At 60.4% G+C, this 55,309-nt stretch carries 57 protein-coding genes (2 of these 57 running past the window's edge); 35 read left to right on the forward strand and 22 right to left on the reverse strand.

What is annotated here, in order from left to right; all coding sequences use genetic code 11:
• The 10 genes in view from HEP89_RS10545 to HEP89_RS10590 are tightly spaced (at most 27 nt apart) and all read left to right on the forward strand, a layout consistent with a single transcriptional unit that may run on beyond the window.
• Positions 1 to 112: the 3' portion of a carbohydrate ABC transporter permease gene (locus HEP89_RS10545; RefSeq protein WP_023002938.1), read on the forward strand. The gene continues 761 nt to the left of window position 1, outside the view; the window shows 112 of its 873 coding nt (coding positions 762–873); its start codon lies beyond the left edge, outside the window; the stop codon is at positions 110 to 112.
• Positions 113 to 116: 4 nt separating this feature from the next.
• Positions 117 to 1,226, forward strand: a complete 1,110-nt coding sequence (ugpC, locus tag HEP89_RS10550; RefSeq protein WP_055659653.1) for a sn-glycerol-3-phosphate ABC transporter ATP-binding protein UgpC — start codon at positions 117 to 119, stop codon at positions 1,224 to 1,226.
• 3 nt (positions 1,227 to 1,229) lie between these two features.
• Positions 1,230 to 2,714: a GMC family oxidoreductase gene (locus HEP89_RS10555; RefSeq protein ID WP_168691991.1), complete on the forward strand. Its 1,485-nt coding sequence runs from the start codon at positions 1,230 to 1,232 to the stop codon at positions 2,712 to 2,714.
• Positions 2,711 to 3,469, forward strand: coding sequence for a 3-ketoacyl-ACP reductase (locus HEP89_RS10560; RefSeq protein WP_168691992.1), 759 nt, complete (start codon positions 2,711 to 2,713; stop codon positions 3,467 to 3,469). Before HEP89_RS10555 ends, HEP89_RS10560 begins: the two co-directional genes overlap by 4 nt.
• A 25-nt stretch (positions 3,470 to 3,494) precedes the next feature.
• Positions 3,495 to 5,087 (forward strand): GMC family oxidoreductase N-terminal domain-containing protein, encoded by a 1,593-nt coding sequence (locus tag HEP89_RS10565; RefSeq protein WP_168691993.1) that lies wholly within the window; start codon positions 3,495 to 3,497, stop codon positions 5,085 to 5,087.
• Positions 5,084 to 5,398, forward strand: coding sequence for a Dabb family protein (locus tag HEP89_RS10570; RefSeq protein WP_023002943.1), 315 nt, complete (start codon positions 5,084 to 5,086; stop codon positions 5,396 to 5,398). The genes HEP89_RS10565 and HEP89_RS10570 overlap by 4 nt, the downstream gene beginning before the upstream one ends.
• Before the next feature lie 27 nt (positions 5,399 to 5,425).
• Positions 5,426 to 6,589, forward strand: a complete 1,164-nt coding sequence (locus HEP89_RS10575) for a dihydrodipicolinate synthase family protein (RefSeq protein WP_168691994.1) — start codon at positions 5,426 to 5,428, stop codon at positions 6,587 to 6,589.
• 7 nt (positions 6,590 to 6,596) lie between these two features.
• Positions 6,597 to 7,610 (forward strand): LacI family DNA-binding transcriptional regulator, encoded by a 1,014-nt coding sequence (locus HEP89_RS10580; RefSeq protein WP_023002945.1) that lies wholly within the window; start codon positions 6,597 to 6,599, stop codon positions 7,608 to 7,610.
• The gene (locus HEP89_RS10585; protein WP_168691995.1) at positions 7,607 to 8,878 is read left to right on the forward strand and encodes a glycerate kinase; all 1,272 of its coding nucleotides are present in this window, start codon (positions 7,607 to 7,609) and stop codon (positions 8,876 to 8,878) included. Before HEP89_RS10580 ends, HEP89_RS10585 begins: the two co-directional genes overlap by 4 nt.
• Positions 8,875 to 9,465 (forward strand): HAD family phosphatase, encoded by a 591-nt coding sequence (locus tag HEP89_RS10590; protein WP_168691996.1) that lies wholly within the window; start codon positions 8,875 to 8,877, stop codon positions 9,463 to 9,465. Before HEP89_RS10585 ends, HEP89_RS10590 begins: the two co-directional genes overlap by 4 nt.
• A gap of 30 nt (positions 9,466 to 9,495) precedes the next feature.
• Here HEP89_RS10590 and HEP89_RS10595 read toward each other — a convergent pair whose 3' ends face one another.
• The 3 genes from HEP89_RS10595 to infC form a co-directional block, all read right to left on the reverse strand.
• Positions 9,496 to 10,395 carry a sigma-70 family RNA polymerase sigma factor gene (locus HEP89_RS10595; protein ID WP_168691997.1) on the reverse strand — a complete coding sequence of 300 codons (900 nt, stop codon included), beginning with the start codon at positions 10,393 to 10,395 and terminating at the stop codon, positions 9,496 to 9,498.
• 15 nt (positions 10,396 to 10,410) lie between these two features.
• The gene (locus tag HEP89_RS10600) at positions 10,411 to 11,076 is read right to left on the reverse strand and encodes a flavodoxin family protein (protein ID WP_168692023.1); all 666 of its coding nucleotides are present in this window, start codon (positions 11,074 to 11,076) and stop codon (positions 10,411 to 10,413) included.
• 168 nt (positions 11,077 to 11,244) lie between these two features.
• Positions 11,245 to 11,784, reverse strand: coding sequence for a translation initiation factor IF-3 (infC, locus tag HEP89_RS10605; protein WP_075283347.1), 540 nt, complete (start codon positions 11,782 to 11,784; stop codon positions 11,245 to 11,247).
• 332 nt (positions 11,785 to 12,116) lie between these two features.
• Here infC and HEP89_RS10610 point away from each other — a divergent pair, with 332 nt between their 5' ends.
• Positions 12,117 to 12,584, forward strand: a complete 468-nt coding sequence (locus HEP89_RS10610) for a hypothetical protein (RefSeq protein WP_023002952.1) — start codon at positions 12,117 to 12,119, stop codon at positions 12,582 to 12,584.
• 8 nt (positions 12,585 to 12,592) lie between these two features.
• Here the strand turns inward: HEP89_RS10610 and HEP89_RS10615 are convergent, their stop codons facing one another.
• Together HEP89_RS10615 and HEP89_RS10620 are read right to left on the reverse strand one after the other, a co-directional pair.
• Entirely contained in the window at positions 12,593 to 12,967 is a 375-nt protein-coding gene (locus HEP89_RS10615; protein WP_077291610.1) for a YkvA family protein, read from the reverse strand.
• A 106-nt stretch (positions 12,968 to 13,073) separates the two neighbouring features.
• Positions 13,074 to 13,322 (reverse strand): hypothetical protein, encoded by a 249-nt coding sequence (locus tag HEP89_RS10620; protein ID WP_075283357.1) that lies wholly within the window; start codon positions 13,320 to 13,322, stop codon positions 13,074 to 13,076.
• 200 nt (positions 13,323 to 13,522) lie between these two features.
• Here HEP89_RS10620 and HEP89_RS10625 point away from each other — a divergent pair, with 200 nt between their 5' ends.
• Positions 13,523 to 13,774 (forward strand): YMGG-like glycine zipper-containing protein, encoded by a 252-nt coding sequence (locus tag HEP89_RS10625; RefSeq protein ID WP_023002955.1) that lies wholly within the window; start codon positions 13,523 to 13,525, stop codon positions 13,772 to 13,774.
• Positions 13,775 to 13,917: 143 nt separating this feature from the next.
• On the opposite strand, the gene HEP89_RS10630 is transcribed toward HEP89_RS10625, so the two are convergent.
• Positions 13,918 to 14,079, reverse strand: coding sequence for a hypothetical protein (locus HEP89_RS10630; RefSeq protein WP_156912406.1), 162 nt, complete (start codon positions 14,077 to 14,079; stop codon positions 13,918 to 13,920).
• 124 nt (positions 14,080 to 14,203) lie between these two features.
• Entirely contained in the window at positions 14,204 to 14,368 is a 165-nt protein-coding gene (locus HEP89_RS10635; RefSeq protein ID WP_023002957.1) for a hypothetical protein, read from the reverse strand.
• Between the two features lie 195 nt (positions 14,369 to 14,563).
• On the opposite strand from HEP89_RS10635, the gene HEP89_RS10640 reads away from it, so the two are divergent.
• Entirely contained in the window at positions 14,564 to 15,595 is a 1,032-nt protein-coding gene (locus tag HEP89_RS10640; protein WP_077291611.1) for a cation transporter, read from the forward strand.
• Positions 15,596 to 15,623: 28 nt separating this feature from the next.
• Here HEP89_RS10640 and HEP89_RS10645 read toward each other — a convergent pair whose 3' ends face one another.
• Positions 15,624 to 16,211 carry an exopolysaccharide biosynthesis protein gene (locus HEP89_RS10645; RefSeq protein ID WP_077291612.1) on the reverse strand — a complete coding sequence of 196 codons (588 nt, stop codon included), beginning with the start codon at positions 16,209 to 16,211 and terminating at the stop codon, positions 15,624 to 15,626.
• Positions 16,212 to 16,356: 145 nt separating this feature from the next.
• The gene (locus tag HEP89_RS10650; protein ID WP_023002960.1) at positions 16,357 to 16,809 is read right to left on the reverse strand and encodes a host attachment family protein; all 453 of its coding nucleotides are present in this window, start codon (positions 16,807 to 16,809) and stop codon (positions 16,357 to 16,359) included.
• A gap of 208 nt (positions 16,810 to 17,017) precedes the next feature.
• Here HEP89_RS10650 and HEP89_RS10655 point away from each other — a divergent pair, with 208 nt between their 5' ends.
• Together HEP89_RS10655 and HEP89_RS10660 are read left to right on the forward strand one after the other, a co-directional pair.
• Positions 17,018 to 17,446: a DUF4399 domain-containing protein gene (locus tag HEP89_RS10655; protein ID WP_062491303.1), complete on the forward strand. Its 429-nt coding sequence runs from the start codon at positions 17,018 to 17,020 to the stop codon at positions 17,444 to 17,446.
• An 89-nt stretch (positions 17,447 to 17,535) separates the two neighbouring features.
• Positions 17,536 to 18,111 carry an MgtC/SapB family protein gene (locus HEP89_RS10660; RefSeq protein WP_228148016.1) on the forward strand — a complete coding sequence of 192 codons (576 nt, stop codon included), beginning with the start codon at positions 17,536 to 17,538 and terminating at the stop codon, positions 18,109 to 18,111.
• Between the two features lie 6 nt (positions 18,112 to 18,117).
• Here the strand turns inward: HEP89_RS10660 and HEP89_RS10665 are convergent, their stop codons facing one another.
• The gene (locus HEP89_RS10665) at positions 18,118 to 19,806 is read right to left on the reverse strand and encodes an acyl-CoA dehydrogenase family protein (RefSeq protein WP_168691998.1); all 1,689 of its coding nucleotides are present in this window, start codon (positions 19,804 to 19,806) and stop codon (positions 18,118 to 18,120) included.
• A 163-nt stretch (positions 19,807 to 19,969) separates the two neighbouring features.
• Between HEP89_RS10665 and HEP89_RS10670 the strand changes: the two genes are divergently transcribed.
• Positions 19,970 to 20,860 (forward strand): YihY/virulence factor BrkB family protein, encoded by an 891-nt coding sequence (locus HEP89_RS10670; protein WP_023002964.1) that lies wholly within the window; start codon positions 19,970 to 19,972, stop codon positions 20,858 to 20,860.
• A gap of 36 nt (positions 20,861 to 20,896) precedes the next feature.
• Here the strand turns inward: HEP89_RS10670 and HEP89_RS10675 are convergent, their stop codons facing one another.
• On the reverse strand, positions 20,897 to 21,733 hold the full coding sequence (locus HEP89_RS10675) for a DMT family transporter (protein WP_168691999.1): 837 nt from the start codon (positions 21,731 to 21,733) through the stop codon (positions 20,897 to 20,899).
• A 351-nt stretch (positions 21,734 to 22,084) separates the two neighbouring features.
• Between HEP89_RS10675 and HEP89_RS10680 the strand changes: the two genes are divergently transcribed.
• The gene (locus tag HEP89_RS10680) at positions 22,085 to 24,022 is read left to right on the forward strand and encodes a HAMP domain-containing methyl-accepting chemotaxis protein (RefSeq protein ID WP_209010320.1); all 1,938 of its coding nucleotides are present in this window, start codon (positions 22,085 to 22,087) and stop codon (positions 24,020 to 24,022) included.
• A gap of 170 nt (positions 24,023 to 24,192) precedes the next feature.
• Entirely contained in the window at positions 24,193 to 25,377 is a 1,185-nt protein-coding gene (locus HEP89_RS10685) for an FAD-dependent oxidoreductase (RefSeq protein WP_168687518.1), read from the forward strand.
• An 80-nt stretch (positions 25,378 to 25,457) separates the two neighbouring features.
• Here HEP89_RS10685 and HEP89_RS10690 read toward each other — a convergent pair whose 3' ends face one another.
• From HEP89_RS10690 to secA, 7 genes are all read right to left on the reverse strand, one after another.
• Positions 25,458 to 26,420 (reverse strand): hypothetical protein, encoded by a 963-nt coding sequence (locus tag HEP89_RS10690; RefSeq protein ID WP_075284195.1) that lies wholly within the window; start codon positions 26,418 to 26,420, stop codon positions 25,458 to 25,460.
• Positions 26,421 to 26,550: 130 nt separating this feature from the next.
• Positions 26,551 to 27,345: an alpha/beta fold hydrolase gene (locus HEP89_RS10695; protein WP_168692000.1), complete on the reverse strand. Its 795-nt coding sequence runs from the start codon at positions 27,343 to 27,345 to the stop codon at positions 26,551 to 26,553.
• Positions 27,346 to 27,398: 53 nt separating this feature from the next.
• A complete protein-coding gene (locus tag HEP89_RS10700; protein WP_208993446.1) occupies positions 27,399 to 28,589 on the reverse strand; it encodes an adenylate/guanylate cyclase domain-containing protein in 1,191 nt (396 codons plus the stop codon).
• Between the two features lie 68 nt (positions 28,590 to 28,657).
• Positions 28,658 to 30,178, reverse strand: a complete 1,521-nt coding sequence (locus HEP89_RS10705) for a glycosyltransferase family 39 protein (protein ID WP_209014606.1) — start codon at positions 30,176 to 30,178, stop codon at positions 28,658 to 28,660.
• Between the two features lie 3 nt (positions 30,179 to 30,181).
• Positions 30,182 to 30,613, reverse strand: coding sequence for a GtrA family protein (locus HEP89_RS10710; RefSeq protein ID WP_023002972.1), 432 nt, complete (start codon positions 30,611 to 30,613; stop codon positions 30,182 to 30,184).
• A complete protein-coding gene (locus HEP89_RS10715; protein WP_208984602.1) occupies positions 30,603 to 31,640 on the reverse strand; it encodes a glycosyltransferase family 2 protein in 1,038 nt (345 codons plus the stop codon). Before HEP89_RS10715 ends, HEP89_RS10710 begins: the two co-directional genes overlap by 11 nt.
• Before the next feature lie 109 nt (positions 31,641 to 31,749).
• On the reverse strand, positions 31,750 to 34,521 hold the full coding sequence (gene secA / locus HEP89_RS10720; RefSeq protein ID WP_055660436.1) for a preprotein translocase subunit SecA: 2,772 nt from the start codon (positions 34,519 to 34,521) through the stop codon (positions 31,750 to 31,752).
• Positions 34,522 to 34,790: 269 nt separating this feature from the next.
• On the opposite strand from secA, the gene HEP89_RS10725 reads away from it, so the two are divergent.
• From HEP89_RS10725 to HEP89_RS10740, 4 genes are all read left to right on the forward strand, one after another.
• The gene (locus HEP89_RS10725; protein ID WP_051990069.1) at positions 34,791 to 35,675 is read left to right on the forward strand and encodes a peptidylprolyl isomerase; all 885 of its coding nucleotides are present in this window, start codon (positions 34,791 to 34,793) and stop codon (positions 35,673 to 35,675) included.
• A gap of 255 nt (positions 35,676 to 35,930) precedes the next feature.
• Positions 35,931 to 37,172 (forward strand): bifunctional glutamate N-acetyltransferase/amino-acid acetyltransferase ArgJ, encoded by a 1,242-nt coding sequence (gene argJ / locus HEP89_RS10730; protein ID WP_168692001.1) that lies wholly within the window; start codon positions 35,931 to 35,933, stop codon positions 37,170 to 37,172.
• Positions 37,173 to 37,257: 85 nt separating this feature from the next.
• Positions 37,258 to 37,659, forward strand: a complete 402-nt coding sequence (gene mutT, locus HEP89_RS10735; protein WP_055659610.1) for an 8-oxo-dGTP diphosphatase MutT — start codon at positions 37,258 to 37,260, stop codon at positions 37,657 to 37,659.
• 29 nt (positions 37,660 to 37,688) lie between these two features.
• The gene (locus tag HEP89_RS10740; protein WP_306355458.1) at positions 37,689 to 37,916 is read left to right on the forward strand and encodes a Flp family type IVb pilin; all 228 of its coding nucleotides are present in this window, start codon (positions 37,689 to 37,691) and stop codon (positions 37,914 to 37,916) included.
• Positions 37,917 to 37,935: 19 nt separating this feature from the next.
• Here HEP89_RS10740 and HEP89_RS10745 read toward each other — a convergent pair whose 3' ends face one another.
• A complete protein-coding gene (locus tag HEP89_RS10745) occupies positions 37,936 to 38,766 on the reverse strand; it encodes a methyltransferase domain-containing protein (protein WP_209014608.1) in 831 nt (276 codons plus the stop codon).
• Positions 38,767 to 39,061: 295 nt separating this feature from the next.
• Here HEP89_RS10745 and HEP89_RS10750 point away from each other — a divergent pair, with 295 nt between their 5' ends.
• The 5 genes from HEP89_RS10750 to HEP89_RS10770 all read left to right on the forward strand — a co-directional run bounded on the left by HEP89_RS10750 (position 39,062) and on the right by HEP89_RS10770 (position 42,374).
• Complete coding sequence (locus HEP89_RS10750) at positions 39,062 to 39,823, forward strand: ComF family protein (RefSeq protein WP_168692002.1); 762 nt, start codon at positions 39,062 to 39,064, stop codon at positions 39,821 to 39,823.
• A gap of 114 nt (positions 39,824 to 39,937) precedes the next feature.
• The gene (gene grxC / locus HEP89_RS10755) at positions 39,938 to 40,195 is read left to right on the forward strand and encodes a glutaredoxin 3 (protein ID WP_006932400.1); all 258 of its coding nucleotides are present in this window, start codon (positions 39,938 to 39,940) and stop codon (positions 40,193 to 40,195) included.
• Positions 40,196 to 40,242: 47 nt separating this feature from the next.
• Positions 40,243 to 41,097: a carbon-nitrogen hydrolase family protein gene (locus tag HEP89_RS10760; RefSeq protein ID WP_168692003.1), complete on the forward strand. Its 855-nt coding sequence runs from the start codon at positions 40,243 to 40,245 to the stop codon at positions 41,095 to 41,097.
• Positions 41,094 to 41,621 (forward strand): DUF1178 family protein, encoded by a 528-nt coding sequence (locus HEP89_RS10765; protein ID WP_168692004.1) that lies wholly within the window; start codon positions 41,094 to 41,096, stop codon positions 41,619 to 41,621. The genes HEP89_RS10760 and HEP89_RS10765 overlap by 4 nt, the downstream gene beginning before the upstream one ends.
• 381 nt (positions 41,622 to 42,002) lie before the next feature.
• The gene (locus HEP89_RS10770; RefSeq protein WP_168692005.1) at positions 42,003 to 42,374 is read left to right on the forward strand and encodes a response regulator; all 372 of its coding nucleotides are present in this window, start codon (positions 42,003 to 42,005) and stop codon (positions 42,372 to 42,374) included.
• 204 nt (positions 42,375 to 42,578) lie between these two features.
• Here HEP89_RS10770 and HEP89_RS10775 read toward each other — a convergent pair whose 3' ends face one another.
• The 3 genes from HEP89_RS10775 to ubiG form a co-directional block, all read right to left on the reverse strand.
• Complete coding sequence (locus tag HEP89_RS10775; RefSeq protein WP_168692006.1) at positions 42,579 to 43,124, reverse strand: hypothetical protein; 546 nt, start codon at positions 43,122 to 43,124, stop codon at positions 42,579 to 42,581.
• A 230-nt stretch (positions 43,125 to 43,354) separates the two neighbouring features.
• On the reverse strand, positions 43,355 to 44,050 hold the full coding sequence (locus HEP89_RS10780; protein ID WP_023002986.1) for an alpha/beta hydrolase: 696 nt from the start codon (positions 44,048 to 44,050) through the stop codon (positions 43,355 to 43,357).
• Entirely contained in the window at positions 44,050 to 44,811 is a 762-nt protein-coding gene (gene ubiG, locus HEP89_RS10785; protein WP_168692007.1) for a bifunctional 2-polyprenyl-6-hydroxyphenol methylase/3-demethylubiquinol 3-O-methyltransferase UbiG, read from the reverse strand. The genes HEP89_RS10780 and ubiG overlap by 1 nt, the downstream gene beginning before the upstream one ends.
• Positions 44,812 to 45,004: 193 nt before the next feature.
• Here ubiG and HEP89_RS10790 point away from each other — a divergent pair, with 193 nt between their 5' ends.
• The 8 genes from HEP89_RS10790 to HEP89_RS10825 all read left to right on the forward strand — a co-directional run.
• Complete coding sequence (locus tag HEP89_RS10790) at positions 45,005 to 46,255, forward strand: aspartate kinase (RefSeq protein ID WP_055659596.1); 1,251 nt, start codon at positions 45,005 to 45,007, stop codon at positions 46,253 to 46,255.
• A gap of 64 nt (positions 46,256 to 46,319) precedes the next feature.
• Entirely contained in the window at positions 46,320 to 48,587 is a 2,268-nt protein-coding gene (gene ptsP, locus HEP89_RS10795) for a phosphoenolpyruvate--protein phosphotransferase (RefSeq protein WP_023002989.1), read from the forward strand.
• A 54-nt stretch (positions 48,588 to 48,641) separates the two neighbouring features.
• A complete protein-coding gene (gene prfA / locus HEP89_RS10800) occupies positions 48,642 to 49,715 on the forward strand; it encodes a peptide chain release factor 1 (protein ID WP_023002990.1) in 1,074 nt (357 codons plus the stop codon).
• A 1-nt stretch (position 49,716) separates the two neighbouring features.
• On the forward strand, positions 49,717 to 50,565 hold the full coding sequence (gene prmC / locus HEP89_RS10805; RefSeq protein WP_168692008.1) for a peptide chain release factor N(5)-glutamine methyltransferase: 849 nt from the start codon (positions 49,717 to 49,719) through the stop codon (positions 50,563 to 50,565).
• A 391-nt stretch (positions 50,566 to 50,956) separates the two neighbouring features.
• Positions 50,957 to 51,652 (forward strand): DUF4167 domain-containing protein, encoded by a 696-nt coding sequence (locus HEP89_RS10810; protein WP_197923194.1) that lies wholly within the window; start codon positions 50,957 to 50,959, stop codon positions 51,650 to 51,652.
• A 255-nt stretch (positions 51,653 to 51,907) separates the two neighbouring features.
• On the forward strand, positions 51,908 to 54,505 hold the full coding sequence (gene clpB, locus HEP89_RS10815; protein ID WP_023002993.1) for an ATP-dependent chaperone ClpB: 2,598 nt from the start codon (positions 51,908 to 51,910) through the stop codon (positions 54,503 to 54,505).
• A gap of 206 nt (positions 54,506 to 54,711) precedes the next feature.
• A complete protein-coding gene (locus tag HEP89_RS10820) occupies positions 54,712 to 54,915 on the forward strand; it encodes a DUF2892 domain-containing protein (protein WP_152505406.1) in 204 nt (67 codons plus the stop codon).
• A gap of 13 nt (positions 54,916 to 54,928) precedes the next feature.
• Positions 54,929 to 55,309, forward strand: the 5' portion of a protein-coding gene (locus tag HEP89_RS10825; protein ID WP_168692010.1) for an efflux RND transporter periplasmic adaptor subunit. Its footprint extends 648 nt past the window's final position; 381 of the gene's 1,029 nt are visible here — the first part of the coding sequence; it begins with the start codon at positions 54,929 to 54,931; its stop codon lies off the right edge, out of view.

The raw sequence follows: 55,309 nt of genomic DNA on the forward strand, positions 1-55,309 counted from the left end.
CAACGTGCATTTCGCCGGCGCGATCATGGCCGCGCTGCCAACCCTTCTCGTCTACATCGTCGCGGGCCGCTACTTCGTGCGTGGTCTGATGGCAGGCTCAGTAAAAGGATAAGACAATGGGCTTTCTCGACATCAAGCAGGCGACCAAGTCTTATGGATCCTTGCGGGTCCTGCATGAAACCGACATCTCTATCGAAGAGGGCGAGTTCCTCGTTCTCGTCGGCCCGTCCGGCTGCGGCAAGTCCACCCTGCTGAACATGATTGCCGGCCTGGAGGACATCACCTCCGGCGAGATCGCGATCAAGGGCAAGAGCATGAACGGCGTCAAGCCGGCGGACCGCAACATCGCAATGGTGTTCCAGTCCTACGCGCTTTACCCGAACATGACCGTTGCCGGGAACATCTCCTTCGGCATGGAAATGCACGGCATTGCGAAGCCGGAACGCGAAAAGCGGATTGGCCAGGTGGCCGATCTCCTTCAGATCAGCCATCTACTCGACCGCAAGCCGGGCCAGCTTTCCGGTGGTCAGCGCCAGCGTGTCGCCATGGGGCGTGCACTGGTGCGCGAGCCGGACGTGTTCCTGTTCGACGAGCCGCTGTCCAACCTGGATGCAAAGCTGCGCGTCGACATGCGCACGGAAATCAAGAAGCTGCACCAGAAGCTCGGCACGACAATTGTCTATGTGACCCACGACCAGATCGAGGCACTGACGCTGTCGACCCGGATCGCTGTCATGTTCGGTGGCTATGTCCAGCAGCTGGGCACGCCGAAAGAGATCTACGACAATCCGGCCAACATGTTCGTGGCGGGCTTCATGGGATCGCCTTCCATGAACCTGTTCCCGGCCAAGGTGGTCTCGGCGGACGGCAGGCCGGCTGCGGAAGTCTCGCTAGCAGACGGCAAGACGGCGGCCATTCCGTTTGCCTCCGACGCGCTCTCTTCCAGCATCGGCAAGGACATCATCCTCGGCATTCGGCCGGAAGCCATTACCGACAAGGATGGTGCCGACCGCAATTCCAAGGCGGTTCACATCGTCGATGCTCCGGTGGAAGTCACCGAGCCGGCAGGTTCCGACACGTTCGTCGTCAGCCAGATCGGCGGCAAGGACGTGACCGGCCGCTTCCGTGCCGACGTTGCCGTGAAGGCGGGAGAAGTGTTCCCGTTTGCCTTCAACATGGAAAAGGCGGTCGCTTTCGACCCGAAGACCGAAAAGCGGATCGCCTGACCCATGAATACGGCGCCCGACATTGTGATCATCGGCAGCGGCATGGGGGGAGCTTCCCTTGCCGCGGGCCTTGCTCCGACCGGGGCCAAGATCACGATTCTGGAACGGGGTTACCGGATACCGGACGATGCTCCGGCCCGGGACCCCTGGCGCATCTATACCAACAGCGCTTTCCGGGCACCGGAAACCTGGCTCGACGGACAGGGTAATCCGTTCGAGCCAGGCAACTACTACAATGTCGGTGGTAACTCGAAGCTCTACGGTGCGGTGCTGATCCGTTACCGGGAAGAGGACTTCAGCGCGCTGGAGCATTATGACGGTGTTTCACCTGCCTGGCCGATTGCCTATGACGAGCTGTCGCCCTGGTATGACGCCGCCGAACAGCTTTTCCAGGTTCGGGGCGATACCGCCTCCGATCCGACTGAGCCGCCGCATGGCAGGCCTTATCCGTTTCCGCCCATCCCGGACGAGGAAGCCATCCGGATTGCCCGGCGGCGCCTTGAGCAGGCGGGCGTTCGCCCGTTCAGCCTGCCCCTGGGGGTTGATATCGACCGCTGGCTGGATGCCGGGCACACCGGCTGGGACGGTTACCCCGACCTCAGATGCGGCAAGATGGATGCGGAAACCTGTGCGCTGGAAGCCGCAATGGCTCATGACAACGTCACCCTTGTCACCGGTGCCGAAGTCACTGCGCTCCGGACGGGCTACAAGTCCGGCCGAATAGATGAAGTCCACTACAGCAAGGACGGTGAAGAGATCTGCCTGACACCGGGGGTCGTTGCCCTGTGTGCGGGCGCGGTCCAGTCCGCAGCGCTCTTGTTGCGGTCCGGCGTAGCCAACCTCTCGGACTATGTCGGCCGTTGTTTCATGAACCACAATGCGACTGCGATGATCGCCATTGATCCGCGGTTCCGGAATACTTCCGTCTATCAGAAGACCTTCGGCCTGAATGACTGGTATCTCGATGACGGCGAAGACGGCAAGCCATTGGGCAACGTCCAGCTGCTGGGGCGGGTAACGCCGGATATCCTGAAGATCCAGGTGCCGCAGCTGCCGAAATTCGCTGCCAACTGGATTTCCGGGCATGCCCTTGATCTCTATCTGATTTCCGAGGATCTGCCCGATCCTGAAAGCCGGGTTGTCCTGAAGGACGGCAAGATCCAGCTCATCTGGCAGCGGTCCAACATGACGGCGCACAGGAAGCTGGTCGAGAAGACCCGCAAGACCCTGCGCGAGGCCGGTTTCCCGCTGGTTCTGTCGCGCCTGTTCGACGGCAGGGTGCCCTCGCATCAGTGCGGCACGGTGCGCATGGGCGATGATCCGGCTAACTCCGTGCTCAATCCGGACTGCCGGTCCTGGGATCATCCGAACCTGTTTGTGGCCGATGCGGGAGCGCTGCCAACCTCGGCTGCCGTCAATCCCGCCCTCACGGTCGCGGCATTGGCACTGCGCGCCGCCGAAACGATCAAGAAGGACCTGGCGGCATGAACAGGATCGCACTTGTCACCGGCGGCCAGCGCGGCATCGGTCTCGGCATTTCGAGGGCTCTCGCGGAGGCCGGTTACACGGTTGCCATCGCCGCTCAGGAAGAAGCGGACGCACCGGAGGTAGTCGAAGCCTTGAACGCCCTGGGTGGCAAGGGCCGCTATTTCCGGCATGACCTTCTGGACATCGACCATTGCAAGACGCTGCTCGACCGGGTGGAGGCGGATCTCGGGTCGATGACGGCTTTTGTTTCCAACGCGGGCGTTCCGGCCAGGATCCGGGGCGACATGCTGGATCTGGCGCCCGACAGTTTCGACTTCGTCATGGGTGTCAACCTGCGCGGGGCCTTCTTCCTGGCGCAGGAAGTGGCGAGACGCATGCTGAATCAGCCGTCAGACAGCTATCGCTCGATGACTTTCATCACCTCCGTAAGTGCGGAGATGGTGTCGATCGAAAGGGCGGAATACTGCCTGTCGAAAGCAGGCGCCGCCATGATGGCGGAGCTTTTCGCCGTCCGGCTTGCGCCGCATGGCATCGGTGTCTTCGAGCTAAGGCCAGGCATCATCGAAACCGGCATGACCGCCGGAGTGAAAGACAAATACACGGCCCGGATCGAAGGCGGTCTGGTGCCTGCTGCCAGGTGGGGGCAGCCCGCCGATATCGGCTCAATCATCGTGCCGATTGCCGATGGCCAAATGGCCTTTGCAACCGGTTCGACCTTCGCGGTGGACGGCGGACTGTCGATCCCCCGGCTTTAGAGCGAGTTGTTCTGAGAGACTTCAGATGAATACAGGCTACGACTTCATCGTCATCGGTGGTGGCAGCGCCGGCTCGGTTGTAGCCGCGCGTTTAACCGAGAACCCGGACGTTTCCGTGCTGCTGCTGGAAGCAGGCGGACGCGACTGGCATCCGTTCTATCACCTGCCTGCCGGCTTTGCGAAAATGACCAAGGGGATCGGCTCCTGGGGCTGGCACACGGTGCCGCAAAAACACATGCAGAACCGCGTGTTCCGGTATACCCAGGCCAAGGTGATTGGTGGCGGTTCGGCCATAAATGCGCAGATCTATACCCGCGGCAATGCGCTCGATTATGACGAGTGGCGTCAGATGGGCTGCGAGGGCTGGGGCTATGAAGATGTTCTGCCCTATTACCGCAAGGCCGAGGACAACGACACCTACGACAACCGCTACCACGGCAGGGGCGGCCCGCTCGGCGTTTCCAGGCCCTGTGCCCCGCTTCCGATCTGCGAAGCCTATTTCGAAGCCGCTGCTGCGCTCGGCATTCCGAAAAACGAGGATGTGACCGGCGAGAAGCAGGACGGTGTTGCCTACTACCAGCTGACACAGCGCAATGCCCGCCGGTCTTCCTCCGCCATGGCGTATCTGGCGCCCAACAAGGGCAGGCCCAATCTCCACATCAAGACCGGTGCCCAGGTGCGCCGTATCGTGGTGGAAGGCGGCAAGGCGACCGGTGTCGAGCTCATTGACGGCACCCGGCTGACGGCGGGCTCTGAAGTCATTTTGTCGTCCGGCTCCATCGGCTCTCCCCGTCTGCTGCAGCTTTCCGGCATCGGTCCCGCGGACGAGCTCAGAAAGCTCGGTATCGATATCGCCTATGACCAGCCTGAGGTCGGTTCCAACCTGCAGGACCATCTGGACCTCTACTGCATTTGCGAAGTCAGTGGCCCGCATACCTACGACCGCTATGCCAAGCCGCATCTGTCGGTTCTGGCCGGCCTTCAATATCTGCTCACCCGGCGCGGGCCGGTGTCCTCCAGCCTGTTCGAGACGGGCGGGTTCTGGTACGCGAACCCCGATGCGCGTTCGCCGGACCTGCAGTTCCATCTGGGTCTGGGGACGGGGATCGAATCCGGCGTTGCTGCCATGCCGGACGGCGGCGTGACGCTCAACTCCTGTTATCTTCGCCCGCGCTCAAGGGGCAGTGTGCGCCTGAAGAGCTCCAATCCTGCGGATGCGCCGTTGATCGACCCGAATTACTTGCAGGACAGCCAGGACCGGGAAATGTCGATCCGGGGTCTGAAGCTGACGCAGGAAATTCTGGCGCAGGCACCGCTGAAGCCCTTCATCAAGGCCGAGCATTTGCCGGGGCCAGGAGTGAAGACCGACGAAGACTACTTCCGCTTCATCTGCGAACACTCCAAGACCTCTCACCACCCGGCCGGCACCTGCCGCATGGGCTCCGACGACAATGCCGTGGTCGATCCGCGCCTGAGGTTCAACGGTGTGGACGGTCTGCGTGTGGTCGATGCTTCCATCATGCCGACGGTCGTTTCCTCCAACACCAATGCCGCGGCCATCATGATCGGCGAGAAAGCCTCCGACATGATCCGCCAAGATCACGGGGCGCTGTCATGATCCGCCATATCGTTCTCATCAAGTTTCAGCCGGACGTCGCCGAAGAGCTGATCGAAAGCCTGTTTCAGGAACTCAGAAGCATCCGCGATCAGGTGTCCGGCATCGGCGAGATCGTTTCGGGCCGCAGCGAAAGCCCGGAACAGATCGAACGGGGCTACATGCACGGTTTCACCGTCGATTTCGAAAGCTGGGAGGCACTGGAAGCCTACCAGACCCATCCGGACCACAAGGCGCTCGGCGCCAAGCTGGTCGCCAATGCCATCGGCGGGATCGACGGCATTCTCGTCCTCGATATTCCCGTCTCGGCCTGACCGGCCGCCAAGTTTCCGGAGCGTATCATGCTGACCCTGCCCACTTACGAAAACCGTCTGGAACCCTACAGCCTCATCGGAGAAGCCCTGACCCCGCGCGCACCACGGGTACCGCTGACCCGCACCGCTTTTGCGGCAGCGCATGTGGTGTCCGATCCGCTGCGCGAGCGCGATCCATGGGTCGGTTCTCCGGCTGTCGATTGGGAAAATACGCTGAAATTCCGGCACTGGCTGTGGGATCAGGGGCTTGGACTGGCCGAGGCGATGGACACCGCGCAGCGCGGCATGGGCGTTGACTGGGCAACGGCGAAGGAACTGATTGAACGCACCATGAAAGAGGCGAAGACGCATCCGCTGAAGCCGCGTGTTGCCTGCGGGGCAGGCACCGATCAGGTGCCGCTGGAAAATCTCAAGACGAAGGACGACATCGTTGCGGCCTATACGGTCCAGCTGGAGGCCATCGAGGCGGCAGGCGGGCAGGCGATCCTGATGGCATCGCGGGCTCTTCCCGCCATCGGGGCCGGGCCGGACGATTACGCCGATGTCTATGGCCGGCTGATCCGTCAGGCACGGGAGCCGATTATCCTGCACTGGCTGGGCGACATGTTCGATCCGGAACTGACCGGCTATTGGGGGTCTAAGGATGTCGCGGCGGCGTCCGACGCCGTCCTCGCCATCATCGAAAGCCATGCAGCGAAGGTCGACGGCATCAAGATCTCCTTGCTCGACCAGGCACACGAAGAAGCCTTCCGTGCGCGCTTGCCTGAAGGCGTGCGGCTTTATACAGGCGATGACTTCAACTATGCGGATCTGATCGCCGGCGACGGCAAGCACTATTCGCATGCGCTGCTGGGGGCCTTTGCGGCTATTGCCCCCGTGGCGAGCCAGGCGCTTGAGGCATTGGCGGAAGGGGATATGGACACCTATCACCAGCTCTTCGCGCCGACCGTTCCTCTCAGCCGGGAAATCTTCAAGGCGCCGACCCGCTTCTACAAGGCCGGAATCGCGTTTCTTGCCTGGCTGAACGATGCCCAGAGCCACTTCATCATGCCGGCCGGTTTTCAGTCTTCGCGTGAGATTGCCCATTATGCAGAGGTCTTCCGGCTTGCGGATCAGGCGCGTTTGTTGTCAAAGCCGGAGATCGCCGAGGAGCGCATGGGGCTGCTCCTGAAACTGCACGGGATCGGATAGACCTTTCATGAAGAAGCGGCCGACAATTCTGGATGTTGCAAGGCAGGCGGGTGTTTCGAAATCGACCGTCTCGCTGGTGCTCCAGAATTCGTCGCTGGTAAAGCAGTCGACCCGGGAAGAGGTGGCCAGGGCAATTGATGAGCTTGGTTATGTCTACAATCGCTCGGCTGCCGGCTTGCGGGGCGCTGCATCCGGCCTCATCGGCCTGATCATCAACGACCTGCGCAACCCCTTCTTCACCGAATTTGCCGCCAGTGCGCAGATGACCTTTGCCAGCAAAGGATACTCGACCGTCATCGCCAATACCGATGAGGACCCGGAAATCCAGGCCCAGGTGATCGACAGCATGATCGAGCATGGCGTGTCGGCCTTCGTCATCTCGCCGACCTATGGCGGCGACGAAAGCCCCTTCGAACGGATCGAGCGGGCCGGAATTCCCACCATGCAGGTGCTGCGTCAGCTGGACGAGCGCACGGACCTGTTTCCCTTTGCTTCGCATGACTACGCCTTTGGAGGCGAAGCCGCGACACGGCACCTGATCGATACGGGATGTCAGAAGATCGCCTTTGCCGGTGGTCTGGCAGATCGTCCGATTACCTTGGAGCGCATGTCCGGTTATCGAAGCGTGATGCAGGCGAACGGCCTTGCGCCGACCATTTTTCACGGACGGCCATCGAGGCAGTTCGGCCGTGAAATCGCGCTGAAGATCCTGCAAGAACACGAAGGCCTGGAAGCGGCGATCTGTTTCAGCGACCTGGTTGCGCTTGGCATGCTGAGCGGCTTTGCCGAGCTTGGCATCAAGGTTGGTCAGGATTTCAGGATCATCGGCTTCGACGATATCGAGGAATGCTCGCTGGCCTTTCCCAGGCTCAGCTCGGTGCGCTGTGATACCGCGCTGTTCGGCCGCAATGCCGCTGAAGCGATGCTTGCCTGGATTGTCGACGGCGTCAGGCCACCCGACACGAAACATTATCCGGTCGAGCTGATCAAACGGCAATCGACCCTGGGACTCGATGCATGACAGATTGTTCCCGTGAGGCCCTGTTGCGGCGTCTGTTCGAGACGGCCGTTGCAGCGGCCGACCCGATGAAGTGCGTTCCCGCATTCCTGCCGGAACGGATTAATGGCCGGACGGTCGTGATCGGTGCCGGCAAGGCGTCGGCACGCATGGCCGAAGCGGTTGAAGCAGCCTGGGGGGCTTCAGAAGGACTGGTCATCACCCGCGACGGCTACTCCAGGCCTTGCCGGGGGATCGAAATTGTCGAGGCATCACATCCGGTGCCGGACGGGCGCGGGCTTCAGGCAACACAGCGCCTTCTCGGTCTGTTGTCCTCGCTTGAAGAAGCGGATCACGTGATCGCGCTGATTTCAGGCGGGGCGTCGGCGCTGCTGGAGGCACCGGCCGGAGATATTTCGCTGGCTGACCTGCAGGCCTTGAATGAAGCCCTTCTGGCGTCAGGTGCGCCAATCACCGAGATGAACACGGTCCGCAAGCATGTCAGCCTGGTCAAGGGTGGCCAGCTTGCAGCGGCAGCCTATCCTGCCCGGATGACGGCGCTGATCATTTCCGATGTTGCCGGTGATGATCCGGCCTTTATTGCCTCAGGCCCGACGGTTGGCGATCGGACGACGCCAGCGGACGCGCGTGCGGTTATCGAACGCTTTGGCATGTCTGTGCCGGCTTCTGTTCTCGCTGTGCTGGACAGCGCCACCGGAGTGCTGCCGCCGGAAGATCAAAGAGTGTCGAGGGTGGAAAACCGCATCATCGCGGCACCATCGCTATCGCTGGAAGCAGCGGCAAGCCTGGCAGCCGACGAAGGTATGGAAGTCGAAATCCTGGGGGACGCCATTGAAGGCGAGGCGCGCGAAGTGGCTGAACAGCAGGCGAGACTCGCGATCGAACGCCAGCAGGCGATGAAACCGGGTGGGCGGCCTGTCCTGCTTCTGTCCGGCGGTGAATGCACGGTGACGCGGCGCGGCAAGGGCTGTGGTGGTCCGAATGCGGAATTTGCCCTTGCGCTCGCGATCGCACTCAAGGGGGCAAACGGTCTTTACGGGATTGCCTGTGACACAGACGGTGTCGACGGGGCGGCGGATGTTGCAGGGGCGGTTGTTGGCCCAAGCACTCTTGAGCGTGCAGGGGTGCTTGGCCTCGACCCGGTCGCCATGCTCGGCGACAATGACAGCCATAGTTTCTTCGCGGCTCTTGGCGATCAGGTGGTGCCGGGGCCAACCCTTACCAACGTCAACGACTTCCGTGCAATTCTCATCGAAAGCCCAATGACATGAATGAACTGGAGACGCTTCTCCAACGGGCGCAGGCCCTGGTTTTCGATTGTGATGGCACGCTGGTGCAAACACCAACGCTCTATGCCGGTGCCTGGCAGGACGCGTTCAGGGCCGCCGGTCATCATATGGAGCCGGACTGGTACCACGCCCGGGCGGGAATGTCGGAACATGTTCTGCTTGATGACTACGAAGCCGAGCACGGAGTTACGGTGGATCGCCCACTGGCCGTTCGGGAGATGCGCACGGCAGTATTGGCCCGGATCGGTGAAGTCAGCGAGATCGAGGTAATAAGCACCATTGCACGGAGGTTTCACGGCAAGTTGCCGATGGCGGTCGCCTCTGGTGGACCGCAGGAAGTGGTGCTGGCGTCGTTGAAGGAGACGGGACTGCTGCCGTTGTTCGATACGGTTGTCACGATTGATGACGTTGCCCATGCCAAACCGGCGCCGGATCTCTTCCTGGAAGCCGCTTCCCGGCTCGGTGTCGCAGCCGCACAATGCCTCGTGTTCGAGGACAGTCATCAGGGGCTTGAGGCAGCGCACAACGCAGGAATGCCGGTTGTTGATGTGAACCGGCTGATCGGATAACGCGGCGAAGCTGATTTCCACTCGTGCTGATCAGTTCAGGTCAATTGGCGGACGTATCGTGTCCTCCTGATCTGCGCCAAGATGCCTGAGCTTTTCCGGGTTGCGGGTCACATAGACGGCGATGATCCTGCCGTCCCGGATCTGCAATGCGGTTGTCTGGACAATGCCGCCATCTTCCTCGGTTACAAAACCGGGCAGTCCGTCAATGTCGGCAAACCGGATCAGGCGTGACGGAGCCTTTCTGAAATAGCGGGCAAGTGCCGCAAAGAGGCTCATCGACCGTTCGTGCCCGAATGTCGGAGCTGACGTTGCAGGCACCTTGCCGCCGCCGTCGGCGTAGACGACGATGTCTTCGGCCAGCAGGGATTGGAGTTTCTCCAAGTCGCCGCTGCGCGATGCTTCGTAGAAAGCGGTCGCCAGCTTCCTGCCCTGTTCCGGCGTGGCGGAAAAGCGTGGTCTTGCTTCCTGCAGCCTTGCCCTGGCCCGGCTGGCGAGCTTGCGGCAGGCAGCCGGTTCCCGGTTGATGGCGGTCGAAATTTCCTCGAAACCCATGCTGAAAACGTCATGCAGCAGAAAGGCGGCCCTTTCGAGCGGTGACAGCCGCTCCAGAGCCACCATCACGGGCAACGTGATGTCGTCGGCGGCTTCGGCATCTGATGTTGTCAGCAGGGGCTCTGGAAGCCAGGGGCCAACATAAGACATGCGGCGACGGCGTGCGGATTTCAGTTCATTGAGGCAAAGCCGTGTGACGATGGTCTTCAGGAAGGCGGCAGGCTCGCGCACCTTTTCCCTGTCGGTGGCAAGCCAGCGCAGCCAGGCTTCCTGAACCACGTCTTCCGCGTCGGAGACTGATCCCAGCATGCGGTAGGCGATGCGGGTCAGTCGCCTGCGCAAAGCGGTGTCGTCTTCAAGGGTCGGTGTATCCGTCATGATCACGACAGCCTATCACGTCAACGCCGGTTCGGGCCGCGCTTGCGCCCGTCCGGCTGCAAACTGCAAGGCCGTTATCGCCACACGCCTGCCCAGATGGCGGGCGGTTGCCAGATCCGCGGCCGGGGGGGCTGTCTGCGGCCCTTCGTCGGTGTTCGACTGTGCCGCGGCCCCGAGCCAGAAGCCGAGCCGGTTGAGATCGTCTTCCGATCCTTGCGAGGAACAATTGGCTGGCGGCAGGTCCAGGCTGACCCAGTGCATGCCGTGCTGGGCTGCAAACAGGGCCAACTGGATGAGCACCGCCAGCTTGTCGCCGGAACGCGAACCGGAATTGGTGAAGCCGGCCGCAATCTTGTCTCGCCAGAGATAGCCCTTCGACATGATTTCCTGCGAGCTGGCTTCCTGAAAGGTCTTGAAGGCGGCGGAGGCTGCGCCGACGTAGGTTGGCGTGCCGAAGATGATTGCGCTGGCCGCATTGAGTTCGTTCCAGCGCGTGCAGGCTTCATCGGCCGTCAGAAGCAGTGCGCGTGCACCGTCGACATCCTCTATGCCCTGCCCGACAGCTGCTGCCTGACGTTCTGTGTGACCGTACCCGCTGTGAAAAACGACGGCGACGTCAATCAATTGCCGGTCATTCGCAAGCTTGGTCTGAAGCCCTGCCGCTGCATTCCCATTGTCCATCATCATTTTCGTCTCCTGCGCACACGTGGTGTTCGCAGGTAATGACAAGACAGCGGCGCTGGATGTGACATGCCGGACGGGGTTTTTGAGGAAATGAGTTGTTCTGCCGCCCGAAAACGAGAAAACCCCGCCGGAGCGGGGTTTTCGGACATTCAAACGCGATGAAGCTTACTTGATCGGAGCCAGAACCATAACCATCTGGCGGCCTTCAAGCTTCGGCGCGGATTCAACCTTGGCGATTTCGTTGGTTTCCTCACGGACCTTGTTGAGCAAGTTCATGCCCAGGTCCTGGTGGGCCATTTCGCGGCCCCGGAAACGGAGTGTGACCTTCACCTTGTCGCCTTCGCCAAAGAACCGCAACATGCTCTTCATCTTCACCTCGTAGTCGTGGGTGTCGATGTTCGGACGCATCTTGATCTCCTTGATCTCGACGGTCTTTTGTTTCTTGCGGGCTTCTGCTGCTTTCTTCTGAGCCTGGTACTTGTACCGGCCATAGTCCAGGATCTTGCAGACAGGCGGATTTGCGTTCGGCTGGATTTCAACAAGATCCAACCCGGCATCCATGGCGATGCCCATCGCCTCTTCTGTCGGGATGACGCCACGGTTGGCGCCTTCATGATCAATCAACTGGACTTCGCGAACGCGAATTTCGTGGTTTGTGCGCGGGCCTTCCTTCGTAGGAGGCGGGGCGCGGAACGGACGGCGAATGGTCGCAAACTCCTCTTTCGTTTCAACGTGGCGCTAGGGCTTTGATATGCTCCATGCACAAAAATCCTCGGAACGCTGGTACCAAGGTGCTGAGATGGATATGGCCTAACGCCATCCCCCAACGTCTTGCGAAACCGGCAAAAAGTCAAGCGAAAACACCGTTTTCGACATGCCGGGTCACATTTTCAGGGGCTAAGGCTCCGGCTGGCCTGATCATGGCCAGTCGGGCAACTGCCGGTTCTGGAAGGTTGCAATCCGACCGGCAGATGGTCAAGTAAGCAGTCAGCTCGCGCATATCAAGGAAGGACAGCGGTTTGGACGGCGGGAAATTCATGTTGCAGCTTCTCAGGATCGCGTTCGGTTTCATCTTCGCGGTGCTGGCGTGCGGCCTGTTCCTTGCCTGGGGCTTTTTCCGGGCCGGGCATCCCGAAGCCGATCCGATTGCCTTTGCAACAATGGTCGGAAGCGGTCTCGTGGGTGCAAGCGTGGTCGGTGCCACGGCCCTGGCCCCGGCTGCCGTTGCAATCGTTCTGGCCGAAGCTGCACGGCTGCGCAGTTTCCTGTTTCACGTCGGTGCCGCCGGGGTGATCGCCTTTGCAGTCTGGACACTTGGAGCCGAAGCCGCGGACAGTGCCTTCCGGCCGGGAAGTGCGGTTGCGCTGGCGGCCGGATTTATCGGCGGCGGAATTTACTGGCTGATTGCCGGGAGAACGTCAGGCTGCTGGCACGGAACCAAAGCGGCCGGTCAAGTGATGCACAAGTCGGCACAAGACGATCAGCCCGGACGCGACCACCTCTAGACAGGCGGTCAGATTTCGCCGTCCTTCAAGGCATCCTTTGCAGCCTGATAGTGATCCGGTCGGATGTGGCTGCGGATCATCGCGAGGGCAGCCAGAAGCACGGTTGCGTCATCGCCGAAGCCGATGCCGATCAGAAAGTCTGGAATTACATCCAAAGGCAGCACGAAATATGCCAGCGATGCGAGCACGGTGGCCCGCACCTTGCTGGGTGTCGAGGGATCGAGTGCGCAGAAATAGCCGGCGACGACATCTTCCATGAACGGCACCTGACGCGCGGCCTTGCGGACCGTGGTCATCAATTTCTGACGGATCGTCTTCTTCTGCTCTTCCTCCGGACCGAGGATCTCGGGGTCAAAGCCAAGGTCTTCAAAAGTGGTGTTCATGGAGCCGCCTGTGCTTGTGTTCGCCTTTAGAGATAGGTTTTCTTGCCAGCAGCTTCAACGTTTCGCCCTCCCAGGCCGGGCTGGAAGGGCCGCGCAAGGTCGCCGGTCAAAGGGTTGCGGCACTGTTTTCCTCAGCCTCGGTCAGGTCGCTATGGCCGAGGCGCTCCAATGCCCTGTCGATGTCCCGAAGGCCCGACGAATCCGGGGTTTCGTTACCCATCGGGCTTTCCGTAGCCGCCCGTTGCAGGGCGCGTGCGTCCTCTCGCATCCGCAGAAGCTCGTCTACGCGATCAGCCTTGCTGCGCGTGTTGTCTTTCAGAATACGGGCGATCTCGTCCCTGGTCCTGTCAGTCATGTCGGATCCTCCTGTAAGTGGCAGCCGGAGATCCTCTGCAGGATCTCCGGCTGCCCGATACCGGGCAAACGTTCGAGACTGACAGAAGTTCCTCCGTACGACGGATCTCTGCGTTGGTCTTGGCGGCAGTTTCCCATCTTTTTCTGGAACATTTCCGCTGCTCTCCCGTTCTGCCTAATGCAACACGAAGGGAGTTGATCATGTGGAAAATCATGCTGGTTGCGGTCGCTTTGACTGGTCTGACCGCTTGCAACAACACGCAAAAGGGCGCGGTGATCGGTGGTGCCTCAGGCGCGGCGATCGGTGCTGCAACGACCGGTAAGGCAGGCGGAGCGCTTGTTGGTGGCGCTGTCGGCGCGGCTGCCGGTGCGCTTGTCGGAAGGGCAACGGAACCGGGCAAGTGTATCTACCGCGATTCCTATGGCCGCGAATATGTGGCGGCTTGCCGTTAATCGGTCTGCCCGGCGATCTGCCGGGTCACCTTCTGTGCGCGGGAGTTGAGCCTCTCGCCTGAAAAACAAAAGGGACGACCTTTTCAAGGTTCGTCCCTTTTGTTTGGTCTTTCGAAGGGCTCTACCCTTCCGGACTGGTGAACTCAAAGCAGGATGTAGCCGACAACCGCCAGTGCGATTACCGCGCCTGCGGTGCCGATCGCCAGGACGTAACGCATCTCGTGAAGCTCGAGGCCCTGCTTGGCTTCCTTTTCTCCCAGAACGACTTCCTTGTCCTGTGCGTTGGTCTGCCTTTGATAAGTCATCTCTACCTCGCTGGATTGTGCGTCGTTGCAAGCGCTGAGGGCGGTTTGGCCTCATCACTCTTCAGAACAACGTTCGAGCGGCAGTAGTGTTCCTGAAAACGTCCAGGCTGCCCTGGGCGTGCGGTCAATAGCTGAGCAGGAATATCAGGGCGATCAGCGAAAAAATGATGCCGCTGAATCCAAAGCCAAGAGCAAGGTGCTTCCAGCTGGAGGCTTCCTTGTCTCTGATCCTTTCACGCAGGATGGCAAGGTGCCGGTCCGCATCGTCGTTAAAGCCGTGATAGATCATCTTCACTACCTCGCGATGTTGCCACTTGGCAGTCAGGCTCGACTGCTCTTCAGCGGTTAACGCGCAAGACCCTTATTCGTTCCCCTCCGGGGGGGCCAAGGGAGACCGTTCAGGTGGGAACTTCCTGGTGGGGTGGCCGTTTTCCCTTTGAAGTCCGGACAACTTCCGCAAATGCCAAGAGGGGACAAGGTCACTATGGGTTTCGACAGCCTGCCGCTGTGGGTCTTGCTTGCGCTTTTTGCAGGTGCCGGTGGAGTTATACTGGTTTGCGGCGTTCATCTGACCGGTCAGGCTGACCGTATCGCCGACCGGACAGGGCTGGGCGAGGCCTTGGTTGGCGGTGTCCTGCTGGGGGCGGCCACGTCGCTCTCGGGCACCGTGGTGTCCGTAACTGCTGCGCTGGACGGCCGTGCGTCGCTGGCCTTTTCAAATGCCGTTGGCGGTATCGCCGCGCAGACTGCCTTTCTGGCCATCGCTGACATCGTTTACCGGCGCGGCAACCTGGAGCATGTGGCCGCTGACGTTTCCAGTCTTTTTCAATGCGCCCTGCTGATGCTTTTGCTGGCCATTCCCCTGGTCGCCTACACCACCCCGGAAATCACGTTGCTGGGCGTTCATCCAGCCTCCTACGCCCTGGTTATCGTTTATGGCAGCGGTTTGCTGGCTCAGCGGCACGTGCGGGAGCAGCCCATGTGGCGTGTTGTGAATACGTCCGAAACCCACGAGGACAGCCCGGATGAGGAACAGCACGACCTGCGCGGTAACTTGCGGCTTATCGCAGGGTTTTCAGCGCTGATGCTTGTCCTCGCCTCAATGGGCTGGGTGCTGGCGGAAGTGGCTGGCGCGCTGACGGACCGTTTCAATCTCAACGCCTCGCTTGTCGGCGCACTGATGACAGCCGTTGTCACCTCGCTGCCCGAACTGGTGACGACGCTGGCAGCCGTGCATCGTGGTGCCCTGCAGCTCGCCATTGGCGGCATTGTTGGCGGCAACACCTTCGATACTCTGTTCCTAATGCTTTCCGATGTCGCCTATCGCGACGGCTCGCTTTATCAAGCCGTCTCCCCTCAGGATTATTTCTGGCTGGCGATCGGGCTGGTGATGACGGCGGTTCTGCTTCTGGGGTTGCTGGTACGGCAGAAGTCAGGCCCCGGCGGGATCGGTTTTGAAAGTGTCAGTCTGCTTGGCATCTATGGCGGTGCCATCGCGCTTCAGGCGCTCGGTTGATCCTGCGAACCTGTTCGGGAGGCCTTCCTCAGAACAAGGCCATCAGTGCCCAGACAACGATGGCCAGGGGCAAAAGCGCGGCTAGGGCAAAGAGACCGTCCCGGGTGAGGAGAGAGAAGGCAATCAGGCAAACAGATGCGCCAAGAAGCGATGACGAGAATGGCACCAGTTCGAGAAAGGGCATCAAGGCGCCGAACAGGAGGCAGGAGAGCGGCAACAAGGCCCGAAGAGGTTGCCGGAAGAGGAACCGTGCTCTCGCGCGGGAATGTTTGTCGAGCCAGCGTGCGGCAGGCCGCAGCTTGTTCATCGCCACCCGCACCTTGTCGCCCTCAAGACTTTGCTGACCCAGCCAGTGGGGAAGCCAGACCCGGTCGCGTTTCATCAGCCATTGTGCCGCGATCAGGCAAATGGTCACTCCGCACAGGCTTGAAAACAGGGGAATGCCGCTCAGCGGTGTCACGACGGCGGCCGCGGGCACGATCAGCATCGTCGCAAATCCGGTTTTCTCGAAAGCGCCGACCACGCGGTCAAGCGAGACCTGTCCTTCTTTCGTAATGTCTCCGACCCTGTCGACAATGGACGTCAGGGGCCGGTCCAAGTCCGGATCAACGGTCATGGTCCTGCCTGTTTCAGCGGCCGCAATTGGCGGTCACTGTGTTCTAGGGTGAAAAAATTCCGAGCCTGGTCTTGCAAGGCACATCGTGGCAGGGGCGTTCGGACGGTGGCGGCCGAACGCCCTGAGCGTCTGCGCAAGAAGATGATTATCTTCCGAAGACAAGTTTCTCGATGCGATCGACAGGATGATTGGTGAGATCCTTGTCGATCTCCGCGACGACACGGTCACTGACTTCCTTGTGCAGGCGCTTGCGGACCTGGCCGAGAACCGACGGGGCTGCGACCAGTACGATCTCGTCGAACTTGCCCTTGTGGGCGCGCTTGTAGAGCATCTGGGCAAGGTCCGCGGCGAAATCGTCTTCAGCCAGCGCATGCCAGTCGGCTTCCTGAACTGCACTTCGATGCCCCTGCGGACCGTCACTCAAACGACCGGGACGGTCAGCGGTCTGCTCGCGGTTGGGAGGGTTGTCCTGGGTTTCTTTCCGAAAGACCTTGAGGTCCGGCACGTGTTCCGTGCCCGCGTTGGTCAGGAACAAAGCCTTGGTTCCGTCGGCAACGACTACCCAACCATCATGTTTCAGTCGGATCGCATCCTTCATGTCGCACTCCTGCAGTTTTGGGTCCGTCTGGAGTGAACGCCGGACCACCGGAAGCGTTCCTGAGGATATCTGTGACAATTTCGACAGTTCGCAAGCCTACCAGTACGGGAAACGGATTGCAGGGCCTACCGGAAGAGAGCGCGGCGCCCTAAGTGAAGAGTGGTCGTGAGGAACAATGCAGAATTCCGTCCTTGAAAGGGAGAAGATCATGAAGAGACTTGCAATCGGGCTCGGTGCTGCCGTGCTGGCCCTCACAGGTGCCGTCGCCCAGGCTGGAGAAACTCCGGCACCGGACGGCGTGAAGCTCTACTTCGTAAACCTGAAGGATGGCGACACCGTCAAAAGCCCGGTGACCATCCAGTTCGGCCTCTCCGGAATGGGCGTTGCCCCCGCCGGCACGGAAAAGGAAAACACCGGACACCATCACCTGATCATCGATGAGAGTATCGAGGGCGAGGAGCTGAACGAAGCTATTCCGGCGGATGACAATCACAAGCATTTCGGTGGTGGGCAAACCGAAACCACGATTGAACTGCCAGCCGGTTCACACACGCTGCAACTGGTGCTGGGCGACTGGTCGCACATTCCGCACAATCCGCCGGTCATGTCGGAAAAGATCACGGTTACCGTGGAGTAGGCGGCAGCCAGCACCGGTCACCTTCCGGAACGAAAGACTTGTTGCGGCGTTGCTCTCTTATGCTGACCGACCCGCAACAAGGAACGACCATGGTAGACCGGCTTGCCGCAGAGATGGACCTCGGCTTCGGTGCGGTTCCGCTGGACGTTCTGGTTCTGCGGATGATTGCGGCCATCGTTCTGGGCGGTATCATCGGGTTCGAGCGGGAAGAGCGTGGCAAGGATGCCGGGCTCAGGACGCATATGCTTATCGCATTCGCCTCGTGTCTGTTTCTCCTGATCAGTCAGGCGCTTGCCGATCTTCCCTTTTCCGGGGCGAGCAACGTCAATGTGGATCCGCTCCGTCTGGTCGAAGCCGTGACGGCGGGCGTGGCGTTCCTCTCCGCCGGTCTGATCTTCTCCCGCAACGGCTCGGTGCAGAACGTCACTACCGGTGCATCAATGTGGCTGGCAGGTGCCATCGGCACGGCCTGCGGCGTCGGTCAGATCGGATTAGCGGGTCTTGCAACACTCATGGTGGTGATTGTCCTGGCCGTCATCGGCCGCCTGCAAAGCAAGCTTGGCCCCCAGGCCCGGGACAGCGCCCCGGACGAGGGAATGAGCGAGAAATCTGACAAGCTTCGCCACGCGCAGGCACACGGCCATCGCGACAAAGGGGCGATTTGATGACGATCAGGCGTTGCCGCGCGTCTCGAGCAAGCGGCGCGCGATGACCTGAGCCTGAATTTCCGCCGCACCTTCGAAGATGTTCAGGATGCGGGCGTCGCACAGGACACGGGAAATTGCATATTCCAGAGCAAAGCCATTGCCGCCGTGGATCTGCAACGCATTGTCCGCCGCGGCCCATGCAACGCGGGCACCGAGCAGTTTCGCCATGCCTGCTTCCAGATCGCAGCGCTTGCCGGAATCCTTCTGCCAGGACGAGAAATAGGTCAGCTGGCGGGCGATCATCAGTTCAGCAGTCATCATGGCCAGCTTGTCGGCAACACGCGGGAAGTTGACCAGTTCCTTGCCGAACTGGACGCGTTCTTCGGCGTATCTCAGGCCCAGGTCCAGTGCAGACTGGGCGACGCCCAATGCGCGGGCAGCAGTCTGGATGCGGGCGCCTTCAAAGGTCTGCATCAGTTGCTTGAAACCTTCGCCCTCGACCTGGCCGAGAAGGTTCTCGCCCTTCACCTCGAAGCCGTCGAAAGCGATTTCATATTCCTTCATGCCCCGATAGCCGAGAACTTCGATCTCGCCGCCGCTCATGCCGTCCGCCGGGAAGGGCTCCTCATCGGTGCCGCGCGGCTTTTCCGCGATGAACATGGACAAGCCCTTGTACCCGGGTTCATCCGGGTTGGTGCGGGCCAGCAAGGTCATGATATCGGCACGGACCGGATGGGTAATCCAGGTCTTGTTGCCGGACACCTTCCAGACGTCGCCGTCCTTCACGGCGCGGGTCTTCAGCGAGGCAAGGTCCGAACCGGTATTGGGTTCGGTGAAGACGGCAGTCGGCAGGATCTCGCCGGATGCGATTTTCGGTAGCCAGTGCTGCTTCTGCTCTTCCGTTCCGCCGCACAGAATGAGTTCCGCCGCGATTTCGGACCGGGTGCCGAGCGAGCCGACACCGATATAGGCGCGGGACAGTTCTTCGGAGACGACGCACATGGCCTCCTTGCCAAGTCCGAGGCCACCATATTCTTCCGGTATGGTGAGGCCAAAGACGCCGAGCTCGGACATCTGCTCGATAATCTCAAGCGGAATATATTCGTTTTTCAGATGCCACTCGTGCGCGCTGGGCACGACGTTGTCTTCCGCAAAGCGGCGCATCTCGTTGCGGATCTGCTCCATGGTCTCGTCCAGACCTGGGTCGCCGAAGGTGGAATGGCCCGCCTGGTCGCGGATCAGGCGGGTGATCTCTCTGCGGATTTCCGGACGGCTTCCGGTATCGATCAGCGACAGGATTTCGGCTGTCTGGAAGCCAAGAGCTTCTTCGGAAGAAACGCCAAGATCCGCCAGGCGAACGATTTCACCCTGGTTCATCGGAATGCCGCCGAAGATCTGCGCGAGGTACTCCGCAAATCCGAGCTGGACGATGTAGTCCTCAAGAGCGCCGTAGCGGCCTTCCGCGGTCAGACGTTTCGCGTAGGCATCCAATTGGCGCAGAGACTCCACATAGGTTGCGAACCAGGCCAGTCCGTGGGTTGCCCTTTGCTCTTCTTCCATCAGGCGGGAGGAGATGCGCCCATCCTCGCTCACGCGGTCGCGCACCCGCTGCGCTGCAAGATTGAGCAGATGATCGAGCGTGGCGACGGCAGCTTCCGTTCGCTCGGTAAGGCTTGCGGGTGTTTCTGCGGCCGGCAGGGCTGCGGTGGACATGGCGATCTCCGTTTTCATTTGTTGCGCAGCAGCGCTTCTTGTTGAAGCTATGTTGCGTTGCACACCCTCATTTGTCGAGCGTGAATTTATAGACCTTTTGGCGGATGCGGTTTTCACTACCCAGGCTTGACGAATTGTGTCAGCGCAGGCCACATCTTGGGTCATGAGCGCCAGACAGACAGTTCTCGTGATCTACGCCGTCCTGAAAGACGCCATCGGTCACTTCGCCCGGGATGACGGCTTTGCAATGGCCAGTCACGTGGCACTGTCGGGGTTGCTGGCGATATTTCCCCTGCTGATCTTCATCGCCTCGCTCGCGGCCTTTCTCGGCATGACCGGTGCTGCCGACACGGTGTCGGAACTGCTGTTCGATGCCTGGCCGGCAAGCGTTGCATCGCCTGTCGTGCGGGAAATCCAGAATGTCCTGACCATTCGCCGCGGCGACCTTGTGACCTTCGGCGCCGTTGCCGCTTTGTGGTTTTCCTCCAACGGTGTGGAGGCGCTGCGTACCGCACTCAACCGGGCCTACCGGCAGCATGAAAACCGCTCCATCGTGCTGTTGCGGCTGCAATCGATCGGGCTTGTGCTGCTGGGTGCCGGCATTCTGCTTGCCTACACGTTTCTGGTGGTTCTGGCGCCGCTCGCCCTCGAGGGGCTGAAGGTCTTCGTGCCGCAGGTCGAGACTTTCCTGCTGTCAATCAACGTTGCCCGATACACACTGGCCGGATCGCTGCTGATCATCGGCCTTTTCATCACCCACTGGCTGCTTCCGGCGGGGCATCGCACTTTCCGCGACCTGTGGCCCGGAGTGCTCGCCACACTGTTCATGTGGATCATTGCCGGCAGTGCCTTCGGCGCCTATCTCGCCAGCTTCGCCAATTACGTCTCCACTTATGGCGGTCTGGCCGGGATCATGACCGCGCTGATCTTTCTCTATATCTGCGCGCTCGTGTTCATTCTGGGCGGTGAACTCAACGCGGCAATCTCCCGTCAACGGCGCTACTGGCGCCGCCGTCAGGAACAGCTTGCGCTGGCGCTGGATACAGAAGCCTGACCGGATTTTCCGCAAGACGGCTTCCGGGGACCACCCCTATCTCCTTGCTGGCTTCTTGCGGATGGTCAATACCGCGCTGATGACCAGAACCATTCCGCCGATCTGAACCGGCGTCAGGGATTCACCGAACAGGAAATAGCTTTCCACCGCCGTTGCCACCGGCACCAGATAAAAAAGGCTGGCGACCTGGGAGACCGCGCCCTCGCGGATCAGCAGCATCAGGAGCAGGATCGCGCCGACGGACAAGACCAACACGAGCCAGGCCATCGCAAAGATCAGCTCACCTGACCAGGTGATCTGCCAGCTTTCGGTCAGGCTCAGCGGAATTGTGACAAGCAAAGCGCCGACGTACTGCCAGACAGTTGCCGCCATGAGGTCGGTCCGCTGTACGAAACGCTTCTGGTAGACTGTTCCCAGGCTGATGGCCGCAACGGAGATGAGGACCACGAATATAGTCACCGGCGTGATGCCCGATCCGGCAAGGTCGAGTTTCGGACCAAGAACGAATGCAAGACCAATCGCTCCGATGGCCATGGCGAGCCAGTGTCTGCGGGAAATGGTTTCGCCAAGCAAAGCCACCGCGATGAGCGCGGTCAGCACAGGCTGAAGACCGACAATGATCGAGGACGCTCCAGCCGGCATGCCCTGTTTGATTGCCCAGAACACACCACCGAGATAGATGCCGTGAACCAGCATGCCGGTGAAGATGCAATGGGCAATGGCAGCGGGATCTTTCGGCCAGGACTTCGACAAGAACATCGCCAGCAGAATCAGCACCGGCAAAACCGCAACGAAGCGGACCGTCAAAAACACCATCGGATCGATGTAGGGCGCGCCGAGTTTAGAACCGACGAAGCCCGTAGACCACAGCAAAACAAAAATGGCCGGTGCGGCTCTGGCGAGGAGATTCAATTGCAGCCTCAATGACAAAGTCGAAGATGACGCAAGGTTAGATTGCGTCGAGTCGGTGGGGTTACACGCATGTTAACCGTAAGTTGGCATTTATAGTCAAATATACGGCGCAAACATGAGTGTTCGAACGTTCTGTCGTGAAAGAAACGCAGGCCAGAAGCACGAACACTTCCAGATCGATCAACTCATGGATGTAAACATCGACCCCGATGGCACATCCGTTGATCCAGGGGACATACGCTGGTGGCCTTCAGATCTCAATCACCTTTTCGGATCTTCGCGAATTTGTCAGTCAAAGCCAGAATTCTGGCCTTGAGCCTTTTCACAATTGTTGGGCTCCTTGCGATCGGCGGTGTCTTCTTCTGGAGCCAGGGTGAACTCAATTCGGCCTTCGCGCGCATGAGCAGCAGTTCGACACTGGCCGGACAGGTCAGCACACTGTCGGAAAGCGCCGCGGCGCTGCGCTCGATTGAAGAGCGTTACCACAGCACGCCATCCGTCGAGACATTCCAGAGTTTCAACGCCAAGCTTGAAGAAGCCAGCGCAGTTCTGGAGACGATCGCAACCAACCCGGCCGCAGCGGCCTACGCTTCGGAAATCGCCGACGTCAAGGATACGCTGGAAGGCACAAGAGGTGCCTTCGAGATGCTGGACACTGCCCAGCAGAAGATCGGGTATGACACTACGCAGGGCTATCTGGCGGGGCTCAACGAATATGCTGGGGCGGTCAAGCATCGCCTGTCGGAAGAGATGAAATTCGGCGGCGGGCCGGATTTCGAAAAGCTGGCCCGCGCGATCCTGGCCGTTCAGCTGGCGGAACGGGAGTTCACGCTCAACAATACCGAGGCGGCGCTGGAAGTTTTCCAGGGCGAGTTCAACGATTTCGAAAAGCTCTTGAAGAAAGTCTACATCTCCGACGCCATCAAGGCGGAGCTGGCCGATAACATGGCCAAATACAAGACGACTTTCGACGATTACACAGTCGCCAAGACAGAGCGGGGCGAGCATTCGGAACTGCTGGAAAACCTGTTTGAACTTGTTCCGCCGCACATCGCTTCCCTCAGCGAAGCCGCCAACACCACTCAAGGTGAAGCCGCCGGTCAGCTTGAGATGGCCCGGTCGATCGCAACCTATGCAATCGGCGGGGCTATCGTGGTTCTGCTTCTGCTGCTTCCGGCCATCGCGCTTGTGATCGGCCAATCGGTGGCGCGCCCGCTGGCACGTCTGCAGTCTGCCATGGAAGCCCTTGCCAGCGGCCAGACCGACCTCGACCTGCCGGACGACAGTGGCAGCACCGAGCTTGCTTCCATGAGCCGCACGGTTCAGGTCTTCCGTGACAATGCGGTTGAGCGGGCTGAACTTGCGGCCTCGCAGGATCAGGAAAACCGGCGGCGCGAAGAACGCGTTGCCCGTCTCGATACACTGATCGGCCGGTTCGAGGGGACCGTGTCCGCGGCACTCGACAGTCTTGACCGAGCCAACGGCGAACTGCGGCAGACGTCCCAGTCGATGGAACAGTCGGCCGACGATGTCGCCAACCAGTCCGGGGAAGCAGCCGAAGCGGTGCGCACGGCGGCGGAAAACGTCACTTCCGCAGCTCATTCCGCGGAAGAGCTTGCCGCGTCCATCGCCGAGATCGCCGGCCAGGCCAACAAGTCGACGGAAGTGGCCCAGCAGGCGGTGCGGAGTGCATCTTCAACGGTTGCCACCATGCAGGAACTTTCCAGCGCGGCAGACCGGATCGGCGAAGTCATGGGGCTGATCCGCGACATTGCCAACCAGACCAATCTGCTGGCGCTGAACGCGACCATCGAGGCTGCCCGCGCGGGCGAAGCAGGCAAGGGGTTTGCGGTGGTTGCTGCCGAAGTGAAGCAGCTTGCCGACCAGACCTCGAAAGCCACCGAGGATATCGCGACCCAGATCGAGGCCATTCAGGGGTCTTCCGGTCAGGCGGTCCAGGCGATCGAGGACGTCAACCGGATCATCTCCGACATGGAAGGCCTTGCCTCGGCTGTGGCATCGGCCGTGCAGCAGCAGGACGAAGCCGTCCAGGCGATCTCGCACAACGTTTCCAGTGCCTCGGCGCGGTCCGAACAAGGGGTGTCGAGCATGGAGGCCGTCGGTTCGGCTGCCGAGCTTGCACGGTCCAACGGTTCAGAAGTGGAGCACCTTGCAGAATCGCTTGGCGAGCAGGGCGCGTTGATCCGACAGGAAGTTGCCGAATTCCTGCAGGGCGTGCGCAGCGCCTGATCCCGAACCGGAACGCTTGAAACAAAGAAAATCGAAAAAACGCCGTGTCCGCACCGACGCGGCGTTTCGCCATTCTGGCGGCCTGCGTTTCTTCGTGCTAGCCATGCACTCAAACGATCGGCCGGCACACCATCCGCCGGACCGGCCAAGCGCAAAGAGGGCGAAGCGGAATGCAGGAAGACATCGTCATCATCGGAGCAGGACAAGCCGGAGCCCAGGTCGCCCAATCCCTGCGGCAGGGCGGATTTGAAGGCCCGCTGCGGCTGATCGGCGACGAACCGCATCCGCCTTATCAAAGACCGCCGCTTTCCAAGAAGTTCCTGGCCGGCGAGATTGGCGCCGAAGGCCTGTGGCTGCGCCCGCCGGCTTTCTTCACCACCAACAATATCGACCACATTCCCAATACCAGAGTGGTTGCGATCGACCGTGGCGCGAAACGCCTGACACTGGCAAACGGCGATACGCTGCCGTATGGCAAGCTGGTTCTGGCAACGGGCACCAATGCCCGGCTGCTGACGCTGGAGGGTGCCGACAAGAAGGGCGTGGTCACGCTGCGCTCGATTGCCGATGTCAACGTGATCCGGGACATTCTGCAAAAGAGCAGCAATGTCGCCATCATCGGAGCCGGGTACATCGGTCTTGAAGTCGCTGCCGTCGCCAAAAGCCTGGGCAAGTCGGTCACCGTCATCGAGGCGCAGGATCGTCCGATGAAGCGCGTGGTCAGCCAGGCGGTCTCCGACTATTTCTCCGGCCTGCACAAGGCCCGCGGCATCGAATTGCGCCTGAACACGGGCATCGAGGCAATCGAGGGTGGTGACAGTGTCACCGGTGTCCGGTTGTCGACAGGCGAGACGGTTCCGGCGGAGCTGGTTCTGGTTGCCGTCGGTGCAGAGCCCAATGATCACCTGGCCGCAGAGGCGGGCCTGGAGGTCGACAACGGGATCCTGGTGGATGGATGCGGCCAGACCAGCGATCCTGACATCTTCGCTGCGGGTGACTGTACACGTTTCTATTCCAACCGCTACCAGCGGTCCGTGCGCATGGAAAGCGTCCAGAACGCCATCGACCAGGCAAAGGCGGTTGCCCAGGCGCTGCTGGGTCAGGAAGTCGATTACGACCCGTTGCCGTGGTTCTGGTCCGATCAGTACGACATCAAGCTGCAGATCGCCGGTCTGTCGGAGGGGTATGACGACACAAAGGTCGTGGGTTCGACCCAGGACAACAAGTTCTATGTCGCCTACCTGCACGATGGCCGGCTAATCGCCGTCGACAGCATCAATTCACCGCGCTCGCACATGATGGCCCGCCGGGTGATCGGTGAGCCGTGGCGTGATGATCTGCTGCCGGAAGCCTGAACAACAGGTTCCGAAAGGATAGGTGCCGGCGGGCAACAGGAGGGCGAAGCGCTTCCATTGTCCGCGGTTAGCGCCTGCTGTTATTCGACCTTGCCGAATTTCTCCAGGAAATAGGCGGTCATTTCCTTGTTGCGGTCGTACTGGTGCACGATGGCGTAGGGTTGCTTGTCGAAGGTTTTGACCAGCCCGTCCTCGAACACCGGCACGGTTTCCCGAGGCATGCAGAACCCCGGCGCGTCCGGACCGACATTCGCACTGACCGCGTGCAGCAGCCAGGGAACCTGCCAGTTCACTTTCTCGGCCTTTTCCTTCCAGCCGCAAAAGGTAAGAAGCTGGTTGAAGGCGGCCTGATCACCGCTGCGTTTGGTCTGGTCGAAGTAATAGACCGCCAGCATGAAATCCATCATCGCCTCGTAGCGGCCGGCGAAATAGCCAGCGCAGCACACGGGAACCCTGGCCACACGGTCATAGGCATGGCGGCCGTAGGTTTTCAGGACGTTCCGGCGGTTCCAGGGGTCTTCATGGGTGATGCTTTCCTCACCGATGAGGAGATCCTTGCCCGGAGCAAGGTTCTCCTCCATCCAGGCGAACGGGTCAGACTGGAAGATGACGTCCCTGGCATCCGAGAACGCGACGAAGCGCACAGGCTCGCCAAGCGCATCGAGATGCTGTTTCACCAGGTGACTGGCATGGAAGAAGCGCCGGTCGTAGATCTTGTCCTTGAAGCGCAGGACGCGCTTGTTCCAGGTCCAGCGCCTGTCGGTGTAAAGCTTGCCGCCATCGGTATGGTCGGCGATTTCTTCCCGAAGCTGCGAGTAGGAGTAGCGCTTTTTGCCGGCGTCATGATCGAAGGTGATGACGAGCGAGCCCATGTGCTTCATGTAGTCAACAAGGGCTTCGCTGACATTGTAAGCCACCGCGACTGTCCGGCCGCGATACCCCGTTGCCTTCAGAGAATTGTACCAGGCAGCCATGTGTTTCGGCTCATAGCCCGACACCGCCGTGACGATGACATCGTTGGCTGCTGACATTTCGGCTGACATGCGCGCTCCGGCTCGGTTCATACAGGCCCCGCCGTCCGACCGGCCGGGTTTCGGCCTGCTACCTATCCCAAACCGCGCCGGGGGGCCAGATCACGGGGAAACTTTCTGGAGTTCCAGATGTTGGTCCGCGTCAGCAGCCAGCGTTCTGAAGGATGAGCCGGGTCACTTCCTTGGGCAGTTCCAGATGCAGCATGTGGCCGGTTCGTTCGAAAATGTGCGTGGCAACGACACCCGGCAACTTGTGGGCCTGGCGCGTCGGCAGGACACGATCCTGTGTGCCCCAGAGGACCTTGATCGGCATGGGCAGGGCTGCCAGTTCGTCGCGCGGCAGGGTCTTTTGAACGCTGCCGTCGATAATCTCGTCCGCGATTGCCTCCAGTGTCGCGGCCGCGCCCGGGCGCGCGCGGCTTTCGGCAGCCGTTCTGGCGAGGAATTTCGGCAGTTTGAACTCCCAGCCGAAGAACTGCTCCAGCAGGGTTTCCATGGTGTCGGCATCCGTTGCAGCCGCATATCGACGGAGCAGGCGGTGATTGATTTCGGAGCCGAAGCCGCCCGGTGCCAGCAAAGTGAGGCTGGCCACCAGATCAGGATTGCGCAGGGCAATCAGCGCGGCCACTGCGCCGCCCATGGAATGGCCGACCAGATGGACCGTCGTCAGCTCGAGCGCCTCCAGAGACTGCCCGACAGCTTTTGCGGAAACCCCCGCATTGCCGATCCGCGGCCAGTCCAGCGCCTCGCCGTGCCCCGGCAGGTCGAACGCTATGGAGCGTTTCTTCGAAGCCAGTGCCGTCTGTATGTTGAGCCAGGTTTGCCGGTCACCGCCGAAGCCGTGCAGCAGCACGACCGGAGCACCGTTGTCAGGGCCGGTGGCTTCCTGGTCTCTGAAAGGCAGATGGGAAGGGGCGTCGGGACGTAGATCGGTCATGTCGGTCTTTGCTTGTCGGTGGGATGAGGAAATACCTGCCGGACGGGTGGCTTTCAGAAAAGTCGGTCCAGGGTAAACAGGGGCTGGGGGTCGGTGAAGCCGTTCAGTTCGAACGACCCGGCCGGTTTTGATCGTTCGCTGGCGAAGCGGGCGACGTCTTCGGTCATCAGAACGTCGGCGCCGACAGTCTTGGTGAGGCTTTCGATCCGTGCAGCCGCATGGACCGTCTGGCCGATCACCGAAAAGGTGAGCCGGTGCGGGACGCCAATATTGCCGAACATGACGGAGCCGACGGACAGGGCGATGCCGGCCTTTAGAACGTGTGGCAGCGCCGGGTCGGCGTTGATCGCTTTCAGACGGTTCCGGCTTTCATCCGCTGCCGAAAGCGCCTGTGCGACCGCCTTGTCCAGGCTTTGCGCGCCTATGGGAAAGACGCCCAGAACGGCATCGCCGATAAAATCGAGCACTTCGCCGCCTTTTGCCAGAATTGCACCGGCTGTCGCGTCGAAATAGGTGTTCAGAAACGACAGGTAGGCATCGGGACCAAGCAGTTCCGCAATCGCGGTCGAATTGCGCATGTCGCTGAAATAGATCACCGCATCGACGGTCTGGCCGTCGCCATGGCGGATCTGGCCGCTGAGCACCTTGTTGCCGGCGATCTTGCCGAGATACGTCTCTGCGATCGTCTGGTTGATTTGCCCCTGAATGGTGGCGCGCGCGGCCAGGGCAAAGCGTTTTTGAATGTAGCGGATTGCGGTCAGGGCATCGTCGGAAAATCCGTCGGTTTCCCGCGTTGCCCAGCTGATCACGATGCCGGAGGTGGCAATCTGGTCCTTGATGGTCGGCAGGTCGAATTCGGTCGCGATGACGATGTAATCGGAGTACCCGCTTTCCTTCAGCCGAACGAGCAAGGGAAACTCGAGCGGGGCATTGGCATTCGTGAGGCGCCGTCGCAGGACGGATTCCTGGTTGACCAGCACGGCACGGACGGGGCTTTGCAGCCACTCGTCTGTTTCTTCGGCATTGTGGGCAATCTGCTCGCGCTGGATTTCGGTGCCGTTTTCCCAGATGGCGGCTTCCGCCTCGATCAGGGGATGAAGGGTCGACCAGCCGATCATGGCGCGGTCCACAGGAACCTCGCATGCGCGCAGGCGCTCGCACATCTCTCCGAACATCGACCCCAGATCGGGCGAGCCAAGAGACTGGTCGATCAACCAGTCTTCCACGCCGTCGATTTCCGCCATACTGATCATGGCGCCAAGTTAGTGTTGTTTTCGTCCGGTTTCCAGACGGCTTGTGCCAGCGTTTGCGATTAATTCGCCGGTTCGAAAACCACCTTGCCAGGCGGGACTATGACCCAGTTGACCGTGACGTCGGGAATGCTGCCGGAGGTCTGGTAGGCGAACGTTCGCGCCCCCTCGCGGACAGCGTCCGGATAATAGCGGCGGATTTCCTCAATCGGTGTTTCCCGGTCGCCTCGCCAGACGATCATCAGACCTTTTTCCTGGACATCTTTCGGGTCGATCCAGGGGCTGAGGGTCCGGTCATGCAGATAGAACATCGACGGGCGGCTGGCGGCCTGTGTGGTGACGTTGGCTGCCGACCACATATCGCCGGCCACATAGGCGAGATCGGTGCCCATGTGCTCCTTCCAGACGCGTGCCATGTCTTCGGCGATCGCCTTGCCGGGATAGTGGAGCCGGGTCTGCTTATGTTTCCAGTGCGGCTCCAGAACCGCCTGCCCGAACAGGATGCCCAGGAAAATCGCCTGGATCGCAACGGCGGCAACGAGGGCGCGGGCGGGAAAGGGCCAGAGTTGCGGTAGTGCCAGAAACCGTACCGCCAGGATGCCGGACAGCACGAACATGGGCGTGCCCCACATGTGTTCGAACTCGTTGCCGGTAACGGCTGATGCAATCAGAACAACTGCAAGCGGCAGAACGGCAAACCAGAGCAGAAAGCGGTCGGAAGGTGTGGCCAGGGGCGTGGCCGCTTCACACCTGCGCAGTCGAACCTGTTTCAGGCCGTGCCAGCCAAGACCGGCCAGAAGCACAAGGAACAAGCCGGCGTGATTGCCGATCTGAGCTGCCAGGAAGTTCAGCGGATTGAACAGATGGTCGACAAAACCGTCTGCCGGATTGCTGCGGCTGGCGGCGTAGCGCAACGTCAGGAAATCCGTTTCCAGAAGCCATGCCGCGTGTGGCACCAGCAGGGCAAGGCAGACGGCTATCGTCACCCAGGGGCCCGGGCGCAGGATATGCCGCCGGGCATCGGGGAAGACCAGCGCGTAAAGTCCGATTGCACCGATCAGGAGCAGCACGAAATATTTCGTGTAAAGGCCGAAGGCGGCGAGGGTGCCAAGCAGGACCCAGTCGAGCAGACGGCCTTTGTCCACTGCCCGGTGAAACAGCAGCATCATGCCTGCCCAGATGGGGATCTGCAGGATGTTCGGGTTGAATTCCGGCAGGGGCAGCGTGAAGTAGAAGGTTACGCTGGTCAGCACGAGAGACCAGAAGGACTGCTGGCCGGAAAGTCCGAGACGGCGAGCGAGCCGCCAGATAAACAGATAGCCAAAGGCAACCGAAAGCGCGCTCAGCCAGTACCCGCCACTGAGGCCTCCCGTGAGACGATAGGTGAGCTCCAGAAGCCAGGCCTGCATCGGCGGATGTTTGGTATAGCCGAGCTGAAGTTCCCGGCCCCAGGCAAAGCCTTCAACCACGTCGAGTGGCGGGTTGGGAAAGGTCAGGGCCGGTATCAGGGCATAAAGCAGGCAGAGGCCGCCAGCGTAATAGAGGGCCGCCCTTGAAGGAGCGTTTTCGATCAGACGTATCAAGGGTCAGGTCTCGGCTGGATGGTGCGAGAAGGCCCAGAGCCGGGCTCCGGCAAAGGAAAGGGCTGGCACGATCGCGATGGAAAACAGGAGGCCGATGAGATCCGGCCAGGGGGTCAGCGTCAGCCACAGGGCCAGAACGGTGGTGTTCAGCAGGAAGCCGGAGACGGCAATCACCAGGAACCGCACCATGCTTCTGATTGCGGTGCCCTTCCGGCGCAGGTGCGAGAAGCTCCAGAAATAGTGACCGGTGAAAGAGACACAGAAGGCGACCAGGAAGCCGCAGACATTGGCCGGATAGGCCGGAAGCATTCCAGATTGCAGCAAGCTGCCCGCCACAATGGCATGGGTGAGTGTCGCCAGCACGCCGATCACGGCGAATTTGCCGGCGGCAGCGGTTTCCGTCTTCAACTTGCCATGGCGAATTTCAGGCGCCATTGGCGGCGTCGTCCGTTTGCTTTGCGGATTGAGGTGTGTTGCCGCCTTCGATGACATCCTGAACGATGAAGACCGGCCGCTGTTTCGCTTCGTTGAAAAGCCGCGCCACATATTCGCCGATCATGCCGATCGACAGCAGTTGCACACCCGAGAAGAACAGAAGCGCGACCATCAGCGATGCGTAGCCCGGGAGATCGATGCCTTCGATGAGGACGCGTAACGTCAGATAAAGCGCATAGGTGAAGGCGCCGACAGAGATCAGGGCGCCGCCATAGAACCAGACCCGCAGCGGGAGCGTTGTGAAGCCCGTGAGGCCGTCCAGCGCAAAGTTCCAGAGCTTCCAGTAATTGAACTTGCCAGCCCCCGCCAGGCGAGGAGGGCGCTCATAAGGCAGTGCCATGGCCGGAAACCCGACCCAGGCAAACAACCCCTTCATGAAGCGATTACGTTCCGGCAGGCGCAGCAATGCATCGATAACGCAGCGGTCGATCAGACGGAAGTCGCCGGCGTTCGCGGGCATGTCGATATTGGCCAGGCGGTTGAACAGGCTGTAGAACATGCCCGCCGTGGACCGCTTCATGAGCGTGTCGGAAGACCGGTCGACCCTGAGGCCGTAGACGACATCATAGCCCGCGCGCCATCCGTCCAGCATCTGCAAAATGAGCTCCGGCGGGTCCTGCAGGTCAGCATCGATGATGACACCGATGTCTCCTTTCGCCGCCTCGAGCCCTGCGGAAAGTGCGGCTTCCTTGCCGAAATTGCGGGAAAGGCCCAGAAGCCGTCCCGGCAGGCCGTTTGCAAGCTCCTCCGACAGGATGTCCGCGGTCCGGTCCCGGCTGCCGTCATCAATGAAAACATATTCGTAACGAAGGCCGCTTCGCTCGAGTACCGGCCGGGTCGCCCGCAGGAAGTGGAGGATGACTTCCTCTTCGTTAAAGACCGGTACGATGACGCTGAGCAGCGGTGCCTGCGGGCGGGCGTTTTCCCGCCGGGTGACATAGACAGTGTTAGCCGCTTTGGTGTGCATGAACATTCGTTAGCCGGTTGAAGTCGGCGGCAACCTGCCGGAATTTCACGAAAAAGGCCAGCCCTTTGACGAGGCTGGCCTTCTTGATGGTCAATTGTTCCGATTGCCGTCAGACAAGCACGCCGTGGCAGTGCTTGAACTTCTTGCCGGAGCCGCAAGGGCAGGCCTCGTTGCGGCCGACCTTGCCCCAGGTCGCAGGGTCTTCCGGATCACGCTGTGCCGGAGGTACCGGAAGCTGGGCGTCCGCCATGGCCATCTCGTCTTCCCCGGTCAAGGGATTGATGTGATGAGCATGCATTTCCGGTTCGGCCGGCATCTGCGGTGCCTGTTCCGTTACCAGTTCGACCCGCATCAGCTGCGCGGTCGTCATCTGGCGCAGCTGGGTCAGCATGGATTCAAACAGCGTGAACGCTTCGGTCTTGTATTCCTGCAGCGGGTCGCGCTGGGCGTAACCACGGAAGCCGACGACAGACCGCAGGTGATCGAGATTGGCCAGGTGCTCGCGCCACAGGTTGTCGAGCGTCTGCAGCAGCACGGCCTTTTCGACCTGACGCATGATGTCCGGGCTGTATTTGGCAACCTTTTGCGCCATGCCGGCATCGGCCGCCTTGCGCAGGCGGTCCTTGACCTCTTCGTCGGCAATACCTTCCTCGGCCGCCCAATCCTTGATGGGCAGATCCAGGTTCAGATACTTGCGGACTTCTTCCTGAAGGCCCTCGGTATCCCACTGCTCCGGATAGGCGCGCTCGGGAATGTGTGCGGATACAAGATCGTCGATCACGTCGTGACGCATGTCGGAAACCGCGTCCTGGATCGCTTCACTGTCCATCAGCTCGATACGCTGATCGAAGACCACCTTGCGCTGGTCGTTCATCACGTCATCGAATTTCAGCAGGTTCTTACGGATGTCGAAGTTGCGTGCCTCGACCTTCTGCTGAGCTTTTTCAAGCGCCTTGTTGATCCACGGGTGGATGATGGCTTCGCCTTCTTCCAGTCCGAGTTTCTGCAGCATGGAATCCATGCGCTCGGAACCGAAGATGCGCATCAGGTCATCCTGGAGAGACAGGAAAAACTTGGAATGGCCCGGGTCGCCCTGGCGGCCGGAACGGCCACGCAGCTGGTTGTCGATGCGGCGGCTCTCGTGACGCTCTGTGCCGATGACATAAAGACCGCCGGCCGCAAGCGCCTTCTGCTTCATGTCCTCGACTTCGGCGCGGATCTGCGCTTCCTTGGCGCTGCGCTCTTCACCTTCCGGCATGTCGCCCAGTTCCATGGCGATCTGCATGTCGGCGTTGCCGCCGAGCTGAATGTCCGTACCGCGGCCGGCCATGTTGGTGGCAATGGTCACGGCGCCCGGCAGACCAGCCTGGGCAACGATGAAAGCTTCCTGCTCGTGGTAGCGTGCGTTGAGAACCGCGAAGACCTTGGTCTTGCCGCCTTCGTTCTTCTGCGCGGCGGCAAAGGCAGCCGGATCGCTGAGATCGATCTGCTTGTAGCCATGCTTCTTGAGCATCTCGGCAAGATATTCGGACTTCTCGATCGACGTGGTGCCGACCAGGATCGGCTGGGCACGTTGCTTGCAGTCGTCGATCAGCTTGACGATGGCCTGGAATTTTTCCTGAACGGTCCGGTAGACCTCGTCGTCGTCATCGATACGCTTGACGGAAACGTTGGTCGGAATCTCGACGACTTCCAGCTTGTAGATGTCGGCGAATTCGTCGGCTTCGGTGGACGCGGTACCTGTCATGCCGGCCAGCTTGCCGTACATGCGGAAATAGTTCTGGAACGTGATGGAGGCCAGCGTCTGGTTTTCCGGCTGGATGCGCACTTTCTCGCGGGCTTCCAGGGCCTGATGCAGGCCTTCGGAGAAACGGCGGCCCGGCATCATGCGGCCGGTGAACTCGTCGATGATGACCACTTCGTCGTTGCGGACGATGTAATCCTTGTCGCGCTGGAACAGCTTGTGCGCCTTCAGCGCCTGCTGCAGATGGTGCACGATGGCGACGTTCTCGACGTCGTAGAGCGAATCGCCTTTCAGCAGGCCGGCTTCGCCGAGCAGCTTTTCCAGCTTCTCGTTACCGGCTTCGGTGAAGGTCGTTGAACGCTGCTTTTCGTCGAGCTCGTAATCTTCTTCAGTCAGATGCGGAATGAAGGCGTCGACCGAATTGTAGAACTCGGAGCGATCTTCCAGCGGACCGGAAATGATCAGCGGCGTACGGGCTTCGTCGATCAGGATCGAATCCACTTCATCGACGATGGCGTAGGCGTGTCCGCGCTGAACCATGGACTGGCGGTCATGCTTCATGTTGTCGCGGAGATAATCGAAGCCGAATTCGTTGTTCGTGCCGTAGGTGACGTCAGCGGCGTAGGCTGCCCGGCGTTCTTCGTCGCTCAGCCCGTGGGTGATACAGCCGACGCTTAGGCCGAGGAATTTGTAGACCTGACCCATCCAGTCGCTGTCGCGCTGTGCCAGGTAATCGTTGACGGTAACGACGTGAACGCCGTTTCCGGTCAGGGCGTTGAGATAGACCGGGGCGGTTGCAACAAGTGTCTTGCCCTCACCGGTGCGCATTTCTGCAATCTGTCCGGAATTGAGGACCATGCCGCCGATGAGCTGCACGTCGTAGTGTCGCTGACCGAGTGCCCTGCGGGCCGCTTCGCGGACGGTGGCGAACGCGGGAACCAAGAGATCATCGACGCTTGCGCCGTTTTTCAGCTGGTTTCGGAACTCGTCGGTCTTGGCTCTGAGAGCGTCGTCCGAAAGAGCCTGGATCTCAGACTCCAGGGCGTTGATCTGTTCGACCTTTGCCCGAAATGTCTTCACCTTCCGGTCGTTCGCCGAACCGAAAATCTTACGTGCTAAAGCGCCAAGGCCAGCCATGTGGCGGTCCTTCCCTACCGGGCGGCGCCAACTGGCAAAGAGGCGCCTGCCCATGAAATCGTCTCAATTGCTGTCCACGTTGCCGCCTGGCGCAGAGCGCTGGCCGGCATTCGCGGCCGAAAAGATGCCTTCCCGGCGCTACGGCCAGGACGCCCGACAGATAAGAGGGGGCTGAATGCTTGTCAACGCCGCAGGAATGCGCAATGTAGCCACGCCCCTGCAAGACAGGGGAAAGAAAGATTACTGTTCCGATACGTAAAGGACTACTCATGTTCCGAATTTCGATGCGCAGGCCGGCTCAGGCGCTTGCCGTTTCTCTCCTGGCGCTGTCGCTCGGATCCACCGTTCTGTCCGCTGCAGAACCGGACGATGTGGTCGCGAAAGTTGGCGACACGGAAATCACCGAAGCCGATCTCGCCTTTGCTGCGCAGGACCTGGGCAAGGAATTGCAGCGGTTCCCGCCGGCACAGTGGCGCAAGCTTCTTCTGGACGTCATGGTCGACATGGAACTGATGGCGCATGCCGCTCGTGAAGATGGCCTGGACAAGGATCCGGACTTCGAGCGCCAGCTCGACTTCCTGAAACTGCGTGCCTTGCGGAACGCTTACCTTGCGCAGAAAATCGACGGTGCCGTAACCGACGAAGAGGTGCAGGCGGCATACGACAAGGAATTCGCCGACTTCGAAGGTCCGGAAGAAATCAACGCCCGTCACATCCTGGTGAAGGAAAAGGCTGAAGCTGAAGCCCTTATTGCCGAACTGGACGGTGGCGCGGACTTCGCTGAACTGGCTCGTGAAAAATCTACTGGTCCGTCCGGTCCCAATGGCGGCAGCCTGGGATACTTCGTCAAGGGTCAGATGGTTCCGCCGTTCGAGGCTGCGGCTTTTGCGCTGGAGCCGGGCACCTACACCAAGGAGCCTGTCGAAACCCAGTTCGGCTGGCACGTGATCAAGCTTGAAGACAAGCGTCGTCAGGAAAAGCCGGCGTTCGAGGAAGTCGCAAATGGTCTGCGCCAGCAGCTGATGCGCGAGCGCTATGACGCCCGCATGGCCGAGCTGAAGGATCAGGTTGCAGTCGAAATCCTCGATGAGGCCCTGGCCAAGTCCGAAGAAGAAGGTGCTGCTGCCGAAGACGGTGCGGCCAAGACCGAGTAAGGCAAACGCTGCCTGAAACCAGAAAGCCCGGCAGTCAGACTGCCGGGCTTTTTTGCAGCCTTTGTGCACCACGCCCGAAAAGGCTTGAAAAGGCTTGCCTTTGTCCCATGCTTACGGCAAGAGCATCCAGTGTTCAGGCGAGCGCTGACAAGGTGCTCGCACGCATTTGAGTGGATCAATGTCCGGACGGTCAAACGATCTCGATTGAGCGCCCGTTGATCCGGAACTTTGTATCATCTGACCGGGACCGCCTTGATGTCGACCACCGTATCTCCCCTTGCACCCAAGTCCTATCCCGAGATGCCGGAGATCGAGGGTGTTCAGTTCGCGACCGCCTCTGCCGGGATCAAGTACAAGGGCCGGACCGACGTCCTGCTGGCAACGGTTGCCGAGGGAACGGCCGTCGCAGGGGTCTTCACCCGTTCCAAGTGTTCTTCCGCGCCGGTTGACTGGTGCAAGGCTCGGGTCGGTGGCGGCAAGGCCCGCGCGCTCCTGGTCAATTCCGGCAATGCCAATGCCTTTACCGGCAAGAAGGGCAAGGCAGCTGTTGAACTGTCTGCCGAAATCGTCTCCAGGGAGCTTGGCTGCAGCGAAGGTGAAATCTTCCTGGCATCAACCGGCGTGATCGGCGAACCGCTTCCGGCGGACAAGTTTTCCGGTGTCATCGGAGAATTGAAGGCCAACCAGGGCAGCGCGAGCTGGCTGGATGCCGCCAAGGCGATCATGACCACTGACACCTATCCGAAGGTCTCCACTGCAAGCGTTGAACTGGATGGTGTTACCGTGACGATCAACGGCATTGCCAAGGGCGCAGGGATGATTGCGCCGGACATGGCCACCATGCTGTCGTTCATCTATACCGACGCTCCGATCGCTCCGTCCGTTCTCCAGGCTCTGCTCAGCGGGGAAGTCGACGGCAGCTTCAACGCGGTGACCGTCGACAGCGATACGTCCACCTCCGACACGGTTCTTCTGTTCGCGACCGGTGCAGCCGGCAAAAAGGGCGTGGAGAGCGTTGCCTCGCTCGATGATCCGCGCGTCGATGTGCTGAGGGCCGCTCTTGGCGACGTCATGCTGGACCTTTCCCATCAGATCGTCCGCGACGGCGAAGGCGCACGCAAATTCGTGGAAGTGCGGGTTGAAGGTGCCGAAAGTGATAGGTCCGCAAAGCGGATCGCGCTGTCGATTGCCAATTCGCCGCTGGTCAAGACGGCAATCGCCGGCGAAGACGCCAACTGGGGCCGCGTCGTCATGGCCGTCGGCAAGGCTGGTGAGCCGGCCGACCGCGACAAGCTGGCCATCTGGTTCGGCGATGTGCGGGTGGCCGTGGAAGGTGAGCGCGATCCAGACTACAGCGAAGCGGCGGCTTCTGCCGTCATGGAGCAGGAAGACATTGTCATCCGGGTCGATCTCGGTCTCGGCAGTGGCCAGGCGGCGGTCTGGACCTGTGATCTCACCAAGGAATATGTCGCCATTAATGGCGACTACCGGAGCTGAGTATCCCTAGCAGTTCTGACGGTACTGCCCGCAAACGTGCTTAACCGCGCGTTAATTCAGCGTTTCAGGATTGGACAATCTGCCAATGACCAAGATCGTGCTCGTCGCCGCTTGCGCCCTTGTGGATGCGGATGGCCGCATTCTTCTGGCGCAGCGGCCCGAAGGCAAATCCATGGCCGGACTGTGGGAATTCCCCGGTGGCAAGGTCGAGCAAGGCGAGCGTCCCGAGGAGACGCTGATACGCGAGCTGGAGGAAGAGCTCGGCATTGAAGTTAACGAAGCGTGTCTGGCGCCACTTACTTTTGCCAGCCACTCTTACGAAGATTTTCACCTACTTATGCCATTGTTCATTTGCCGCAGGTGGAATGGAACTCCACTCGGCAAGGAAGGCCAGGCGTTGAAATGGGTGCGGGCTGTCAGGCTGAGGGATTATCCGATGCCTGCCGCTGATGAACCTCTGATACCCCATCTCCTGGATGCCGTCTAAGCCCGTTTGTTCAAACCCCCGGGGGGCACATGCCGTTTCGATTTCAAACCGTCGCAGACCGCATGTTGCAGGCCTTTCGCCGGGGAAGAGCTTTCGGAGATGACGAGCACGGCGCGACCATGATCGAATACGGCCTGATTGTCGGTTTCATCAGCATTGTCGTGCTGGTCGCCATGACCGCTATCGGTACTGCCATGCGCACCGATATCTTCGGAACAATTTCGACTGCTCTGCAAGGTGTGCTCGGTTCCAGCTGATCCGGGCCATCGGCTACCTCTAGTCGCCTATTTTCCGTTCCTGAACGCCAAGCGCGTCTGCGAGCCGTGTCTTGGCCGAGCCGGGTCGCAACGGTTTCTGCTGGCTTTCATGCGGCGCCCAGCCCGACAGGGTTACCAGTGAAAATGTCGCCCGGATCCTGCCGTCCGCATCGGCGTGGTTCTGTGCATAAAGTTCGGCCGCACGCAGCAGTACCTGCCGAGACAGCGGCTTTCTGCTGCGGTCTTTCAACACGGATGTTGCACCCATGGCCCTGAGATCCGCCAGCAGTGCGAACATCGTATCATAGCGCACCGTTAGACTGTCCAGATCCGTGACCGGCAGCGCAAAGCCTGCCCTTTGAAGCAGGCTGCCGAGGTCACGTGTGTCGGCAAACGGCAACACCCTTGCAGCTGCACCGCCTTTTACTTCCAGCTCAGCCCGCGTGAGGCTGTCGCGCAGTTCGCTCAAGGTGCCGGCTCCGGGCAAGGTTGCCAGAAAAAGACCGTCCGGTTTCAAGGCACGGCGGAGCTGTACCAGTGTGCCCGGCAGGTCGTTGACGAATTGGAGGTTGAGAGCGGAGACGATCAGATCCACCGACTGGTCGCCAAAGGGGATCAGGGCGTCATCGAAGACAAGGTCGGGTGCAGCAAGGCTCGGGTCGGCAGCAAACAGATCTGCGCGCAACACGAGGTCAGCCTTGCCGGACTGCCGGATTGCTTCGCTCACGTGAGCGCAGTGTCCGCCGAGATCGACAGCAACCGGAAACCGCCGATTGATCAGCAGCAGGCGGTCCTGCAGATCTTCGCTGACGGCTTTCAGCAGAAAGTCCGCGCCCGGTTTGGCAGCCATCAGCGCCCGCAGGCGGCAGGTGCGGAAGAAGGAGCGGTCGAAGAGATCTGGTTGTGCGGTCACGGCAATCCCGGTTGTCATCGAACTTATCGCGGTCACATATGGTATCCGCCCGCCAAGGTCAAAGGCGCAAGGGTCGCGCCAGGCGGCTTGCGGAGCAGGCATCCAGAAACTTCAGGCCGGTTCCTGCTTGTTCGGGCTGGCCAGATATGTGTTTTCGGTGCCAATGTATTCCTCAGTTTGAAGGGTTTTTCCTGTCGGGTGCCATTGGGGAGCGGTTTTGCGAAGCCTTGCGATGAACATTGCTGGCCTGCCGGAAGTCGCGGCGCGATTTGCGCTCGATTTCGTGCTGCCGCAGCGATGCTTCAGCTGCGATGCGCGGGTGTCCGAGCAGACGGGATTGTGCGCGGAATGCTGGTCCCGGATGCCGTTCCTGGAGCGGCCCTGGTGTCAGCGGCTCGGTATTCCTTTCTCCTATGATGTCGGCGACGGTGCCTGGAGTCCGCAGGCGATCGCCTCGCCGCCTGTGTTCGACAGGTTGCGGGCGGTGGCCTTTTATGATGGTCCCGCCCGGCAGATGGTGCATGCGCTGAAGTTTTCCGGGCGGCGGGAACTTGCCCGTCCGATGGCACGCTGGATGGCGCGTTCCGGCAGCGAACTTCTGAGCAGGGACAGCCTGCTGGTGCCGGTGCCGCTGCACTGGATGCGACTGCTGCAGCGCCGGTTCAACCAGGCGGCAGATCTGGCGAAGGAAGTTGCCCGCGAATGCGGTGGCCAGTTTGAACCGCAGGTCCTCAGGCGGCAAAAACCTACACGCCGGCAAGTTGGCCTGTCAGCCAAGGACCGCCACAAGAATGTCCGCTCGGCTTTCAAGGTCGATGGTGGCCGGGCCGATCTGGTTCAGGGGCGTCACGTTGTGTTGATCGATGATGTGCTGACGACCGGCTCAACGGTGTCGGCCTGCTGTAAATGCCTGCTTTCTTCAGGGGCAGCTTCCGTCGACGTGCTCACATTCGCGCAAGTCGACCCTGCTTTGCGCTCTGGCAACACGACCTGATCCCGACGGTCTTCCTCTTGAGTTTTCTCCGCGCGCTCGCATATAACGCCCGGATTTGGTGTGCGGCGGTGCGGGAAAAAGCGTGCAGCTGCCAAAAAGCAAGGAAAAGACCTGATGGCTGAAGTGGTGATCTATACGCGCCAGCTCTGCGGCTTCTGCACGGCGGCCAAGCGGCTGCTGGACAAGAAAGGCGTTGCCTACACGGAACACGATGCCACGTTCGATCCAGGCCTGCGCAAGGAAATGGTGCAGAAGGCCAATGGTCATTCAACGTTCCCGCAGGTCTTCGTCGGCAAAACCCATGTGGGCGGCTGCGACGATCTTCACGATCTGGAACGTGCAGGTAAACTGGACGCACTGCTCGCGTCCTGATTTACTGAAGGAACAATCTTACCTACCAGGACGGAGACAGCGGTCGGATGACCTCATTCACGGCAGCATGCATTCAGCTGCGCAGCGGCAAGACGATTTCGGACAACGCCGATGCTGCGGAAGACCTGATCCGGGCAGCGGCAAAGGATGGCGCGCAATTCGTTCAAACGCCTGAAATGTCCAATGTTCTGGTGCGCAGCCGCGAAGAACTGCTGGAGCGGATTTCCGATGCCGAAGACGACCTGTTCCTGAAAAGAGCACGTGCGCTTGCAGCCGAGCTGGGCATCCATCTGCATCTGGGGTCGCTGGCCGTGCTTGCCGGCAACGGCAAGGTCGCAAACCGTGCCTTTCTGATCGGGCCTGACGGCAAGATCCTTGCGACCTACGACAAGATCCACATGTTCGACGTGGACCTGCCAAATGGCGAAAGCTGGCGCGAGTCCGCAACCTATGAACCTGGAACACAGACGGTCATCGCGGATCTGCCCTTTGCCAAGGTCGGCATGGCTGTCTGTTACGATATAAGATTTCCGGCAATTTTCCGGACCCAGGCTCGTCAGGGTGCACAGGTTCTGACGGGGCCGGCAGCCTTTACCCGCCAGACCGGGCAGGCGCATTGGCACGTACTGCAGCGCTCCCGTGCCATTGAAAACGGTGCCTACGTGATTTCGGCTGCACAGGGTGGCACGCATGAAGACGGGCGTGAAACCTATGGTCACAGCCTGATTATCGACCCCTGGGGTGCCGTGATCGCCGAGATAGACAATGATGATCCCGGCTACGTTCTCGCCGAGATCGACACCCAGAAGGTTGCCGATGCGCGGGCGCGCATCCCTGCGATCGCCAACGAGCGGGATTTCGTCTGCTGTCACGCGGATGGTCTGAAGGAGATTTCGGCGTGATCAAATACACGCTCGTTTGCGACAGTGCACATTCCTTCGAAGGCTGGTTCCGCAATTCCGATGATTTCGACGCGCAGTGTGCGCGAAAACTGGTTGTCTGCCCGATCTGCGGAGCAACCAGCGTTCAGAAAGGTTTGATGGCGCCGGCAGTTTCGACCGCACGCAAGCGGGAAGCGCTTGTCGGTGCCGCGCAGGCGGAATTGCAGTCGGTGGCCGCAGCCGCTGCCAACAAGGCCGATGCGCCGACGGCAGCTGCCTCGACCGAAATGCGCCCGTCCGCCCTGTTGCCTCAGGATGTGCAGCAGAAGGAAATCCTCGAAGCTCTTCGGCTGGTGCGTGCGCGTATCGTCGAAAGTTCGGAAAACGTCGGTCAGAATTTTGCGGCGGAAGCCCGCAAGATCCACTATGGCGAAGCTGAAGAACGCAGCATCTATGGCGAGACAACGCCCAAGGATGTCGAGGCATTGCTTGACGAGGGCATCCAGGTGTTCGCACTTCCTGAACTGCCTGACGACAAGAACTGAGTTCAGGCGGATTTCAGCGTGAAGTTCGGAGCGTACCCAGGAAAGGGGCGGGAGCTTCGCGCCCGGGTTGCCGGCCTCTGCAATTTCCCTGCTATTGCGATTTCTCAGCCGTTTCGCTGGAAGTTTAGTTTGTCGGGAAAGAGGCGTTTCTCTTTCGGTAGTCTCAGTTGAAGATCACGTAAAAGAAGATATATTGCGTTTATGTAGTGGGATTGTTCCAAAAAATTTCTTACGTAGTGTTAATCATTGTTAATTATTTTGGATATTTAAAATTTACATCGACTTGGGAACTTTTTCGGGTTGTCGGTGTTGAATATTGAAACAAACATTTATAATCATGATGCTGTGCCGAGGTTCCCGATGTCGATGACTGAGATGAACATGCCCGATACGATACGTGTAATGGTGGCGGAAGATGAGCCGCTGATCGCCTGGATGCTGGAAGATATCCTGTCTGGCATGGGTTTGCAGGTTGTCGGGCCATTCGCGACCGTTGCCGAGGCACGTTCCTGCGTGTCTTCAGAGCCGCCAGAGTTGGCACTTCTGGATGTCGATCTGGCCGATGGCGTTGTCTATCCGCTGGCCGACACGCTGCATGCTCAGCAAGTGCCGATCATCTTTCATACCGGTAATACGGACAAGGTGGACCTGAAAAATCGCTATGGAGGGGCTGAAGTCGTTCCGAAGCCGTCTAACCCCAAGCGTTTGCAGATTGCCGTGGAAACGGCCCGGACGCTGCTCAAACGGACGTAAGCGGGCCCTTCAAAGCGCGCTTTGCTGATCGGTTTGGGGTCTGGCGTCTTCCTGGCTTCCGAACTGTGCAGCTTCGCGGCGGCTTCACCGGGTGCCGGTGGAGCCAGGCGCCTGGAATTTTTCCGTGACAGCCAAAATGAAAACCTGCTTCAGCCCGAGCGGATGAAGCAGGTTAAACGGTGTACGGCCGGTCTGGCGAGGATGTCAGGGTTTCGCTGAAGCCGGCTTGCGCCGCGCCTGCGCCGGTTTCAGCGCAGCCTTGGTTTCTTCCAGGCTTTCTTCTGCAGCCTTGCTCATCTCGTTGACGCTTTCCATCGCCGTTTCATTGAGCTCCTCAACCACGGCGGCGCTTTCTGAAAAGCTGTCGCGGAAGAGGGCAGCCTGCTTTTCGAAATGGTCCTGATACTCGCTCGCCATTCTGGAATAGAAATCCTGCAGGGTTGCCATGGTTTCTTCCGGCGCGGCGCACTGGCTGAGGGACTTGGCGCATTCCATGTCCTGGTGCAGCCGGTGGCTGACGAAATTCATGTGGTCATCAAACGCCTTTTCGGCATGGGACCACATGGTCTTGCCCACTTTCTGGAAATTCGCGATGGCCTTGGCTTCAATGCGGTCTTCGCGCTCGGCAAACGCCCAGTTGGAAAAGGCAGGCATTGGCCATTCGGTTGGTGCCGGCCATTCCGGCAGCTTGGGCCATTCGGCCATCATGGCGCTGAAGTCGAAGGCACCTGTATTGCTTTTCGTCGGCATGGAAGATCCTCCGGTTGTTCGTGTGACGTCCTGCGGCTGGCCATGGCGTTCTTCGCCGGCTTGCCGTCCCCGGACCTGCGCATTCTGTCATTGCCAGCGCAGGGCCCCGCTCCAAAGGTGACGTAACTGTACCTTTGCATCAAGGCCAAGCTTTGACACGGATCAAATCGCATACCGATTCTTACGTAAAAGGCATTTGTGCCTCAGGTTTGTGCAGCCGATTTGCAGGCTTAAGGGCGATTGAGAAAATCGCGCAGTGTCGCCGTTACCTTTTCAGGTGCTTCGAGAGGCGACAGGTGGCCGCTGCCTTGGATCACCGCCAATTCGCTTTGGGGAATGTGGTCGTGGATTTCCTGCGAGATTTCAACCGGTGTGAGCCGGTCGCCATCACCGACCAGCACAAGCGTCTGGCAGGTGATCTCGCCGAGACGGGGGCGGGAATCGATGCGGTTGATAAGCGCGGTCTGCTGGCGGATGAAGGCCTCGGGCCCGGTTTCCTGCGCCATCTCGACGACGATTGCCTTCAGCTCTTCGTCTTCCTCGCGCTTTTCATGAACGAACCCGGGGTAAAGGAGGTGAGGAACCTTGGAAAAGCCCTTCTTGCGGGTCAGGTCGATGAGGAACTGCCGGCGCTCCGACTGATCGGGCGTATCCGGCCGGGAGTTGGTGTCCAGAAGGGCAAGTTTGCCGACCCGCTCCGGCGCTTCGCGCATGATTTCCATGGCGACATAGCCGCCCATGGACAGAGCGATAAGGGAAAACCGCTCCGGTGCTTTTTCCAGGATGCTGGCGGCGATCGCCTTGATGCTGTCGTGTTCGCGGTGGTTTGCCACCATGATCGGTCGGTCGGCAAAGGCAACTATCTGCGGGGCGTAGAGCGCTTCGGTACACAAAAGGCCCGGTACGAACAGGATCGGATCGCTCATCAGCTGTCTTTCGCCCGTTCCGCCAGCAGCATGTAGTTCACGTCCATGTCGCGCGATCTGGCCCAGGTGTCTGTCAGCGGATTGTAGGTGACGCCGCAACGGTCGATCATGGTGAGCCCGGCGGTCTGAAGCGGGCCTTCGATTTCGGAAGGGCGAACCAGCTTTTCGTAGGAATGGGTGCCCTTCGGCAACCAGCGCAGGACGTATTCGGCGCCGACGATGGCAAGTGCATAGGCTTTCAGCGTGCGATTGATGGTCGCGACGAACATCAGCCCACCCGGACGTACCATTTGCGCGGTGGCCTCCAGGAACAGAGGTACGTCGGCGACGTGCTCGACCACTTCCATGTTGAACACAACGTCGAAGGTCTCCCCCGCCGCTGCCAATGCTTCCGCTGTTTCTGCCCTGTAGTCGATTTCGAGGCCGGAGGTCTTCATGTGAAGGCGGGCGATCTCGATGTTGGTTTCGGACGGGTCCGCGCCGACCACATCGGCACCAAGCCGTGCCATCGGTTCGCTCAACAGGCCGCCGCCACAGCCGATATCGAGGCAGCGCAACCCCTTGAACGCGTCCGTGGCCTTCGGGTCGCGGCCGAAATGCCGGCAGACATGGTCCTTGATGTAGCCCAGCCGCACCGGGCTGAACTTGTGCAAGGGCTTGAACTTGCCCGTCGGGTCCCACCACTCTTCTGCCATGGCGGAAAAGCGCGCGACTTCCTCGCTGTCGATCGTGCTTCTGGTTTCCTGAGCCCTGCCAGTCATCGGACGGTCCTTTCAAGAGCGTGAAGCGGCTTGGCGCTTCGCCTGATCATTCAACGGTTCGAAGTCGTTCCAAGGTCTGAGACTATTTGTCAAGACACCCAGTTGCAGCAAAGGAACGCAGCCTGTATGCATGTGCGCCGATCCCAGAGGCGCAACAGCGCTTCCAGACACGACTATAAAGAATACGAGTGGTATGGCCCGACTGGTTTTAAAATTTGGCGGGACTTCGGTTGCCGATCTTGATCGCATCCGTAACGTCGCCCGCCATGTCAAACGGGAAGTGGACGCCGGCCATCAGGTCGCGGTGGTAGTTTCGGCCATGGCCGGACAGACCAACAAGCTGGTGGAGTTTTGCCGTGAGGCATCACCGCTCCACGATGCCCGCGAATATGATGCCGTGGTTGCTTCCGGCGAGCAGGTGACGTCCGGTCTCCTGGCCATCGTGCTGCAGGACATGGGCGTCAACGCCCGGTCGTGGCAAGGTTGGCAGGTGCCGATCAAGACCGACGAGAACCACGGTGCGGCCCGCATCCGCGATATCGAGGGCAGCTTCCTGAGCGAGCGTCTCGAGCAGGGCCAGGTGGCTGTGCTCGCGGGCTTCCAGGGGGTGGCGCCGGACAACCGGATCGCGACCCTGGGTCGCGGCGGGTCCGACACCAGCGCCGTTGCCATCGCCGCTGCCATCAAGGCCGACCGCTGTGATATCTATACCGATGTCGATGGCGTCTACACCACCGATCCGCGCATTGTGCCCAAGGCGCAGCGTCTTGACCGGGTGTCTTTCGAGGAAATGCTCGAAATGGCCTCGCTCGGCGCGAAGGTGCTCCAGGTGCGCTCCGTGGAAATGGCCATGGTTCATGGCGTCAGAACATTCGTGCGCTCCAGCTTTGACGATCCGGATGCGCCCCAGGTCGGCGAGAACGGCCTTCCGATTGGAACTCTTATTTGCGACGAGGATGAACTCGTGGAACAGCAGGTTGTCACCGGCATCGCCTATGCCAAGGACGAAGCCCAGATCTCTCTTCGTGACGTTGCCGACAAGCCGGGTGTCGCCGAATCCGTGTTCGGTCCGCTGGCGGATGCCAACATCAACGTCGACATGATCGTCCAGAACATTTCGCCGGATGGCAAGACCACCGACATCACCTTCACGGTTCCCGAAGGCGATTTCGAACGCGCCAACAAGGTGCTGGAAGACAATCGCGGCGTCATCGGTTTCCAGAACCTTGAAGGTGCCCGTGACGTGGTGAAAGTTTCCGTCATCGGCATCGGCATGCGCTCGCATGCAGGCATCGCGGCCCAGTGTTTCCGCGGCCTCGCGTCCAAGGGTATCAACATCCGAGCCATCACCACATCCGAGATCAAGATCTCTGTGCTTATTGATTCAGCATATGCAGAACTTGCGGTGCGGACTCTGCATTCGCTATACGGGTTGGACGGATAGTTCATCCGGGAGGCAGGCCCCTGTAGAAAAGGGGCCTGTTTGAAGCGGGATCAACGGGGGCGCTATGCGCAGCAACCTAGCCGGACCGCGCCTTCTGCTCCGCCGGCTTCGCGAAGTCATGGCGGAGCCGATCACGGCGCAGGAGCGACTCGACAAGATCGTGGTGTTGATCGCCTCGAACGTCGTCGCAGAAGTCTGTTCCGTTTATATCCTGCGCGCCGATGGTGTTCTCGAACTCTATGCGACCGAGGGTCTGAAGAGCGAAGCGGTCCACAATGCCTCGCTGCGCGTCGGCCAGGGTCTTGTCGGCCTGATCGCGGCCGAAGCCCGGCCGCTGAACCTGCCCAACGCCAGTGCCCACCCGGGCTTTGCCTATCTGCCGGAAACGGGTGAAGAGGCCTATAATTCCTTCCTCGGTGTGCCGATCCTGAGAGCCGGCCGAACGCTTGGCGTTCTTGTCGTCCAGAACAAGTCTCACCGGACCTATCTGGAAGACGAAGTCGAAGCGTTGCAGACGACCGCCATGGTGATCGCCGAAATGGTGGCCGCCGGCGAACTGGAAGCCATTTCCCAGAAGGCCACCGGTCTCGATCTTTCCCGGCCAATCACCTCCAACGGTGTTGGCCTTGCCGAAGGTGTCGGCCTCGGTCATGTGGTTCTGCATGAGCCGCGTGTCGTCGTCACGAACCTGATCGCGGAAGATACGGACCGGGAAAAGGGGCGTCTGGAAGCTGCCATCAACCGGCTGCGGCTTTCGATCGACGATCTGCTGGCCAGCGGAGAAATCGCGGCCATCGGCGAGCACCGAGAGGTGCTGGAAGCCTACCGCATGTTCGCTTATGACCGCGGCTGGATCCGGAAGATCGAGGAAGCGATCCGCAACGGCCTGACCGCCGAGGCTGCCGTCGAAAAGGTCCAGAGCGACACGCGCGCCCGGATGCTTCGCCAGACCGATCCGTATCTGCGTGAGCGCCTGCACGACCTCGACGACCTTGCCCACAGGCTTATCCGCGAACTCATGGGCCGGGAACACGGCCCGGGCCTGGATGAACTGCCCCAGGATGCGATCGTCGTCGGCCGCAACATGGGCGCCGCGGAACTGCTGGACTACGGCCGCGACCGCATTCGCGGCCTGGTGCTGGAAGAAGGCGGCCCGACAAGCCACGTGACCATCGTTGCCAGGGCGCTCGGCATCCCGACGGTCGGACTCGTGGATGATATCGTCAGCCTGGCCGATGGCGGCGACGCGATCATCGTGGATGGCGACACCGGCGAAGTGCACTTGCGCCCGGCCGCCGATCTGGAAAATGCCTACGCGGAAAAGGTCCGCTTCCGTGCGCGGCGACAGGCCCAGTACCGGCGCCTGCGCAACAAGCCGTCCGTCACGCGGGACGGTGTCGACATCTCGCTTCAGATGAATGCGGGTCTTCTGGTCGACCTGCCGCACCTGGATGAGGCTGGCGCGGCCGGGGTAGGCCTGTTCCGCACCGAACTGCAGTTCATGGTGGCGTCTTCGTTCCCGCGCATGCGGGAGCAGCAGTCCCAATACAGCCAGGTTCTCGATGCGGCGGCGGGCCGACCGGTTACGTTCCGGTCGCTCGATATCGGTGGTGACAAGGTGCTGCCGTACCTGCGCTCGATCCAGGAGGAAAACCCGGCGATGGGCTGGCGCGCACTGCGCCTCGGCCTTGATCGGCCGGGCCTGCTCAGAACCCAGATCCGGGCCTTGCTGCATGCGGCCGCCGGCCGGGACCTGAAACTGATGTTCCCGATGGTTGCCGTGGTCGATGAATTCCTGCAGGCCAAATCGCTGGTGGACAAGGAAGTCAAGCACCTGCGCCGCCACGGTCACGCCACGCCGGAAAACATCCGTCTGGGTGTGATGGTGGAAGTGCCTTCGCTGCTGTTCCAACTGGAAGAGCTGATGAGCCATGTCGACTTTGTGTCTGTCGGTTCCAACGATCTGTTCCAGTTCTTCTGCGCCGTCGACCGGGGCAACACGCGTGTTGCCGACAGGTTCGACACATTGGGTGTCGGCTTCCTCCGGGCCTTGAAATCCATCGTGGATGCCGCAAATAAGGCTCATGTGCCCGTGACCCTTTGCGGAGAGCTTGCTGGCCGTCCACTTGAAGGCATGGCGTTGATAGGCCTGGGCTTCAGGGACCTTTCCATGTCGCCCGCGTCTCTTGGGCCGGTGAAAGCCATGCTTCGGACCCTTGACGCCGGTCGCCTGTCCGCCAGGTTGCTGCCGCGACTGGAGCCGGGACACGATGACAGCAACATACGGGAAGTGTTGAAGCGCTTTGCCGCCGAAACCGATGTTGCCCTTTAGCGCTAACGGGCGTAACTCACCGTCAAAGCGATAATTTCTGGAGAATCAGCGCGTATGCTGGCGCGTCACAAACTTGATACCTTGCTGGACCGGTTCGCTGAACTCGAACACATGATGTCCGCCAATCCGGATCCGGGCGCTTATGTAAAGCTGTCGCGGGAATATGCCGGACTGGAGCCGTTGGTCGGCAAAATCCGTGCCTTGATCAAGGCGGAACAGGATCTGGCCGGTGCAAAGTCACTGGTGCAGGATCCGTCCTCCGACGCGGAAATGCGCGAGCTTGCCGAAATGGAGCGCGACGAGCTGGAAGAGCGCGTCGAAGAACTGGCCCAGGATGTACGCATCGGGCTGTTGCCGAAGGACGAGGCGGACTCCAACGATGCCATCCTGGAAGTGCGGGCGGGGACCGGCGGCGACGAGGCGGCTCTCTTTGCCGGTGATCTCTTCCGCATGTACCAGCGTTATGCCGAACTTCAGGGCTGGAAGGTGGAAATCCTGTCTGCCAGCGAAGGTGAAGTCGGCGGCTACAAGGAAGTGATCGCGTCCGTTTCCGGCGACAACGTTTTTGCCAAGATGAAATTCGAGTCCGGTGTTCACCGGGTGCAACGGGTGCCCGCAACCGAGTCGGGCGGGCGTATTCATACGTCGGCGGCAACCGTTGCCGTACTGCCTCAGGCGGAGGACGTCGATATCGACGTTCAGGAGAGCGACTTGAGGATCGACACCTATCGCGCTTCCGGCGCAGGTGGGCAGCACGTCAACACGACCGATTCTGCAGTGCGCATCACGCACTTGCCGACGGGTATCGTCGTTGCCGTTCAGGACGAACGCTCCCAGCACAAGAACAAGGCGCGAGCCATGCAGCTTCTGCGGGCGCGCATCTATGACGAGGAGCGCGAGCGGGCTGCGAGCGAGCGGACCGAAGCCCGGCGGTTGCAGGTCGGGTCCGGCGATCGGTCCGAGCGTATCCGAACCTACAACTACCCGCAGGGCCGCGTGACGGATCATCGTATCGGTTTGACGCTCTACAAGCTGGAGCAGATCCTTTCGGGGGAAGCGCTTGGAGAAGTCATCGAGCCGTTGATCCTGGACCACCAGGCCAATCTTCTGGCAACCGAAGAGGCCTGAGGTGACCATCGGCCAGCTTTACCGGTCCGTGCGCGACCGGTTTCGGGTGGCCGGTTTGCCGACACCGGAACTGGATGCAAGGCTTCTGGTCAGCGCGGCGCTCAAGCTGCCCCTGTCGGATCTTGTCTTTCGAGAACAGGAAGAGGCAGCACCTGGTGCGGCCGAACTTGCAGAGGCTTATGCGCGGAAACGCCTGGAAGGCATGCCCGTCGGCCGGATACTCGGGGAACGGGATTTCTACGGCCGGCGATTTCATTTGAACGAGGCAACGCTGGAGCCTCGGCCGGACACTGAAACCCTGATCGATGCCGTGCTGGAAAGATGTGCTCCTGAAGAAGCACCGTTCATCTGCGATATCGGCACGGGCACGGGCGCCATCGCCGTCACGTTGCTGGCGGAGTTGCCCCGAAGCCGGATGATCGCGGTGGACCTGTCGGAACAGGCGCTTGAATGTGCTGCAGGCAACGCTTCTCTGCACGGCGTGGAAGACCGGTTTCTTCCCGTGCGGTCGGACTATACTTCCGCCCTGCGGCCGGAAAGCGGCTTCGACTGGGTCGTCAGCAACCCGCCCTATATCCGCAGCGCTGTCCTCGCCGAACTGTCGCGCGAAGTGATTCAGCATGACCCGAAGCTTGCACTAGATGGCGGTGAGGACGGCCTGACAGCCTATGTTCGTATTGTCGCGGATGCTGTGAAGCTGCTGCGCCCGGGCGGTTGGATCGCTCTCGAAATCGGCTTCGATCAAAGAGAGGATCTGGAAAAACAGCTGCGTCATCATGGCTTTGTAGAGATTGAAATCATTAAAGATCTTTCCGGAAACGACCGTGTTGTGGTGGGGCGCAGGCTCTAATTTTGCGGATTTGATCCAAAGGCGAAAAAGCACTTGGAAATCGCAACGGAAACGGGTACGTTCCTCTTGCCGAGACCGGAAATGTTATCAGCGTTTAGCGGGGCATGCGCATCCGGCAGCTGGGAACCGGCGCAACTTCAGCGTTTTGGAAACCGTTGCAAATCGGACTATCCGGTGTTTCGGACTGTCGAAGAAAAAGACAATCGCGTTGGCCATCGGCCTTTAGCGCGCTGCGTATGTTTTCAATGACAGCCGCTAACCAGCATTGTTGGTTTCGGCAGGTATTTCGTGTCGGTTTTAGGCAATTCCGATGTTGGGTCAGCGTCAAGCTGACCGCCGTTCCTTAAGAGAAAACGGCAGGATGAGACCAGGTAATCAAAGCAATAAGCGTATGCGCGGACGGGGCCGCAAGGGCCCAAATCCGTTAACCCGGACTTACGAATCAAACGGTCCTGATGTGAAAATCCGCGGTACTGCGATGCACGTTGCAGAGAAGTACCAGCAGCTTGCACGAGATGCCCAGGCATCCGGCGACCGGGTGATGTCCGAGAACTATAACCAGCATGCGGAGCACTATCTGCGCATTGTGGCTGCCGCGCAGCCGCAACAGCAGCCGATGGCGCATGCCTCTTCCCGCAACGAAGCCGAAGACGGTTTCGAAGCCGCGGCAACGAATGGCTCAGGCCACTCCAATGGCGCAGAACGGTCTTCCCAGGACGTGTCCTCTTCGGACAACGACCTGATGGATGCCGACAGCCCGCAGCCTTTCATCGACGACATGCCTGTCATCGATCAGGAAGGTAAGGTCAACGGCGCTTCCCAGAAGGCAGAGAAAGCCGAAGCCGGCGACGACGAAGCGGACGAAAAGCCGCGCCGCCGCCCCCGGACACCTCGTGCGCGCACGCCGCGCCGGGCCTCCGGTGATCAGGCTGACGCAGGCCAGGCCTCGGCGGAAGCCGCGGACGGTGCTGAAGCTTCTGGCGGTTCCGACGAAGAGGATCAGCCGAAACCGCGACGCCGGGTCGCGCGCCCGCGTCGTGCCAAGGCGGCTGAAGAGGCTCCGGCCGAGGCACCTGCCGGAGAATGATCCGGTAGATAGTCAGCCTCGATAAAGCTGAAACAGATAAAACGGCGTCCATGATGGGCGCCGTTTTTTGTTTGGCTTGCAGACATCCGTTCCGGACGGCACAGAATAAGATGCCGCAGGGGCTTTTGTGGTGAATATGCAACACTATATTAGAGGAGCAGCACTGCAAAAGGCTGTGCGGATGCCCGTATCAGGGGTCCGTATTCCAGATCGTTCCCCACGCTTCGGGTGGTGCGGACGGGTAGGAGGTAACTTATGAACTTTGAAAAATACACTGAGCGTGCGCGCGGTTTTGTTCAGTCCGCTCAGACCTTTGCCTTGGGGCGGGGCCATCAGCAATTCGCACCTGAACACATCCTGAAGGTTCTTCTGGATGATCCCGAAGGCATGGCCAGTGGCCTGATCGACCGTGCCGGCGGCAACGCCAAGGCATTGAAGGGCGATCTTGAGGGCCTTCTGGACAAGATGCCGAAAGTTTCCGGTGGGTCCGGTCAGCTTTACATGGGCCAGGCAACCGCACGTCTGTTCGAGCAGGCCGAGAAGATCGCTGACAAGGCCGGAGACAGTTTCGTCACCGTGGAGCGGCTTCTGCTCGCCCTTGCCATGGACAGCGACAGCGAAACCGGCAAGCTGATGAAGCGGCATGGCATTACGCCAAACGGACTGAACGAGGCAATCAACCAGCTTCGCCAGGGCCGGACGGCCGATACCGCGACTGCCGAAAACCAGTATGACGCGCTGAAGAAATTCGCTCGGGATCTGACCCAGGTTGCCCGGGAAGGCAAACTCGACCCGGTGATCGGCCGTGACGAGGAAATCCGCCGGACCATCCAGGTCCTGTCGCGCCGTACCAAGAACAACCCGGTTCTGATTGGTGAACCAGGGGTCGGCAAGACCGCGATTGCAGAGGGCCTTGCGCTGCGCATCGTCAATGGCGATGTACCGGAATCGCTCAAGGACAAGCAGCTTCTTGCGCTCGACATGGGCTCGCTGATTGCCGGTGCGAAATACCGGGGTGAGTTCGAGGAGCGCCTGAAGGGTGTTCTGTCCGAAGTCCAGGCGGCCGCGGGCAAGGTAATCCTGTTCATCGACGAGATGCACACGCTGGTTGGCGCCGGCAAGGCGGATGGGGCCATGGATGCCTCCAACCTCTTGAAGCCTGCTTTGGCGCGCGGCGAGCTGCACTGTGTCGGTGCGACGACGCTGGACGAATACCGCAAGCACGTTGAAAAGGATGCGGCTCTGGCGCGCCGGTTCCAGCCGGTGTTCGTGAGCGAGCCGACGGTCGAGGACACGGTTTCGATCCTTCGCGGGATCAAGGAGAAGTACGAACTCCATCACGGGGTCCGTATCACCGACAGTGCCATCGTCTCGGCAGCGTCTCTTTCCAACCGCTACATCACCGACCGGTTCCTGCCGGACAAGGCGATCGATCTTGTGGACGAAGCCGCCAGCCGGCTGCGGATGCAGGTCGACAGCAAGCCGGAGGAACTGGACGAATTGGATCGCCGGATCATCCAGCTCAAGATCGAGCGCGAGGCGCTGAAGGCAGAAAGCGACGAAGCTTCAAAGGATCGTCTGTCCAGGCTCGAGAAGGAGCTGACGGATCTGGAAGAAAAGTCGCAGGCACTCAGCAACCGCTGGCAGGGCGAGAAGGAAAAGCTGAACCTTGAACAGAAGATCAAGGAACAGCTGGAACAGGCCCGCATCGACCTGGAAATCGCGCAGCGTCGCGGTGATCTGGCCAAGGCTGGTGAGCTTGCCTACGGCGTGGTTCCGGAGCTGGAACGCAAACTCGCCGAAGCGGAAGCTTCAGAGGATGCCGATGCCATGGTCGATGAGGCCGTGACGCCGGCTCACATTGCCCAGGTCGTTTCGAAGTGGACCGGAATTCCGGTCGACAAGATGCTGGAAGGCGAGCGCGAAAAGCTGCTTCAGATGGAAGACATGCTGGCGAACCGGGTCATTGGCCAGGCAGAAGCCATTCATGCGGTTTCCACTGCGGTGCGCCGGGCGCGTGCCGGTCTGCAGGATCCGAACAGGCCGATTGGCTCGTTCATGTTCCTCGGACCGACCGGTGTCGGCAAGACCGAGCTGACCAAGGCACTTGCGTCGTTCCTCTTCGATGACGACAGCGCAATGGTGCGGATCGACATGTCGGAATACATGGAGAAGCACTCCGTTTCCCGTCTGATCGGCGCTCCTCCTGGCTATGTCGGATACGAGGAAGGTGGTGCGTTGACGGAAGCCGTTCGGCGGCGCCCGTATCAGGTCGTGCTTTTCGACGAAATCGAAAAGGCGCATAGCGACGTGTTCAACGTGCTGTTGCAGGTTCTGGACGACGGTCGGCTGACCGATGGTCAGGGCCGGACGGTCGACTTCCGCAACACGCTGATCATCATGACCTCGAACCTGGGGGCCGAGTATCTGGTCAACCAGCCGGAAGGTCAGGATACGGATGCGGTTCGCGACGAGGTGATGAGCGCCGTGCGGGGTCATTTCCGTCCGGAGTTCCTGAACCGTCTCGATGAGATCGTGCTGTTCCATCGCCTGCAGCGGGCGCAGATGGCCGATATCGTCAAGATCCAGCTGGAGCGCCTGCGGGCTCTCCTCAGCGATCGCAAGATCACGCTGAAACTGGACGACGGCGCTCTCGGTTGGCTGGCCCAGAAGGGCTACGACCCAGCCTATGGAGCGAGGCCGCTGAAACGGGTGATCCAGAAGGACGTTCAGGATCCTCTCGCCGAAAAGCTGCTTGCCGGTGAAATCCTCGACGGCCAGACAGTGGATGTCACGGCTGGGTCAGACCGCCTGATGTTCCAAGTAGAAGGTTCGGAAAGCGCAGCCGCCTGACCTGAGGCAAGCTGAAAGATATGAAAAGGAAACCCGCGGAAGGACACTTCCGCGGGTTTTTCGTTTTGTGGCTCGATTGGCCTGGGCATTTGCGTTTTGTCAAACGGGCCCGCGAAAAGCTGTGGTATTCATATATTCATAAATGTGAAACAAGAGCCGCGCTTCGGTGAAACCCCAGGGCGGCTGATCCGATCAAGGAGACTCAGATGACAGTCGATCGTGCAGTCATGATGTTTGCAGGTGCCATGGTGCTCTTGTCCCTGGCGCTGGGGTTTTACGTTTCGCCCTACTGGTATCTGCTCAACGCCTTTGTCGGCTTGAACCTGATGCAGGCATCCGTCACCGGCTTTTGTCCGGCAGCAATCATTTTCAAAAAGCTCGGCATGAAACCGGGAGTGGCCTTCTCGTAAGGTGGAGGACAAGATGAGACGCGGTATCTTCATTTTCTTCCTGTTGACGCTGGCTGCAGCGTCGGGTGCCGCGCCGGTGGCTCGTGCCGGCGAATTTCTGGCCGAGCCGATCACCGTACCGGAAACCAAGGCGGTATTTGCCGAGGTCAAAAGTCGGACGGTCGTTCCTGCCCGTGCCCGCATTGGCGGAACCATAAAGACAATTTCCGTGCGCGAGGGTGATGTCGTGTCAGCTGACCAGGTCATTGCCCTGGTGGTTGACGAGAAAATTGCACTCGAACTGGGGGCTGCGGAGGCCCGGATCGAGGTTCTGCGCTCCCAGCTTCACAATGCCCGCACCGAGTTGGAACGTGTGGAGCAACTGGTTGCCCGTGGCAGCGCGGCACAAAGCCGG

Origin of the sequence: Labrenzia sp. 5N (assembly GCF_012395805.1) — a bacterium.
Lineage (GTDB): Bacteria > Pseudomonadota > Alphaproteobacteria > Rhizobiales > Stappiaceae > Roseibium > Roseibium algicola.

Bases quoted from the DNA above. Each gene is read 5' to 3' on its own strand.
- ugpC (WP_055659653.1), top strand. From the start codon at position 117: ATGGGCTTTCTCGACATCAAGCAGGCGACCAAGTCTTATGGATCCTTG.
- HEP89_RS10555 (WP_168691991.1), top strand. From the start codon at position 1,230: ATGAATACGGCGCCCGACATTGTGATCATCGGCAGCGGCATGGGGGGA.
- HEP89_RS10560 (WP_168691992.1), top strand. From the start codon at position 2,711: ATGAACAGGATCGCACTTGTCACCGGCGGCCAGCGCGGCATCGGTCTC.
- HEP89_RS10565 (WP_168691993.1), top strand. From the start codon at position 3,495: ATGAATACAGGCTACGACTTCATCGTCATCGGTGGTGGCAGCGCCGGC.
- HEP89_RS10570 (WP_023002943.1), top strand. From the start codon at position 5,084: ATGATCCGCCATATCGTTCTCATCAAGTTTCAGCCGGACGTCGCCGAA.
- HEP89_RS10575 (WP_168691994.1), top strand. From the start codon at position 5,426: ATGCTGACCCTGCCCACTTACGAAAACCGTCTGGAACCCTACAGCCTC.
- HEP89_RS10580 (WP_023002945.1), top strand. From the start codon at position 6,597: ATGAAGAAGCGGCCGACAATTCTGGATGTTGCAAGGCAGGCGGGTGTT.
- HEP89_RS10585 (WP_168691995.1), top strand. From the start codon at position 7,607: ATGACAGATTGTTCCCGTGAGGCCCTGTTGCGGCGTCTGTTCGAGACG.
- HEP89_RS10590 (WP_168691996.1), top strand. From the start codon at position 8,875: ATGAATGAACTGGAGACGCTTCTCCAACGGGCGCAGGCCCTGGTTTTC.
- HEP89_RS10595 (WP_168691997.1), bottom strand. From the start codon at position 10,395: ATGACGGATACACCGACCCTTGAAGACGACACCGCTTTGCGCAGGCGA.
- HEP89_RS10600 (WP_168692023.1), bottom strand. From the start codon at position 11,076: ATGGACAATGGGAATGCAGCGGCAGGGCTTCAGACCAAGCTTGCGAAT.
- HEP89_RS10610 (WP_023002952.1), top strand. From the start codon at position 12,117: ATGTTGCAGCTTCTCAGGATCGCGTTCGGTTTCATCTTCGCGGTGCTG.
- HEP89_RS10615 (WP_077291610.1), bottom strand. From the start codon at position 12,967: ATGAACACCACTTTTGAAGACCTTGGCTTTGACCCCGAGATCCTCGGT.
- HEP89_RS10620 (WP_075283357.1), bottom strand. From the start codon at position 13,322: ATGACTGACAGGACCAGGGACGAGATCGCCCGTATTCTGAAAGACAAC.
- HEP89_RS10625 (WP_023002955.1), top strand. From the start codon at position 13,523: ATGTGGAAAATCATGCTGGTTGCGGTCGCTTTGACTGGTCTGACCGCT.
- HEP89_RS10630 (WP_156912406.1), bottom strand. From the start codon at position 14,079: ATGACTTATCAAAGGCAGACCAACGCACAGGACAAGGAAGTCGTTCTG.
- HEP89_RS10635 (WP_023002957.1), bottom strand. From the start codon at position 14,368: ATGATCTATCACGGCTTTAACGACGATGCGGACCGGCACCTTGCCATC.
- HEP89_RS10640 (WP_077291611.1), top strand. From the start codon at position 14,564: ATGGGTTTCGACAGCCTGCCGCTGTGGGTCTTGCTTGCGCTTTTTGCA.
- HEP89_RS10645 (WP_077291612.1), bottom strand. From the start codon at position 16,211: ATGACCGTTGATCCGGACTTGGACCGGCCCCTGACGTCCATTGTCGAC.
- HEP89_RS10650 (WP_023002960.1), bottom strand. From the start codon at position 16,809: ATGAAGGATGCGATCCGACTGAAACATGATGGTTGGGTAGTCGTTGCC.
- HEP89_RS10655 (WP_062491303.1), top strand. From the start codon at position 17,018: ATGAAGAGACTTGCAATCGGGCTCGGTGCTGCCGTGCTGGCCCTCACA.
- HEP89_RS10660 (WP_228148016.1), top strand. From the start codon at position 17,536: ATGGTAGACCGGCTTGCCGCAGAGATGGACCTCGGCTTCGGTGCGGTT.
- HEP89_RS10665 (WP_168691998.1), bottom strand. From the start codon at position 19,806: ATGTCCACCGCAGCCCTGCCGGCCGCAGAAACACCCGCAAGCCTTACC.
- HEP89_RS10670 (WP_023002964.1), top strand. From the start codon at position 19,970: ATGAGCGCCAGACAGACAGTTCTCGTGATCTACGCCGTCCTGAAAGAC.
- HEP89_RS10685 (WP_168687518.1), top strand. From the start codon at position 24,193: ATGCAGGAAGACATCGTCATCATCGGAGCAGGACAAGCCGGAGCCCAG.
- HEP89_RS10690 (WP_075284195.1), bottom strand. From the start codon at position 26,420: ATGTCAGCCGAAATGTCAGCAGCCAACGATGTCATCGTCACGGCGGTG.
- HEP89_RS10695 (WP_168692000.1), bottom strand. From the start codon at position 27,345: ATGACCGATCTACGTCCCGACGCCCCTTCCCATCTGCCTTTCAGAGAC.
- HEP89_RS10700 (WP_208993446.1), bottom strand. From the start codon at position 28,589: ATGGCGGAAATCGACGGCGTGGAAGACTGGTTGATCGACCAGTCTCTT.
- HEP89_RS10710 (WP_023002972.1), bottom strand. From the start codon at position 30,613: ATGGCGCCTGAAATTCGCCATGGCAAGTTGAAGACGGAAACCGCTGCC.
- HEP89_RS10715 (WP_208984602.1), bottom strand. From the start codon at position 31,640: ATGCACACCAAAGCGGCTAACACTGTCTATGTCACCCGGCGGGAAAAC.
- secA (WP_055660436.1), bottom strand. From the start codon at position 34,521: ATGGCTGGCCTTGGCGCTTTAGCACGTAAGATTTTCGGTTCGGCGAAC.
- HEP89_RS10725 (WP_051990069.1), top strand. From the start codon at position 34,791: ATGTTCCGAATTTCGATGCGCAGGCCGGCTCAGGCGCTTGCCGTTTCT.
- argJ (WP_168692001.1), top strand. From the start codon at position 35,931: ATGTCGACCACCGTATCTCCCCTTGCACCCAAGTCCTATCCCGAGATG.
- mutT (WP_055659610.1), top strand. From the start codon at position 37,258: ATGACCAAGATCGTGCTCGTCGCCGCTTGCGCCCTTGTGGATGCGGAT.
- HEP89_RS10740 (WP_306355458.1), top strand. From the start codon at position 37,689: ATGCCGTTTCGATTTCAAACCGTCGCAGACCGCATGTTGCAGGCCTTT.
- HEP89_RS10745 (WP_209014608.1), bottom strand. From the start codon at position 38,766: ATGGCTGCCAAACCGGGCGCGGACTTTCTGCTGAAAGCCGTCAGCGAA.
- HEP89_RS10750 (WP_168692002.1), top strand. From the start codon at position 39,062: ATGAACATTGCTGGCCTGCCGGAAGTCGCGGCGCGATTTGCGCTCGAT.
- grxC (WP_006932400.1), top strand. From the start codon at position 39,938: ATGGCTGAAGTGGTGATCTATACGCGCCAGCTCTGCGGCTTCTGCACG.
- HEP89_RS10760 (WP_168692003.1), top strand. From the start codon at position 40,243: ATGACCTCATTCACGGCAGCATGCATTCAGCTGCGCAGCGGCAAGACG.
- HEP89_RS10770 (WP_168692005.1), top strand. From the start codon at position 42,003: ATGCCCGATACGATACGTGTAATGGTGGCGGAAGATGAGCCGCTGATC.
- HEP89_RS10775 (WP_168692006.1), bottom strand. From the start codon at position 43,124: ATGCCGACGAAAAGCAATACAGGTGCCTTCGACTTCAGCGCCATGATG.
- HEP89_RS10780 (WP_023002986.1), bottom strand. From the start codon at position 44,050: ATGAGCGATCCGATCCTGTTCGTACCGGGCCTTTTGTGTACCGAAGCG.
- ubiG (WP_168692007.1), bottom strand. From the start codon at position 44,811: ATGACTGGCAGGGCTCAGGAAACCAGAAGCACGATCGACAGCGAGGAA.
- HEP89_RS10790 (WP_055659596.1), top strand. From the start codon at position 45,005: ATGGCCCGACTGGTTTTAAAATTTGGCGGGACTTCGGTTGCCGATCTT.
- ptsP (WP_023002989.1), top strand. From the start codon at position 46,320: ATGCGCAGCAACCTAGCCGGACCGCGCCTTCTGCTCCGCCGGCTTCGC.
- prfA (WP_023002990.1), top strand. From the start codon at position 48,642: ATGCTGGCGCGTCACAAACTTGATACCTTGCTGGACCGGTTCGCTGAA.
- HEP89_RS10810 (WP_197923194.1), top strand. From the start codon at position 50,957: ATGCGCGGACGGGGCCGCAAGGGCCCAAATCCGTTAACCCGGACTTAC.
- clpB (WP_023002993.1), top strand. From the start codon at position 51,908: ATGAACTTTGAAAAATACACTGAGCGTGCGCGCGGTTTTGTTCAGTCC.
- HEP89_RS10820 (WP_152505406.1), top strand. From the start codon at position 54,712: ATGACAGTCGATCGTGCAGTCATGATGTTTGCAGGTGCCATGGTGCTC.